Below are 57,671 nucleotides of genomic sequence, written 5' to 3'. Positions count from 1 at the left end.
TAAATCATCACTAGCGTTTGATACCTTATATGCTGAAGGACAAAGACGATATGTTGAGTCGTTATCAGCTTATGCTCGTCAATTTTTATCACTAATGGAAAAACCTGATGTTGATCATATTGAAGGTTTGTCGCCAGCTATTTCGATTGAGCAAAAATCAACATCACATAATCCGCGATCAACGGTCGGTACAATCACCGAAATTTATGATTATTTACGTCTGTTATTTGCTCGAATTGGTGAGCCACGTTGTCCAAATCATAATTTACCATTAGCTGCGCAAACAGTTTCGCAAATGGTTGACAGTATTATGGCATTACCTGCAGAAAATCGTTATATGTTACTTGCGCCAGTGGTTACTGAGCGTAAGGGTGAGTTTGTGAAATTATTCGAACAACTTGCTGCTAGCGGTTATATTCGAGTTCGGGTTGATGGTGATGTTTATGATCTCTCCGATCCTCCGACACTTGAGCTACAGAAAAAACATACTATTGAAGTGGTTGTCGATCGTTTTCGTATTCGTGATGATTTGAAACTACGTTTAGCTGAGTCAATTGAAACAGTACTTTCAATTACCAATGGTATTGTTAAAGTCGCGAATTTGGATGATCCAAAAGCTGAAGAACATCTATTCTCAGCCAATTTTGCTTGCCCAATATGTGGCTATAGTATTTCTGAACTTGAACCAAGATTGTTTTCATTTAACAATCCAGCTGGTGCTTGCCCTGAATGTGATGGGTTGGGGGTACAACAATATTTTGATCCCAATCGAATTGTTCAAATGCCGGAAGTTTCCTTAGCCGCAGGGGCGATTAAAGGTTGGGATAGACGTAATTTTTATTACTTTCAGATGTTAAAATCGTTAGCTGAACACTATAAATTTGATATCGATCAACCATATCAAAAATTATCTGCAAAAGTGAAAGATATTTTACTAAATGGTTCTGGTGGAGACGAAATACAGTTTGTTTACACTAATGATCGTGGTGACGTTGTGAAGCGTAAACATGCTTTTGAAGGTATTATCAATAATCTTTCTCGTCGCTATAAAGAAACCGATTCGCAAACAATTCGTGAAGAGTTAGCTAAATATATTAGCCATCGACCTTGCCCATGTTGTGAAGGTTCAAGGTTATGTAAAACAGCTCGACATGTATTTATTAACGATACTAATTTACCAACTATTAGTAATTTAAGTACCCAACAAGCGAAGGACTTTTTTGATAAGTTAACATTGACCGGACAACGGGCGCAAATAGCTGAAAAGATTTTAAAAGAAATAAATGATCGGCTGCAATTTTTGATTAATGTTGGTTTAAATTATTTAACTTTATCTCGTTCTGCTGAAACCTTATCGGGTGGTGAAGCGCAACGTATTCGACTGGCTAGCCAAATTGGTGCCGGATTAGTTGGTGTGATGTATGTTCTTGATGAACCGTCGATTGGTTTACATCAACGTGATAATAGTCGCTTGATTGATACATTGACTCATTTACGTGATTTAGGTAATACCGTTATAGTCGTTGAACATGATGAAGAAGCGATTATGGCTGCTGATTATGTTATTGATATTGGCCCTGGTGCAGGTGTTCATGGTGGTGAGGTTGTTGCACAAGGTACGCCAAAACAGATAATGGAATGTAAAAATTCATTAACGGGTAAATACCTTTCTGGTGAGGAAAAAATTGAAATTCCTGCTGAGCGAACCAAAATCGATAAGAAAAAAATGTTATCACTCATTGGTGCGACGGGAAATAATCTTAAAAATGTTACCTTGAATATCCCAGTTGGCTTATTTACGTGTATTACTGGTGTATCTGGTTCCGGTAAATCAACTTTGATTAATGACACTTTGTATCCTTTAGCCCAAAATGAGCTTAATGGCGCGGAAAAAAGTGACATTGCACCTTATGAAGCAATCAAAGGATTAAATTATTTTGATAAAGTCATCGCAATTGATCAGAGTCCTATCGGTCGAACACCACGTTCAAACCCTGCTACATATACTGGATTTTTTACGTCAATTCGCGAACTTTATGCGGGTGTGCCAGAAGCTAGAGCACGAGGTTATAATCCAGGAAGGTTTAGTTTTAATGTCAAAGGTGGACGCTGTGAAGCTTGTCAAGGTGATGGTCTAATAAAGGTCGAAATGCACTTTTTACCAGATATCTATGTGCCTTGTGATCAGTGTCATGGTGCAAGATATAATCGTGAAACATTAGAGATTAAATACAAAGGTAAATCGATTAATGAAATCCTAAATATGACGGTTGAAGAAGGGCGGGAGTTCTTTGATGCAGTACCTATGATTTCACGTAAATTACAGACTTTAATCGATGTTGGTCTTGCTTATATCACCATTGGTCAATCAGCAACTACTTTATCTGGTGGTGAAGCACAACGGGTGAAACTTGCAAAAGAGTTATCTAAGCGAGATACTGGTAGCACACTTTACATACTTGATGAGCCAACTACAGGTTTACATTTTGCCGATGTAAAACAATTGCTCGCTCAATTACATTCTTTAAGAGATAAAGGCAATACTATAGTCGTGATTGAACATAATTTAGATGTTGTCAAAACTGCTGATTGGATTGTCGATCTAGGTCCTGAAGGAGGAAGTGGTGGTGGTGAGATCATTGCTGAAGGTACCCCTGAAGATGTTGCTAAATCGAAAAAATCCTATACAGGTCAATATTTAAAACCATTATTGCAACGACAAAAAGATAAATAATCTGGACTAAAACTACGGTAACCATAGGAGAGGTATTTTGACATTACAAATTATATTAATGATCATCATTGCTTATCTCTGTGGTTCACTGTCTGGCGCCATGATTATTTGCCATGTGATGAAGTTACATGATCCTTCCTTGCATGGCTCTCATAATCCGGGCGCAACCAATGTATTAAGAATTAATGGCCGTTTACCTGCCGTTATCGTATTAATATTTGATATGTTAAAAGGAGCGATTCCTGTTTATATTGCTTATCGACTAGGGATATCACCTTTCTTTTTAGGCATAATTGGTATTTCAGCTTGTCTTGGTCATATTTTCCCTTGCTTCTTTCATTTTCGTGGTGGTAAAGGCGTTGCAACTGCTTTAGGCATGATGGCGCCTATTGGACTTGATTTTACTGGTTGTTTTCTCTTAACGTGGTTTTTGGCGCTAATTATTACTGGCTATTCATCTGTGGCTGCAATTGTTGGCTTTCTTTTTGCACCTCTATTTGTCTGGTTTTTCAAGCCCGAATTGACGTTACCTGTGACAATGCTCTCTTGCTTAATCATTATTCGTCATAGTAGTAATATTATGCGACTATTTAAAGGTGAAGAGCCAAAAAGCTATACTAGGCATAACAAAAAATAGCTTAATGGGATATTTATTTTTAACAGCTAATCATTATTAATGATGAAAATTTAAAAAGTATAAAACAACTAATTTCACGTTAGATTTTTTAAAGTTTAATTAATTTGGAATTGAAATAATAGAATATTTCTTGTTTTATACATAATTGAAACAAGGTATTATTGATTAATTATTATAACTATATGGTAACAAAATAATTCATGCAAATCAGTCCGTTACTCGAATCACTTATTAGTGCACTGCGCTGTTTACCTGGTGTTGGTCCAAAATCAGCACAACGAATGGCTTATCATCTATTACAACGTAACCGTCAAGCAGGACTTCATTTAGCTCATGAGCTAAACGAGGCAATGAATAACATTGGCCATTGTAAAGCATGTAGAACTTTTACTGAGCAAGAGATCTGCACTATTTGTGCTAATGTTCGCCGTCAAAGTAGTGATCAGCTCTGTGTGGTTGAATCTCCAGCAGATATTTTTGCCATTGAGCAAACTGGGCAGTATAGTGGTCGTTACTTTGTTTTACTTGGCCATTTATCGCCACTAGATGGCATTGGACCAAGCGATATTGGTCTTGATTTACTAAAAAACCGATTAGCGTCAGAATCAATTCATGAGGTTATTTTAGCAACCAATCCAACAGTTGAAGGTGATGCAACTGCTAATTACATTGCTCAGATGTGTAATGAGTTTAATATCGTTGCGACTCGTATTGCCCATGGCGTTCCTGTAGGTGGTGAACTTGAAATGGTGGATGGAACTACCTTATCGCATTCATTTGTTGGTCGACAAAAGATAGACTTTTAGTGTTATTTTATGGTTAATCGCAATAGATAAATAGATTATTTAGTAAATATTCGTGGATTTCAGCAAAAATTAGAAAGAGAGATGTTATGAAATATAAAGCAGTTGCTTTTGATATGGATGGTACTTTACTGGCGAGTAATCGTTTAATCCTTCCTGAAACAGTAGAGATGATCCAAAAAATTATGGATAAAGGCATTAAAGTTATTTTAGTCTCTGGTCGTCATCATACGGTAATACATCCTTATTATTATCAACTCAAATTATCAACACCGGCAATTTGTTGTAATGGATCTTACTTATATGATTTCAAACAACAACAAAATTTTGCTGCAAAACCGATGACTAAACAGCAAGCAAAAACTTTATTGAACTTAGTCAATCAGTTTGGTATTCATACCATGATTTACACAGATCAAGTTATGAATTATGAAATTCTTGATGATCATTTAGAAGGATTCTTTGGATGGTTGAACTCATTACCAAAATTTTTACAACCAGAAGTTAAAAAAGTTGATAATTTTGAACAAGTCATTGAACAGGCCAATATGATTTTCAAATTTGCTACCAGTAGCCATAATTTATCTGCCTTAAAACAATTTTCAGATGCAGTTGATGCACTTGAAGAGTTTTCTTGTGAATGGTCATGGTCGAATCGTGCCGATATTGCAGTTAAAGGTAATACAAAAGGCAATGGATTAAAACATTGGGCTGAACATGAAAATATTAAACTAAGTGAAATCGTTGCTTTTGGTGATAGTTATAATGATATTAGTATGTTTGCTATTGCAGGACTAGGTATTGCTATGGGTAATGCCGATGATGAAGTTAAAGCCAAAGCTAGTTATACGATTGGCGATAACAATAGCCCTAGTATTGCTAATGAACTTGAAAAATTATTTTTATAGTCAAATAGGTTAATTAAGCATGGTTTTTGAGGTTCTTTATCAGGACAATGATTTAATAGCAATAAACAAGCCAGAAGGGTGGTTGGTACATCGTAGCTGGCTTGATAAAAATGAAACAGTGTTTGTAATGCAAACATTACGAGATCAAATAGGGCAACATGTTTATCCTATCCATCGTTTAGATCGACCAACCTCTGGAGTATTAATTTTTGCGCTATCTAGCGATATCGCTCGTTTATTATCACAACAGTTTGCTGAAAAACAGATTGAAAAAACTTATTATGCTATTGTACGAGGTTATGTTGATGGAGAAGATACTATTGACTATCCATTAGTTGAAGAGTTAGATAAAATTGCTGATAAATTTGCTAGCAAAGATAAGCTAGCCCAAGAAGCAATAACCTTTTATAAAGGCCTTAGTAAAATAGAGTTACCTATTGCAGTAGGCAAATATCAAACAGCTAGGTACAGTTTTGTTGAGTTAAAACCGCAGACTGGTCGAAAACATCAATTGCGTCGCCATTTAAAACATATTTTCCATCCAATTATTGGTGATAGTAAACATGGTGATCTCCATCAAAATCGTGCTTTTAGTCATTATTTCGCTGTTAAACGTCTTATGTTACATGCTAGCACTATCAAAATGATGCATCCTGTCACCCATGAACCATTAACTATCCATGCAAACTTAAGTCAAGAGTGGTTAACAATATTAAAAAACTTTAGATAAAGTTAATGGCTTTATTGATAATTAATTTCAATTTATTAGTGGTATTTAATTTTTTTCAACACAAATTTTATTGCATTATCAACTGAGTTACTATAACCTTAAGCCGCATATCTAAATCGTTAACAAGATCTGCAAAGCACTTATCTTCATGTTTTCAAAGTATTGTTAACATTTTCAGGCATTAATAATAATTAAATTTAGTAAATTATTTAGGAAAAACAATGAAACGATTAACTCAGTATGTAAGTATCTTCTTTTTAACTTTATTCGCTATTGCGTGTTCATCAGGTGAAAGCTCACCAGAAAAAGTCGCAGAAAAATATGTATCAGCTATTTATAGTGGCGATGCAGATGCTGTAATAAAAATGATTTATATTCCAGAGGAAGACAAATCTTCAGGTGCTAGCACAATGATTACCGGTAAATTGCAAGACGGAGCAAAAAGAGCTAAAGCTTATGCTGAGGAACATGGTGGCATTGATAAAGTTGAATATCAACCCACTAAATATCTAAATGATGATAAAAGCCGTGCTATCATTGGAATAAATGTAATCTTCAAAGATAATGCTAATAAAAATGAAGACCTTAAATTAACCAAAGTTGATGGTAATTGGTTTATTGAAGTCGGTTTTTAGTTTTTAAGATCACAATTTTGGTTGTTTAAATATACAGGAAAATAAAGGTTATTTTACTTTTTTGTAGTTAAATAAATATAGGAACATATTGAATACAATATCAAATAGGGAAATACAATATGAAATTGTTAGTTAAATTTTTAAGTGTATTTTTGTTAGCTTTAATGCTTACCGCCTGTTTTTCAGATGACAATACGCCTGAAGTGGTAGCTGAGAAATTTATTAAAGATGCTTATAGTGGCGATATTGAAGGTACTTTTGATGCTTTATATGTTCCTTATTTCCATATTCCTGGTGCTGTATATATTCCTAATGAATTAAAAACCAAAGGTGTAGATGTTAACGATTTAATAAAAAGTAAATTGAAAATTGCTATCGACAAAGCAGTTGCTACTACAAAAGAAAATGGTGGTATTGATCGAGTAGAATTATCTAACACCGAATATAATAATGATCACACTAGAGCTAATATCAAAACAACCATTATCTTTAAAAATGGAACTGATAATAAGTCAGATTTTTCATTAATAAAAGTTGATGGTAAATGGTTAATTAATATGGAATAGCTCTTATAATTATTTGATAATTTAAAAAGACGAGTCTCATCTTTGAACTTTTTAAATTAATAATGAAAAAATTCAAACTTTATGAAATTTTCCTATTATATTTTTATTCTTTTTCTTTTTATAAAAAATCCAGTTTATGCTCAAGAATCAGCAAATTCCGATAATTCCTATAAAGAAAAGAGTTCATTAATTCATGTTGGGGATTGGATTTTTCGTAGTGGTGTTCAAACAGATAGTCTTATTGTAAAAAAACTTGATGGCGGTATATTTTCTCATATAGGCATGGTTGTCGCGATTGAACCGGAAATAAAAGTTATTCATGCCACGACTACTGATGATGAAAATATTCCAAATCAAGTTATTATTTCAAGTTTGGCTGATTTTACTGCTCCAGAATTAGCTGAGAAATATGCCATAGCGCGGCCAAACTTTTTAACAGACGAGCAAAAGTCACAAATTATTGCCGAGCTGTTAACTAAACAAGGAGAGCTGTTTAAACTCGCTTCTCGTGAGGAAGACCATTTATATTGTACTACGTTATTGTATGACGTTATTATCAAATATAAATCTGATTTTAACCCAGAATGGAAATATGCTAATTTCCCTTTATTGCGTGGTCATTATCTATTTCCGAGCGCTTTTGCCAATTATTCTGATATCACTTGGATATATAGTTATCCGGACAACTAAATAATTAATGCTGGAAGGTTTATAATAAAATCACGTTTAATTAGTCACGGTTCAGTTCGTTTATTATTGAAAAATTGCCTCTGACAAAACAAATAAGAGAATAGATTTAAAAAAAGCGTAATGGAATAATTACGCTTTTTGATAGAGGTTATTCAGTTAAGATTCTAGATAAATAGCCTGCATTTTTTCAAAATCTTGATCGGTGAAACCAAGTTCTTGTTTAATATAATTGCTTGGTGTTCCAGCAACTTTTTTCATCGTATTAAGTATTTCTAATACGAAACTTTCACGAGTATCAATTAGACTTAGCAAATATCCTAAAACATCCTCATTATCGGTTATTTTTCGATAAGCTTCCATTTTGATTTTATTACGTTCTAATCGGTTATCGTGAGTTAGCATATAATCATAAATAATATCTGATTCAGATACACCTAACATTATCTGGATAAGTAACACGCCATAGCCAGTCCTATCTTTACCTCCACGACAGTGTTGAATACTTGGACTATTGTTGCCATCTAATACTACTCTAAGCATTTGTCGATAAGCATTCTTCGACTTTTCACTCAATACAAAGTTACGATATTGCTCCAGAACTTGAATTCCTTCGCCATTGACTAATTCTTTCGGAATATCTCTCAACACACTCTCAATTAGAGCTCGATCTTCATTGCTGGGATCGGCTGCAAATTGAGCTGCAAGTTCTGCTGTTTGTGCTGAAGCATCAAAATTAAAGGTTTGCTTTTCACCAATTGAAGAATTCGGACTAGTTTTAATTTCATTTTCACAACGATAATCTATAATTGTTTGAATGTTTAATGTTTTAATATACTGTTGCGCATCTGGTTTTAAACCATGAAGATGATTAGAACGGTATAATAATCCCCATTTTACCCGTTTTCCATTTGCACCAATATAACCACCAAAATCACGGAAATTATTTAGGCCTGTAATTGGTAAAGTTCGTTCGGCAACTAAAAATGAAAAATCATTACCAATTTGTAGAATCAGATAAATACGACGTTTTGCTTGTAAAGGATCTTCAAAACTAAACGGCGATTTTATATCTTCACTGATTAATGTTTTATTTGTTGTATTAACATTTGCTTCTTCAGTCCAGTATAAATCTACACGATGATCTGAATTGTTTTCAAATGAGACAGTTAATTGACCTTGCTTATTGCGGTTTAATGAAGCTGTTTTAATTTTAACTACCATATTTATTCCTTACTTTAAAATACCAAACATTGAAAATATTACCCCAATCACCATTACCGCCAGTATTAAGCTAACTGTGTATTTTCCTTGAAACTTCCTAACGATGAAGAATGTGGCTAATGCAAAAAGTAAGGTTAAAAAATTTGGCATGACTTTATCGAACATCTCTTGAACTTTAATCGATTGTTCGCCAACATTTATCGTTAGTGGTGTAGCCACTTTGACCGTTGATGCAATGAGTGAGCCTAAGACCATGACACCAACAACATTAGCCAAGTTACTTATTCTTTGAATAATATTTGAATTTTTTGATTGCTCAATTAAATCTACACCCTTGTTATAGCCATAATGAATAAAGAAATATTTGCTTAATACATTAACAAGGTTATAAATTAAAAACATTAATATAGGACCAATGATATTGCCTTGCAACGCGAAAGCAGCGCCAATACTGCCGCAAATTGGCATCCAAGTGAATTTAAGTAAACTATCACCTAAACCTGCAAAAGGGCCCATTAAACCAGCTTTAACAGAGACTACCGCATCTTTTTCTTCTTCACTGGTTTTCTCTTCCATTGCAGCGGTAACCCCTAAAATTAACGCACCAGCATTAATTTGAGTATTAAAAAATTCTAAATGACGCTTCATTGCACGGATACGCGTTTCTTTATCAGCATCCTTATAAAGGCGATCTAATACTGGGGCCATACAATGGGCAAATCCTATCATTTGCATTTTTTCATAGTTATATGAAAATGACATGGTTTGTAGGTTCCAAAAGATACGATTTAGATCTTTTTTAGTAATTTTATGTAGAGTACTCATAGATCATATTCCTCTTCAGTGTTGCTATTCATTGATGTTTGGTTGTCGGATGATTCATTATTATTACTGATTCTGCCATTAGTTGACGCCATGTCATATAAGACTGCGAAAGCTAGAGCAATAAATGTCACTGGAATAATTGGTAATTTTAAATAGGTTGTTAGCATGAAACCTAATAGGAAAAAGAACCACATTCTGCCTTTGAGTAACATCAGTAATAAAATACAAATACCTACTGCTGGAATTAATTTGGAAGCAACGCCCATACCATCAATGATACTTTTTGGAATCGCATCTAAAATAGTTTTAACTAAATCACTACCAAAATAAATTGCAATAAAACATGGAACAGCTCGAATTAAAAACCAAAGTGGTGTTGAAAAAAAGTGAACTTTAGCCAGCGCTTTATAATCACCATTTAAAACAGAACGTTCTGCCCAAGGATTTAAAAAACAGGCAAATGAGCGCCATATAATAAGCAATTGTTGGCATAACAATGATACAGGTACGCCTAATGCAATACCGGTAGCAATACCTCCGCCAGTAGTAATACCTAGTGAAACCCCGATAATGGCACCGGCAACAATGTCTGGTGCGGAATATGCACCTACGTTACCAATACCCATCCACATTAACTCTAGCGTGGCGCTAATTGCTAACCCTTGAACCATATCACCCATAATAATACCTGCAACGGTACCAGTTAATAATGGGCGACGTAACATCTGCGGACCAACATCATCCAATGAACAAATTCCCGCCCAAATGGCGACAAGAATAGCTTGCGTTAACATATGTTAACCTCCAAATTATAAATAAATACTTTCAAACATTATTTAGTTAAGTAGTGATTGCAGATCGACTATTGGATCTTTAGGCACCATCTGTACCTCAACTGGAATATTTTTAGCAATAAGGTTTTTGAATGCTTGTTCCTCTTCTGGTGTTACTGAAACCGCTCTTGATAATTGATGTCGACCATCTTGCATTCGCATACCGCCCACATTCACTTTTTCCAGTGATAATCCGCCTTCAACTAACGCATTAACATCAATACTATTTGTGAAAAGTAACATGGTTCTTTTTTTGATCGGGGTCTTTTTTAAAATTTCGATAAATTGTTGTACACCAAACACTAAAACTTTTAGCCCAGGAGGTGCCGACATAGTGAGTACCGATTGCTGAACTTTATCACCAGCGACTTTGTCATTAATAACTAATACTTGTTCTATGTCATAGTTTTTTACCCAAGTAGTAATAACTTGTCCATGAATCAAACGGTCATCAATTCTTGCTACATTTATTGGCATTGGTCTTCTCCTTACAACTCATTAGATTGTTCTTGTTGAACATTTAGAATCTGCCGAACATCTTTACAGCTTTCAGGAAAAGTTTCCTCAATAGCTAATTTGGCATCATTTAATGTTCCTTCACGATTATTTAAAACTTCAAGTAATACTGGAATATTAAAACCACAAAATAGCAATACATCATCATGCGATATGAGCAGTTCAGTGGCTAGATTACAGGGCGTTCCTCCCATAATATCTACCAATATAATTACGCCATTGCCTTGGTTAAGTTTTTTATAACTACTTTGCATTTCCTGACGTAAATTATCGATATTACTATCAATTAAAACTGATATAACATGAACATTGTCTTGTTTGCCCATAAGCATTTGAGCACACTCTAAAGCGCCTTGAGCAAATGGACCATGACTAGCTAAAATGATGGGTAAAGGATGTGGCATAAAAATTTCCTTATTATGTAATTTTATTACTAAATATTGTTATTTATTTAGTAACAAAGTTACATCTACAGAGGGAAATAGTCATCCATTTTTTAAGAAATTTTTATGATTTTGTGAACAAGATCAAATTTATGCAAAGAAAGAGTGACGAGATAACCAACAAATTTGTTCTCATGACTAGTATTTTATTTTTGGAGATTATTTTGTTGTTTTTGCCGGATATTTACGCTTTTCTCTGTTTTGAGTTTGTAATAGTAATCGTTCGTCATATTGACGAATAAATAAGTTCGTTAATAGCATATTTACAACAGATATTTGTGATATTTTAGAGCGTATCGGTATTAACCTTGAAGCATGCTCCATAGAAGTAGTATGTAAAACAAAAGTAGCTAAGGATGAAATTTGGCTTTGTCCCATTTTGGTAATAGCAATAGATGGAACCAAAGATTGATCGGCTAGTTTTAGTAATTCAACACAATCAGGTGTTTCTCCTGAATGTGAAATAATAATGACAAGATCATTTTTATCTAATGTGCTGATAAGACTACGTGTAACGTGAGCATCGAAGTGACAATTTACATCTTTCTTTATTTTAATTAGTTGATATTCAAGTTCTTTACCAACTAAACCACTACTGCCTACACCAAATATAACTATTTTTTGACTATTAATAATTAAATCAATTGCATTATTGAGTGCATGAATATTAACAATGGAGTGAGTTTCATCGATTGAGGATTTTTCCATTGCTTGGACTTTACTATTAACATCAGCAAGAGGATCATTCAAATTGATATCATCTTGTAATATTTCATTATTAAGTTTTTTAGGGATTGAGCCAATAAGATCGACCTTAAAATCACTAAATCCTTTGTATCCTAATTTATTACATAGACGTAATATAGTTGTGGTGCTTACGTGATTGAGTTTTGCTAACGTTTGGATACTCATATTCTTGAGCGCTTGGGTATTTTCAATAATAAAATAAGCAACTTTAAGTTCTTTAGTTGATAAGTCTTTTTTTACTTCTCTAAGCTTTAACTCAATCACTAGACACCTCAAATGTACTGTTATATTGCTGTAAGTATATAAAATTTGGTCAGGAAATAAAAAAATTAATATTTAAAGTCTAAATTATATACAAATTAAATTGCCACTATCAAAAGTAATTAAATTAAAATATTGGTAATTTTTCTTTATCTCGATAACTATTTTAAGAAAAATTTACTCAATGAGGTTAAGTTTATTTATAAAAAAACCCGCTAATGCGGGCTTTAGAACTAATTAGATAAGATTATTTATCAAATTCGCTAATAATTTCTTTAGCTGTTTTACCATTAAGTTTGTTTTTGAGATCTTCTTTTACTTTCGCTTCATCACCCGCATTGTCTGGATTAGTTGCCGCTGCAGCTGTTGCTTTAACAATAGCACGAGCGAAAGCAATTTTATCTGCATCACTTAATTTTTCACTAGCTTTTTTAACAGAACTAGTAAAAGTATCTTGTGTGGTAAAATCAATTTTAGCTGCATCATCACCACAACCAATTAACGCAAAACTTAATAATGATACTGCTAATAGTTTTTTAAACATTTCCATTCCTTAAAAATAAATATTATTAAAAGCAGGGCTATTTTTATACTAAAAGAGTTAATTTTCAAGCAATAAATGCATTTTAATTGAAAATAATCTATTACTTTATCTATTTAAATTTAAAAGTTGTGAGTTAGGTCAAATTTTTGTTTTTTATCAAAAATAAAATTTCTTCTTAATATTGTGTATGATTTTACATTTGAAAAGCCTGTTCTTTAAAATTTTTTGATTTTAAGTGTAAAAAAGTTATATAAATTAAGTTTATTGTTTTTATTTATGTCCGATATTTAGGACATTTTAAATATTCTATGCGACTGCTGTATTTATAACCTATTAAAACTTGACGATAAGGTAAGCCAATGCTAATATTTGCCACCTATTCAGATAGACCTCATCGGCGCGTTGGCAGAGTGGCCATGCTGCGGATTGCAAATCCGTCTACCTCGGTTCGACTCCGGGACGCGCCTCCATTTAAAATCGATAAGTTACCTACAGTATTTCCTCGAATAAAGTACCAAGTCAATAGAGAGAATTATTTTTTATATGATATAGTTAATGATAATTATAGCGAATTGAGTATTATTATGACGGTAGAAAAACTTCGATATTGGTTATCATTTATTATTGCTTCAGTAGCAGTTTTCTTTTTTATGAATCAATTTGACCTATTTGATAAAAATATTGAAAAGCTGTTATTTACCATGTCAAAAGAAATAAATAAAAATACCCCATATCAGTTAGATCAGTTCACCATTTTAGATTCAACTACCGCATATAAAAATACAATAGTTTATAAAATGACAATTATTAATGTTAATATTAAAGATTCAGAAATGGGTTTTGTTGAAAATAAACTTTTTTTAACTGCAAGAAACTCTATTTGTTCTGAAGAATGTACAAAAGAAACAATATCTAAAGGAGCGATTTTTAAATACATGTATAGTGAAAAAAATGGTAAACATTTATTTTCTTTTACTATAGATAGTAAAGATTGTTTAGAGATGTTAAAGGATGATTCAAAATAACCATTCTTTAGTAATCCTAAAACTGAATATCATCGTTAAAATCCATTTCTAGTTCAGGCATCTTTTGTAATTGTAAAAATGTTTTCAATTTTTAGTGTTATTTATTAAATCGTTATTTAATTAAACAATCAAATAATAACTCATCATTTAGTATTGTTATTTATTGAATTATGTCCATTTATAGTGTTTATCAAAAAATAGGATAAGATAAAATATGGCTTATTTTAATTATCACGCTAAAGCCAAAAAACTGATCTCACAAGGCTATCTGGTCCGCTATGAATTTGTCGATAATTGGAACGGTATCAAACCTGCATTAGTTTTATATTTTGACAATGCTAATCCAATGCCGATAAGGGAATATCGTTGGCAAGAATATCTCCCATTGATTAGTTCTGATGATCAATCGAAGTGATTTTTTGGGAGTGGTATATAAGGTTATTTATCGAGTTGTAATGCAATATAAAGCAGTACTCGATCGTCAAATTTTGACAAATCTAATCCAGTTAGTTTGGTTATATTGTTTAATCGATATTCTAATGTATTGCGATGTATGAAGAGGGCTTTTGCCGTATTATTGTTCTGTAAGTTATGGATAAACCAAGTTTCGAGAGTATTTTGCAATAAGCCGTTTGAATCAGACGCTTTTAATTTATTTAACGGTGAAAGTAACTCTTCTGCTTGCCAATCTTTATTTAAACCATCCAACAAAACAGGTAATATGAGATCTTGATAATAATAATTACGACAATGTGGAAATCTTTTTTTGCCGATTTCTAAGGCGGTTTTGGCTGTTTGATAAGATCTTGCTATGGTATCGTTACCTTGATGAAAATAATTTCCTAAAGATATTTTTATTTTAAATTGACTGAGCAGTTTTGCCTGACTAACTAACTTTTCTAATTTTGTTTTATGTTCTGTTAAATCCCATCGATTAAATTTATTTAAAGCAGGAAGTAATATAACAATTTCGGTTAGTGATTTTATCGCTACTAGTTTTGTTAATGTTTCGAGTTCATTTTGAATTTGTTGTAATTCACTCATTGCGGTTTGAATTCCAAGTTGGCCACTTTCGATTTCAATAATGACAGTTACATAGGATAAAGATAAATCAATGTTTAATTTTCGACTCCATTCAGTTATATTGGAGACAGTTTTGTCTGATTGAATTATCGATAATATAAACTCTTCTTTTAAACGATTATCTTGAGAGAGTTGATTGAGTAATAATGCTTGTTCCATCATCATCTCTGCCGTCATACTCACTAATTCAGCAAATTGGATAATTTTAGTTGGTTCACCCGTTACTCCAATCACACCAACAATTTCTTCTTTAAGTTTTAATGGAAAATTAACACCCGGTTTAACTCCTTTAAGTTTTTTTGCAGTTGGACTGTCAATTGTCACTACTCTGCCTTGTGATATGGCTAATACAGCACCTTCATGTAATTCGCCAATTCGTTCTAAATCACCACTACCGATAATTTCTCCCCGATTATTCATTATATTGACATTACAATTGATAATGCGCATGGTTTTATCAACAATCGATTGAGCAAGTATTGGAGAGATACTTTGAACTTTCATAGCAATAAACCTTTTTATTATAATCAAGTAATAATTTATATCGCATTGATAATAATTTTATTACTATGATTTTTTTGAAACCTGTTAAAATTTTTTAATTATAGCAAACTACAGAGCTTATACTTTATTCGTAAGATTTCATGATTGGGGAATAAAGAATAATCTTTTATTTCCCCATATTTTTAGTTGTCTAGAAATGTTAAATTTGAGCTATATTAATTAAGCGACCAATATTTTCACTGGTTCGTTCAATATTTTTAAACCCATCAGCCAATAGATCCTCGATTTTAGATATCGAAGGGATAATACCGAAAACGGCGTTAATACCTTCTGGATAAAGTTCCTCGATGTTTTCGCCAATCATTCCGGCTAATGCAATAACTGGAATATTGTGTTTTTTGGCCGTTTGGGCAACACCATAAGGTGTTTTACCGAATTTGGTTTGAAAATCAATCCCACCTTCACCAGTAAAACAAAAATCTGCGCCGATTAATTGATTTTCTAAATTACTATACTTGATAACAATATCGATGCCTTTTTCCATTTTACTATTGGTAAACGCCATTAATCCGGCACCTAATCCACCCGCGGCACCAGCACCTGGAATAGTTGCGACATCTTTATTTAGCTGAGATTTTATAATGGATGCATAATGCTGTAAGTTATCATCCAATTGTTTAATCATTTCAGATGTAGCCCCTTTTTGAGGCCCAAATACTTTTGAAGCTCCTTTTTCTCCACATAGAGGGTTAGTGACGTCACTAGCAACGATAAATTCAACTTTATCTAATTGAGGATTGACTTCAGATATATCAATTCTAGCTAAATGCTCTAATGCGCCGCCTCCTTTAGCAATTATCTGATTATTTTTATCATAAAACTTCACTCCTAAGGCTTGTGCCATTCCTGCGCCACCATCATTTGTGGCGCTACCACCAATACCTAAAATGATTTTTTTAATACCATGTTTTAAGCTGGCAAGGATTAATTCGCCCGTACCAAATGTTGTGGTAATCAATGGATTTCGTTGTTCTTTGGGTACAAGATGGATACCGCTTGCTGAGGCCATTTCAATGACCGCAGTCGTGTTATCACCTAGAATGCCATAATAGGCAGTGACTTTGTTACCAAGAGGACCTGTGACTTCACATGTATGTAATGTTCCATTAGTTGCGTCGACTAATGATTGTGTTGTGCCTTCACCACCATCAGCCATCGGTACATGAATATATTTAGCATCAGGAAAAACTTTTTTTAATCCAGATTCGATTGCCTGACATACCTCTTTTGCGGTTAAGCTTTCCTTAAACGAGTCAGGAGCAAGTACAAATGTTTTTTGTTTCATAAAAATTACTCTTAATATTACATAATAAATTGATAGAAAATTGTGGCAACGAGTGTCATAGTGCCACCAACCATAGCTTCATATGGGATCAATTTCATACGTTGTTTAATTGTCATATTCATACTACCACCAGTGACATGGAAGTAGTTTCCTTGTGGTAATGAATCAATAACAGTTGCACCTGTATGCATCATTACAGCTGCACTAATAGCCGGTATTCCTATGTCTGTAATGGTTGAACCAAAAGTCCCAGTTGCTAAAATAACGCCAGTAGATGTTGACGCGGTGGCCGCTGCCATTAATACACCGGAAATTGGTGATAAGTAATAACCTGAGATGCCCATATAATCAATAATATTGATAACTTGAGTAGCTAAGTTTGATGAACCAATTAAACCAGCAATAGCACCTGCACCGACAAGGATGAGTACGGTTGGTGTCATTTTTTCAATCCCGGATTTAGTATACATAGCAATGTTACGATGTTGCCCCATTGCTAACATACCGATGATTCCTGCAACGGGAAGTACATATAGCGCATCTATCTTTAAATTAGCTAATGCTTCAATATGAAAAATATTACCTATAGGGTTGATCATTAATAGCAAAATAGCAGTTACAGGTGCAACGATTGCTTTACTCAGAGAAGGATTGTTATTTTTTTGTTCTGCATCATTTTTTTGCAAAGCAACGACTTCTTCAATAGTTACTTTATCGCCTTTATTTTTGATTAATGAAGCAATTACAACAGTTGCAATTAAACCAAATAGTGCAGGGATAAAACCAGCTATCATTACATCACTTAGACTTAAATTGAAACCATTGGCAACCGCAATAGTATTAGGGTTAGGGGAAATAATATTGCCAGCTTTACCACCACCAGAAAGCGCTAATAATAATGCTAATCGAGAAATCCCCATTTTATTACCAACAGATAAAGCAATTGGCGCAACAATTAATACAGCAACCGGAATAAATACGCCTGATGCAGTAATAATACCGGTGGCTAGTGCTAAAGCGAGTAATGCCTTTTTTTCACCTAATTTTTTTACAACAGCTTGTGCGATTGTTTCAGCTGCGCCTGATTCCATCATCACGCCAGCTAAAATCCCTGCGGCTAATACTCTGATTACGGTTCCCATTATACTTTGTGTACCGGTAGTTAAAATCGAAATAGTTTGTACTAGATTTGCACCTCCAATAAATGCACCTATTATCGCACCAAAAAATAACGAATAAACTGGATTTATTCCGCGTAGAATTAAAAAAATAGCAAGAAAAAGTCCTATTATCGCTCCATACCAACTTATGAATTCAGTCATTTAAATTTTCCTCATTGCTTTTTATGACTATCAAAAAATATTGTTCTAATTTTATTATTGAATTTGTTTGCTAGGCTATGTGGTTTTGCACAAATGTGAGCAATAAAAGCTAAAAAATATTGGGCGTTATAATAGTTTTATGTGATATTAATCACAAATTTAGCGGATTTTGTCTGTATAATCTTGTTTATGTTTTCATTTGATTTTTAAAAAAGAAATATTCCACAAGTTTTAATTAAACTTGCGAAATAACGCCTTATTCAACAATTTATTATTCCTTATTTATAATTGAGATATTGTTGTTCCTTATTATGGTTACAATAAATTTGCCAATCTGATAGCTAAAGCGTAAAATGCCCATCCTATTTTGCTTAACCTATTGCCTTATAAGGTAATACTGACTTGAAATCAGAGGCATTTTTTAATGACAATGTTATATCCAAAACCAGAATTACTTTCACCAGCTGGTTCTCTTAAAAATATGCGTTACGCATTTGCTTATGGTGCTGATGCAGTTTATGCAGGGCAACCACGCTACAGTTTGCGAGTGCGCAATAATGAATTTAATCACGAAAATCTCGCTATTGGTATCAACGAAGCCCATGCTCAAGGTAAAAAGTTTTATGTGGTAGTTAATATTGCCCCTCATAATTCAAAATTAAAAACCTTTATTCGTGATTTAGAACCAATTGTTAACATGAAACCGGATGCGTTTATCATGTCTGATCCTGGTTTAATCATGTTGGTTCGTGAACATTTTCCAGAAATGGAAATTCATTTATCCGTACAATCAAATGCGGTTAACTGGGCAACGGTAAAATTCTGGCACAAAATGGGATTAACTCGGGTGGTGCTATCTCGAGAATTATCTCTGGATGAAATTAAAGAGATCCGTGAAAAAGTACCAGAAATGGAACTTGAGGTTTTTATTCATGGTGCGCTATGTATGGCCTATTCAGGACGCTGCTTATTATCTGGTTATATTAATAAACGTGACTCAAATCAAGGTACTTGTACTAATGCTTGTCGTTGGGAATATAAAGTATCTGAGGGAAAAGAGGACGAAGTAGGGCAGATAGTCCATAAATGCGAGCCGATTCCTGTACAACAAGTTGAACCAACATTAGGTGTTGGTACAACAACCAATCAGGTCTTTATGTTAGAAGAATCTGGTCGTCCTGGCGAATATATGCAAGCTTTTGAAGATGAACATGGTACTTATATCATGAATTCAAAAGATTTAAGAGCAGTTGAATTAGTCGAAGATCTGACAAAGATTGGCGTACATTCATTAAAAATTGAAGGTCGAACCAAATCGTTTTATTACTGTGCTCGAACTGCGCAAGTCTATCGTCAAGCTATTGATGCCGCCAGTGAAGGTAAACCATTTGATCCACGCTTATTGGCGGAACTTGATTCTTTAGCTCATAGAGGATATACCGAAGGCTTTTTACGTCGCCATAAACATGAAGATATGCAAAACTATGTGCATAGTCATTCTGTATCTGATCGACAACAATTTGTTGGTGAGTTTAGTGGTCAACGTCTAAATGGCTTAGCTGAAATTATTGTTAAAAATAAATTTTCAGTAGGGGATAGTGTTGAAATGATGACCCCTAAAGGTAATATGACCTTTATTATTGAACGAATGGAAAATAAAAAAGGTCAACCAGTTCCAGCAGGACTTGGTGATGGTCACATTGTTTATATTTCAATCGCCGAAGACATTGATTTAAATTATGCGCTTTTAATGCGTAATTTTGATTAATCTATTTAACTTATATAACTAATAACTATATAACTATATAACTAACTGTTCAGGTTTATGAATAGTTAGTTATTATCACTACTGACGAATTAAATCTTCGCCATAACCAATCCATTTATACGTTGTTAACGCTTCAAGGCCCATTGGTCCTCTGGCATGTAATTTTTGTGTACTAACTGCAACTTCAGCACCTAAACCGAATTGTGCGCCATCGGTGAATCGGGTTGATGCATTAACATAAACTGCAGCAGCATCGACTAAGTTAACGAATTGTTCAGCATTTACAAGACTACGCGTTAAAATGGCTTCTGAATGACCACTACCATATTCGCGAATATGTTCCACCGCCAATTCCAATGAATCAACAATAACAATATTCAGATCTTTGGAAAGCCACTCTTGTCTTAGTTCATCATCCTCAACGGCAAAAACATTTGCCACTCCAGCATTCAAAATTTTATAAGCATCGGGATCAGCATGCAATATCACCTGATTATCGGCCATGATTTGACTAAGTTTTGGTAAAAAAGTATTGGCAATTTCAGTATGAACAAGTAATGTTTCAACAGTATTACAGGTACTTGGTCGCTGAGTTTTTGCATTAAGTATTATTGATAGCGCTTTATCAAAATCAGCACTTTCATCGACAAAAATATGGCAAACACCAATACCACCAGTAATAACAGGTATGGTTGAATGTTCTCGACAAAGTTTGTGTAATGCTGCGCCACCTCGAGGAATAATCATATCAACATATTTATCAAGTTTAAGTAATTCAGTGATATATTTGCGATCAGGATTATCGATAGATTGAATTGCTGTTTCAGGTAAACCGACTTGTTTTAAAGCTTGCTGAATGATAGCTATGATAGCGGCATTGGTATTAACCGTCTCTTTACCACCACGTAGTATCGCTGCATTGCCGGTTTTTAAGCAGAGAGCCGCAATATCAATAGTCACATTTGGACGAGCTTCATAGATAACGCCAATCACACCTAATGGAACTCTGTGACGTTGTAACTTTAATCCACTTGCTAATGTCGAACCATCAATAACTTGGCCAATTGGATCGGTTAAAGAAACAACATTTCTAACATCATTAGCAATAGATGATAATCGTTCGGAAGTTAATAACAGACGATCGAGTATTGCCTCAGTCAATCCTTGTTCTTTTGCCATAGCCATATCTTTCTGATTAGCATCGAGAATCTTATTAGCATTTAGTTCTAATAAATCGGCGATATGAGATAAAGCCTGATTTTTAATTTTTGTTGTGCATTGTGCTAATTGATATGAAGCAAGTTTGGCTGCTTTACCCATTTCGTTTATCATTGCTTAACCTTTATTGATTTTGTCCACAGAGTTTTTTAATAGATTGCATTTTTTCTAAATATAACTGCTTTTCTGACTCCAACATCATATTTAGGTCGATAACATAATCCTCAATAATATCGTTTGTCTTATATTTTATTATCATGGTATTAGGATTTTTTTCTGAGATATTAATAATATTCTTAAATAGGATACAGGTCATTTTATTTTTATCTTTTCTTTTTAAAAAGACATAAACAATAAAAAACAGGGTAAATAGGATAAGATCCGCAACGGTAAACTGACTATTCCTAATACTAATAAATGTTTTACCCAAAATGATATATTTTTCAGCCCATTGTAATAACAAAAAAACAATCATTAATAATAAAATGAGACCGAGTTGAAAAGGGATTTCGATTATGTGAGAGAATATAAAGAATGCTATAAAGCAGGTAAGTAAAATTATTATAAGTGGTTCAATATATTTACGTCTATAAAAGACTAAATCCTGCTCATCTTTTTGCCATTTTTCGTGATAGCTATTAACTTCAATACTCAATTTTATAAGCCTTTTATCTTATTCATCTGTTTTTTTATTTATCGATAAGATAGGTAATCTATCCAGAACGCTATGTTATATATTAAATCATCAATATATTTTTGTAATTTAACTATGCATTTCTAATTTTACTAAAATAATTCCTCTAAACCCATTTGATTTACTATTGTATCGATTTTATTTTCTAAAGGAGCAGTTTGCTCGATTTTTCTAAAAGCTATTTTTAATGTAATAAAAACTTGTCTAGTTTTATTATAAATCATTTTGTATTATGAAAAATATAAACATGCCAATAATGACCTTATCTGATGTTGGTTTTTGTATAGACAAAAGCCTGATTATAGGCATTATTACTATTAGTAAAAGATAGTACTGAACACAACGCTATAGAGTAAGTTTTTGTAACGATTTGGCCGAATGTCTCTATTCTAAATCTATTATTTAATCAGCATATCATCGCGGTGTACGGCAACAGGACCATATTCATAGCCAATTATTTGGCTAATTTCTTGTGAATGATGTCCAGCTATTTGTCGTAATGCATCACTATTATAACGGCTGACTCCTCGAGCTATTTGCTTACCAGATTTATCACAAATATTAATGACTTCACCACGTGAAAAATCTTTTTCGACTGCGATAATGCCTTTTGGTAATAGCGAACTACCATTATTTAAAATAGCATTAATCGCACCATCATCAAGTATCACTTTGCCTACGTTTGGTGCGCCATATAGCCAATGTTTACGATGTTCTAATGGGGTTTTTTGCGGTAAAAAACGGGTACCAACCGATTGATTATTGACTGCATCAACAATCACATTGGCTTTATTTCCTGCAGCTATAATTACTTCTATGCCAGCACTTCCGGCTACTTCGGCAGCTTGAATTTTGGTACTCATGCCACCGGTCCCTAAACCTGAAACACTATCACCTGCGATACTGCGCAGATCATCATTAATCTGAGTTACTTCTTTTATTAATTGTGCATTGCTATCGCTTCTTGGATCGGCGGTATATAAACCTTCGATATCGGTAAGTAATATCAATTTATCTGCTTCGGCTAAAATTGCGGCAAGAGCTGATAAATTATCGTTATCACCAACTTTAATTTCAGCCGTAGCGACAGCATCATTTTCATTGATCACTGGGACAATATTATTCTCTAACATCGCTTTTAATACATCTTGGGCATTTAAAAAGCGTTCACGATCTTCTAGATCTGCGCGAGTTAATAGCATTTGTCCAATATAAATTTTATATATCGAAAACAGCTGTTCCCAAAGTTGGATTAATTTGCTTTGACCGACTGAAGCAAGTAATTGTTTTGTGGCAACAGTATTGGGTAGGTTAGGATAGTTGAGGTATTCTCGACCAGCAGCAATAGCGCCCGATGTCACGATAATAATTTTATGACCAGTTTGATGTAAATAAGAACATTGTCGAATCAGTTCTACTATTCTCGCACGGTCTAACTGTTTAGTTCCTCCAGTTAAAACACTGGTACCGAGTTTAACAACGACAGTTTGTTGTTTTTTATTATTCATAACAATACTCTTATTTAAATTAGCTATTACAAAATAGACTCCATCCATTTAACTGATTGAGCAAAGGCGTTTTGTAAACCTTTTTGCAATGGTGTTTTGGGGATTGTGACAATTTTGCTTTGTTTTGCTGATTGAATTAATTTCGCTTCACTCAAATTACTTAATTTATCATCTTCAAAGATAATATTCATAACTGGTATAGGGCAAGAATGGGTTAATAATCCTTGATTCTTAAGAGAAAAATAATTCAATTCGGCTGCTAATTTTTGATTTGATACAGAAGTTAAACCTAAACGACTGGCTAGCATATCTTTATAGCTATTAGGTAGATTTTGTTGTAATGCCTTATCAACAAAAAGTTGGTGTACAAATGGAGTAAAATTAAATAATCCTTTAATTTTATTAGGCATTAGATAAGCAAGCCGTGTTGCAATATGTGAACCAAAGCGGAACCCAGCAACAATCATTCGATTGCTATCTACCCATGGAACCGATGATAGTTGTTCGATCACTGCTTGATGAATTTGGCTACTATTTTGGCTCAATACAAAATTACGACTATATCCAACGGTTGGTAAATCGACAGTTAACATAGCAAAACCTTGTGGAGCAAGATATTCACTAAAGTAACGATAATAATCAATTTGTAAATTACCTAAACCATTGCAGACTAAAACAACAGGACAAACACTACTATTACTATTGTTTGGTAAATGCAAAATGGATTTAATAACCCGATTTTCAACTTTAAACTCTAACTGCTTGGTTGAATAAGGTGAATATTCAAGTGCCTTCATATACGATTGATAGGCACAGGTTTGAGCATACATCGCTAGCTCATCATTCTTAAAATGAGGATAACTGGCAATACTGGCGTATTCGCTGGCAATGAGATAATCCTGATATAAACTATTTTTCGATTCTTCAGTTAAATTAGATTGAGCAACATTATCAGCTTTAGCTTGCCACATTGCAGCTTGATTTAAAAACTCATATATCCAGTTGCCAGATTGATAACCAATAACTGAATCCAACCATTTATCATTAGTATGGCGCTTCGTTGAAATAGCGATTCTTGATAAAACCGCTTCGATTTCTAACTTAGGAAGACCGCGCCAATACCATAAAAGAGGGTTAATGATTCGATACCATTTTGAATCAATTTCACCATCAAGAGGACTAATACTGCTGCCATTGCTACTATCAAGACGATTGATTAGCGACGATGTTTCAGGGTAGTCATATTGTGGTTTAAATATCTTTTCAGAAAGGTTTTCAGTCATAACCATAGCAACCTAGTTATATTTAACAATTATTTATTATCACAAATTGGTTTAACAAACATGACACCAGTATCCCATGGTTGTTCAATCCATGTATCTTGTGCGATGTCGACAACATAATCATCAACTAATGGTTTACCTGCTGGTTTAGCAAAAATAGTTACAAAGTGCGCCTTAGGATACATTTCACGAATGGTATGTGCAGTGCTACCAGTGTCAACTAAATCGTCAACAACAATAAAGCCTTCGCCATCACCGTTTGCTTGTTTTAAAATTAATTTTTCACGTTGATGATCATGATCATAGCTAGAAATACAAACTGTATCGACATAACGAATACTAAGTTCACGAGCTAGAATAGCTGCTGGTACTAAGCCACCACGACTAACAGCGATGATGCCTTTCCATTGATTGGCGGGTAATAATCTCTCAGAAAGCTGACGACCATAAGCTTGTAACATTTCCCAAGTGACATTGAATTTTTTCTTCTCAGCGATAAGTTCTGCTTTATGCTGTTTTTTTGCTTTGATTTCTTCTTCTGTTAAAGTTTGTTCTATTGACATGTGTAACCTGCAATTTTAATCGAATATACGAATTTAATAAATTAATATTAATGGGCTAAAAATAGATGTAAAATTGCACCTTATTATAGAGTGGTTAGATAAAAAAAACCACTTATTAATTCGTTACCCACCTAATATTGAGGATAAAATATGCTATCGACCTTAAATCCAAAATTTGTTTGGCAGATTTTTAATGATATTTGTAAAATTCCCCATCCTTCACATCATGAACAAATGATAACTAAATATATAGTCGATTTTGCAGCCACTCATCATATTGATTGTCAGCTAGATAAAGCCGGTAATATTTTGCTGCGTAAAGCTGCATCTAAAGGTATGGAAGATTGTCCATCAATTGCTTTGCAAGCTCATATGGATATGGTTCCGCAAAAAAATGAAGGTACTCAGCATGATTTTCTTGTTGATCCAATTCAAGCTTATGTTGATGGTGATTGGGTCAAAGCTAAAGGAACCACATTAGGTGCAGATAATGGCGTAGGTTTGGCATCAGCCTTGGCGGTATTAATTGATCCTTCAGTTGAACATGGCCCTCTTGAAGTATTAGTTACTACTTCGGAAGAGACGGGGATGCATGGCGCTTTCGGTCTACAACCTAATTGGTTGAAAAGTCATTATTTGATTAATACTGATTCTGAAGATGAAGGCGAAATATTTACTGGCTGTGCTGGAGGTGTTGATTTTACGACCAGTTTTGCCATCACATATGCGGTAATGCCAGAAACACATGATTGCTATATTCAACTCTCGCTAAAAGGTTTGAAAGGTGGTCATTCTGGTTGTGATATTCATCTTGGCCGCGGTAATGCAATAAAATTACTGGCAAGATTTTTAGCGGAATATGGACAAGATATCTCATATCGATTAGCAGATATAAGAGGTGGTTCTTTACGTAATGCAATACCTCGAGAAGCATTTGCTGAATTAACCTTAAATAAACAAGATTTGCCAAAACTAGAACAGATTATTAACCAATATAAATCTATTTTACAAAATGAGTTTGGACAGGTTGAACCCAATATAGAATTAACCTTAAAAGAGGTTAATAGTGATCATATTAAACGAGTCATCGCCGTTGAACAGCAAAGTAAAATTATCAATTTATTAAATGTTGCGCCAAATGGTGTGGTGAGTATGAGTAGCCAAATTCATGGTGTTGTTGAAACATCTTTAAATCTGGGGATTGTAAGTATTAGCGATAATCAACTGAACGTTAATTTCTTAATCCGTTCTCAAGTTGATAGTGCGAAAGATGCAGTCGTTGCAACATTAATCTCGTTAAGCCAATTAGTGAATGCCAATTACGAAATTAGTGGTGGCTATTCGGGCTGGGAGCCTAATTTAAATTCTAGTCTTTTACAATTAGCTAAAGATAAATATCAAGAGATTTTCTCTAAACAAGCAAAAATTATGGTGATCCATGCTGGATTAGAATGTGGTCTATTTAAACAGTCTTATCCGGATATGGATATGATATCCATTGGCCCGACAATTGTTTCACCTCATTCACCTGATGAAAAAGTTAATATTCAAAGTGTTTATCGTTATTGGGAACTACTCATAGCAATCTTAAAATCTGCCAGCTATCTAAAATAATCATTAATCCTCCTCCTACAGATCTAATGTGTAGGAGGATGACATTTTCACCTCACTGCTAAAGTTTAAAATCGTGGCAGTAATTGTCTTTTTTGAAAATAAATTCACAAAAAGTGAATAAAAATTCAATTTTCTCTTGTTTTGTTGGTTTAAATCGCCTACTATACTGCATAAAAATCTGAATGATAGATAAGGAAAGATATGTTAAAAGCAATAATTGTTGGGGCGAGTGGTTATGCAGGTGCAAAATTAGCTTACTATTTAACAAAACATCCAAATATTGAATTAGTCGCTTTAACGGTATCAGAAAATAGCCTTGATGCAGGTAAACTTATTTCTGATAGATTTTTATACCCGCAATTGAAAGGTGTTGTTGATTTACCTTTAATTGCTACGGCTGATTATTCTTCTCTTATCAAAGATATTGATATTGTATTTTTAGCTACTGAACATTCTGTTAGTCACGATATCGCACCATTTTTTCTTGAAAATGGTTGTACAGTATTTGATTTATCGGGTGCGTTTCGAGTCAATTCTCCCTCGTTTTATACTCAATTTTATGGTTTTGAACATCAACATCAACAGTGGTTAGATAAAGCTGTTTATGGTTTAGCTGAATGGAATTTTGATGCGATAAAAAATGCGCAATTAATCGCTGTACCAGGTTGTTATCCAACCGCATCGCAACTGCCACTAAAACCGTTAATTGAAGAAGATTTACTAGACAAAAGGCAATGGCCTGTCATCAATGCTGTGAGTGGCGTTAGTGGTGCAGGCCGTAAACCTTCCACAAATAATCTATTTTGTGAGGTCAGCTTACATGCTTATGGCATATTTACTCATCGTCATCAACCTGAAATTGAGACACATTTAGGGCAGGAAGTTATTTTTACTCCTCATTTAGGTTGTTTTAAAGACGGTATTCACGCGACTATCACCTGTCAGGTGAAAGAAGGGGTGAGTGAGGAAGATATTCTTACCGCATTAAATAAATATTATGATGATAAGCCATTAGTAAGAGTTTACCAAAAACAATGGCCAGCCCTAAAATCGGTAATTGGCTTACCTTATTGTGATATTGGTTTTGTGCTTAAAGGCCAACATCTGATTTTAATCTCTGTGGAAGACAATTTATTAAAAGGTGCAGCTGCGCAAGCAGTTCAATGTATGAATATTCGATTTGGTTTTGATGAAACAACAGCCTTATTATAAAGATAGATAATAATTTGTTAATGATGACAAGTTTATATCAGTGAACATTTATTAGCGTGAATAGGAAATAAAAATGAAACCATTGATTATTAAGTTTGGCGGTGTATTACTCGATAATAAAGATGCATTAAGTAAATTATTTATTGTTATTAGCGAATACAAAAAAAATTTTAAACGTCCTTTAATTATTGTTCATGGTGGTGGTAGTGTGGTTGATTCATTAATGGATCGACTCTCCTTACCTGTTGTTCGACGTAATGGTTTACGCGTTACACCGGCAGATCAAATAGATGTCATTGTTGGTAGCCTTGCTGGTAGTGCGAATACCACAATTTTGTCAGAAGCTAAAAAATTACAAATAGCTAGTATTGGACTCTGCTTAGCCGATGGTGATAGCGTAAAAGTTAAGCAAATTTCTGAAGAGTTAGGTTATGTCGGTGAAGCTGAACAAGGCGATCCGGCCTTAATCAATTTACTCCTTAATAATGGTTATTTACCTATTGTTAGTTCAATTGGGATTACCGATGAAGGCAAGATGATGAATGTCAATGCCGATCACGCAGCTGTTGCCTTGGCAAAAACTTTAAATGCAGATTTAATTTTACTATCTGATGTATCTGGTGTTTTAGATGAAAACAAACAATTAATCGAATCGTTAACACAAGCTGAGGCAGATCATCTAATTGCTCAAGGAACTATTACCGATGGAATGATCGTGAAAGTGAATTCTGCATTTGAAGCGGCTAAAACATTAGGTCGACCAATAGATATCGCTAGCTGGAAAGAATCAGATAAACTCATTGAATTATTTAATGGAAAATCAGGCATAACGGGTACAAGAATTATTGCTTAAATATAAATCAGTCAGTATATTAAACAAGTATATTTATTGTTAGATATACTTGGCTTAGTGTTTAAAACATTTATTTTTTTCGTCAGTAAATTATGAAAGGGTATAACATGAAAAAAAGTGCAACAAAAAAAGTAGTTTTAGCCTATTCTGGTGGCTTAGATACATCAGCTATTATTCCTTGGTTGAAAGAGAATTATGGCGATTGTGAAGTTTACGCTTTAGTCGCCAATGTTGGACAAGATCCTAAAGAACTAAAAGATGTGGAAAAAAAGGCCAAAGCATCTGGCGCAGTAGCTTGTAAAGTTGTTGATTTACGCGAAGAGTTTGTTAAAGATTATGTTTACCCTGTTTTAAAAACTGGCGCATTATATGAAGGAACGTATTATCTTGGTACTTCAATGGCTCGCCCAATCATTGCTAAAGCTCAAGTTGAATATGCATTAGAAGTTGGTGCTGATACCCTTTGTCATGGTGCGACCGGTAAAGGTAATGACCAAGTCCGTTTTGAAACAACTTATACCGCTTTAGCACCACAACTAAAAGTTATTGCACCATGGCGTGAATGGGATTTACGTTCACGTGAAGCGTTAATTGACTATCTAAAAGTGAGAAAAATTCCTACTACAGCAACAGTTGAAAAAATTTACAGCCGTGATGAAAACGCCTGGCATATTTCAACCGAAGGTGGAGTGTTAGAAAGCACTTGGAATCAAGCAAATGCTGATTGTTGGGCATGGACTGTATCACCAGAAGATGCACCAGATGAAGCAGAATTTGTCACTATTGGTATTGAAAAAGGCGAAGTTGTTGCCGTTAATGGAAAAAAATTATCACCATATAACTGTGTTGCAACGTTGAATAAAATTGGTTCAAAACATGGTGTAGGTCGAGTAGATATTATTGAAAACCGTTTAGTCGGCATCAAATCGCGTGGTTGTTACGAAACCCCTGGCGGAACTATCATGATGACTGCGTTACGTGGTTTAGAACAACTGATCTTAGATCGTGATAGCTTCAAATGGCGTGAACAACTTGGTTTAGAAATGGCTTATGTTGTTTATGATGGTCGCTGGTTTGCACCATATCGTCGTTCTCTTCAAGCCGCTGCAGAAGTGTTAGCAGAAGATATGACTGGTGAAGTTGTAGTTAAACTTTATAAAGGTAATGCAACCGCAGTACAGAAGAAATCACCAAATAGCTTATATAGCGAAGAGTTTGCAACGTTTGGTGAAGATGAGGTTTACGATCACAGTCATGCCGGTGGCTTTATTCGTCTATTCTCTCTATCTTCACGCATCCGTGCTTTAAATGAAGGTAAGAAAAATCAGCCGACTAAAAAAGCTAAATCGGCAGCGAAAGAAACCACAAAATCAAAAAGTAATACTAAAACTAAAAAGTAATTTTTAAGACTTTTTAGCTAGATATAAAACCTAATATATACAGACTTAGGTCTGTATATATTTTTCGGTAATATCGTTATAGATAAACTTATCATTAAAATTATTAAAAAAACGATTGATTTTTAATCGTTTAAGATTGATTTGAAATAAAACATTTGAGGTGATTATGGCGTTATGGGGTGGGCGTTTTAGCCAGGTAGCAGATCAAAGATTTAAACACTTTAATGATTCTCTGCGCTTTGACTATCGGCTTGCAGAGCAAGATATCATTGGATCAATTGCATGGTCGAAAGCATTGGTCACTGTGAACGTTTTATCTCATGATGAACAACAACAGTTAGAACAAGCGTTAAATGAATTATTGAGTTCGGTACAACAAGATCCGCAGCAGATCTTACAAAGTGACGCTGAAGATATTCATAGTTGGGTAGAACAAAAACTAATAGAAAAAGTCGGTGATTTAGGTAAAAAACTTCATACAGGTCGCAGTCGTAATGATCAGTCAACTACCGATCTAAAATTATGGTGTAAAGATGAAATTGCTCATCTTATCTCTGCTATCAATCAATTACGTAAAACACTGGTGTTAACTGCAGAACAACATCAAGATGCGGTTATGCCTGGTTATACTCACTTACAACGTGCTCAACCAATAACTTTTGCGCATTGGTGTTTAGCGTATTATGAAATGTTAACGCGTGATGAAAGTCGTTTACAAGATACTCTAAAACGCTTGGATGTTAGTCCTTTAGGCTGTGGTGCTTTAGCTGGTACAGCTTATCCTATGGATCGTGATATGTTAGCCAACTGGTTAGGTTTCGCAACTGCAACCAATAATAGCTTGGATACGGTGTCTGATAGGGATCATGTGCTTGAACTACTCAATAATGCATCAATCGGTATGGTTCATTTATCACGTTTTGCTGAAGATTTAATTATTTTTAATAGTGGTGAAGCGGACTTCGTTGAATTATCTGACCGCGTTACTTCAGGATCTTCATTAATGCCGCAGAAAAAAAATCCAGATGCATTAGAATTAATTCGCGGTAAAGCAGGGCGAGTGGTTGGCGCATTAACAGGAGCATTAGTCACATTTAAAGGATTACCTCTGGCATATAATAAAGATCTACAAGAAGATAAAGAGCACTTATTTGATGCACTTGACAGTTGGCAAGCGTGTTTAGATATGGCGGTATTAGTACTTGAAGATATAAAAATCAATTACCAAAATTGTCAAAGTGCTGCTAAACAAGGTTATTCTAATGCGACAGAACTTGCTGATTATCTTGTGGTTAAAGGCATTCCATTTAGACAAGCGCACCATATTGTTGGTGAGGCGGTAGTAGGAGCGATAGCGAAACAAAAAGCATTAGAAGAGCTAACTATAGATGAATTAAAACAATACAGCCAAGTCATTGAGGATGATGTTTATTCTATATTATCTTTAGAATCTTGCTTAGCGAAACGATCTGCAAAAGGTGGTGTATCACCGCAACAAGTAAAATTCGCTATCGAAAACGCTAAACAGCAACTAGCTCTTTAAATTTCATTTTCTTTGCGACAAATGCCGACTATTGTCGGTATTTTTATGCTTCAAAAACCCCGTTCCTCAAAATTTTTTGCTAAAAATCTGATTGTATATTGGTTCATAGAGTGTAAAAATAGATTTTCTATTTTTTGATGGATGAAAGTGAATCGCAATGAGTAAAAGTTATAATTTTAGTGCAGGCCCAGCCAAACTACCGGCGGATGTTTTAAAGCAAGTACAAGCTGAATTATTAAATTGGCAAAACACCGGTGCATCGGTGATGGAACTAAGTCATCGAGGTAAAGAATTTGATGCATGTGCGATTGAAGCAACTAATGACCTTCGTGATCTTTTAAATGTACCAGAAAATTATAAAATCTTATTTTGCCAAGGTGGAGCTAGAGCTCAGTTTGCTGCTGTACCATTAAATATTTTAGCTAATAATACTCACGCTGATTACATCAATAGTGGCTATTGGAGTCAGTGTGCAGCGAAAGAAGCAGCAAAATATTGTAATGTAATTGAGCAAAATGTAGTTATCAAAAATGCAGGAATAACCTCGATCAAACCAATGTCTGAATGGCAATTAAGCGATAACAGTGCTTATGTTCATTATTGTCCCAATGAAACCATTGATGGCGTTGAAATATTTGAACAACCTGACTTTGCCGATAAAACTGTCGTAGCAGATTTATCTTCTTGTATTTTATCACAACCTATCGATGTTAAGCGTTACGGTATTATTTATGCCGGTGCACAGAAAAATATCGGCCCATCCGGAATTACTATTGTCATTGTTCGTGAAGATCTGATTGGTTATGCGCAAAAAGTCTTACCTTCGGTACTTGATTACAAAATATTATTAGATCATGATTCAATGTTTAATACTCCACCAACTTTTGCTTGGTATATGTCAGGTTTAGTCTTCAAATGGATTAAGAGTTTAGGAGGCTTAAGTGCGATGCAACAACGAAATCAAGCAAAAGCACAATTACTTTATCAATTTATTGATCAGTCTGATTTTTACCGCAATACTGTAGCGGTAAACAATCGTTCCATTATGAATGTAACCTTTTTATCGCCAAATGAAGAACTCGATAAAAAGTTTGTTAGTGAGGCTACTCAAGCGAATATTATTGGCATTAAAGGTCACCGAATTGCAGGCGGAATGCGCGCATCAATTTACAATGCAATGGAAATTGAAGGTGTCAAATACCTTATTGAATTTATGCAACAGTTTGAAAAGAAAAATGGCTAATTATTTTGGTAAATTTTACTAAAAAGGGATATCAATATATCCCTTTTTTTATTTGCTGATTAGCTATTTACAGCTGAAAACTTCACCAACCATAACAGCATCTGTTGGGGCAATATCAGAAACATATTGTAAAGATGCATCTTGAGCATTATAAATTACGTTACCACCCATAGCTGCAGCCTTATTCATTAAATCAGTTGCTGCATCACGGATTAATTCACTATGCGTTTTTAAGCCAGAAAAGAAGGTACTGCGACGACCTTCAGCTTTACCAATAAATTGACAGGTTTCTGCTGGTTTAGTATCAATAAATTGAACTTGGCGACCAGCCGAGGTAGCTTGATAATCTGAACTACTACAACCATTTAAAAATAATGTCATTGACAGCGCAGCACTAATAAAAAGAGTTTTTTTGATAGACATAATATTTCCTCAACCAATAAACGAACATGAGTAATGATAATATAAAACATTGTATCAGGATAATTGATTAAAAAATATCGCTTATTATAAATGATGCTATTATGACAAATGTCAGCTTAATAATTAACCAAATCAACCTATTTAGTTAATTAATTGTAGCAAATTAATTTTAACTCTATTATAATCGCAACCCTACTAAGTCAGTAGCACATCAAAACATGGCCCCTTAGCTCAGTTGGTCAGAGCAGTCGACTCATAATCGATTGGTCACTGGTTCAAGTCCAGTAGGGGCCACCATTTTACAAATTGATATTAAACAATTTATAAAATTATTCCTTTATTTTAAAGACTAATATCCTGCTAAAAATGTAAAAGTTATCACTATTATGATACGCAAGGTAGATCTAGCAACTAATCTATAGTTATATTGATCAGTTCAATTGTCTCAACATCACTTAAATAAGAGGATTTAAGTACTTTTTTAAAGTATATTTTGTTTATATAAAATTTTTATTAAAATCAAATTCAGCTTGAGAATAGCAAATATCAACAATAAATTGATTGTATATCTCTGCATCAATGTTTTTGCTTTCTAATTTTATTTTTAATAACTCTATAATTTGCCAGTCATTGTCATTAGCAAAATTTCTGATTAGCTCTTCAGCGCGACTCTCTATCCAATCATCACGGGCATCTTGCTTCTCGAAGTTGTTCATCATTCTGCAATATGCATTTTCATGCCAATTTTCTACCACTCTTTGTAACGACATAAATCACCTCGTTGCTATTTGCAAAATCCAATAAAACAAACCAAACATGCTACTTAATGCAACAATAAAAGTGCAAAATAGGGCAAACTTAATTTCGCTATCTGATAGTTGATAATCATTATGAAACCGATCTTTGGTTTTCACTTTGACAAAATCTTTATTAGTCATTGTGTATGTCTCAGAATTATCATTTAACTACAGTTCAAAACTTTCTTTAATTGCCTGTTCAGCGGGGGTGACTTGCCAATGTCCATAATCCTCGTCAAAATAGCCACGCATTAATAATTCGTTAGCAAGCTCTTCAATGAACTCATTATTATAATATTCTGAATATTTATGATTTTTTATAACTTCAGTTAAAAGCTCTAAATATTCCCGTTTCCATTCTTTATAATTCATTTTTTTTAATCCTATAAAAACTATTAAAAGTGAGAAAGACAATGTTAAATGTTCTCTTTCCTGTATCAGAAATTTTTCAAAATCAAGTCTAATAACTAGAAAAGCTTTAATTACTTTAGACATAGTAATTAGTAATCTATTTTAAATTTTTACAGATTGATTTGTTTCGATAAAATTGATTGTACAGTTTTAACTGTTTAAAGTAAACAGTTAAAACTGTTTAAAAGCTGTATTTAAACTAATTGGTTATTTTTTGAACTTTAAGTGTTATACATGCTTAATTCTTAAATAAGATATCAAGAAATTTTAGGTATAAAAAAAGCCCCAAATAGGCCTTAAACTTATTTTTATTTTATTACGCAGATTTAGCTATGGATAATGTAAATTCATATCCTTCATTATATGCATGAAAGCATCTTTATACCGAACATGATCTTCTTGGCTATACGGAATATTAGCTAAAACATAATAATTTTTTGCTTTAGGTATTCCATTTATTTGCATTGAAATATTCATTAAATATAGTTCAAGTTTTAGATAAAAAAGAAGACATCTCCAATAAAATATAGAATTAAAACTACATTAATTCACTTTTAATTCAAAGATATGTTTAGAATACTATTGTGAAAATTAAATGGTTACGTAAAAAATCACCGAAAAATTTAGTTAATAAATTATATTAGTTTTGTTTTTATGATTAGCTTTGGTGTATCAATTACTGTTGAGCTAATAATTTTCTAAGTTATTCTATTTTTAATTTCAGATAAATGCCTTTTTATTATCTTTTACGTCTAAATATTCTATGCTCAACCATAGTGCCAATTATTCTAATCTGTTGTTTTAAAGTGCTCATAGTTGTGTAGTCTGGATTGAGTGGTATGAGTTCAAACTGCATTCTTTCATGCTCGTCATATCCTAATTCACGATATTTTTTAAAAGTTGCCTCTTCATCTCCATTTACAGCTACTACAAATTCACCTGGAAATGGTTTTATAGCTGGATCGATAATAACAACATCACCTTCTTTAAATTCTGGTTCCATTGAATCGCCTTTTATTTTTAGTGCAAATGCTTTATTTGATAATTCTAATGATGTCATAATATATTCAAATCCAGTTGAATCGCTAAGTTCACACGACTCTGTCCATACTCCAGCTTGCACGTAGCTTATTAATGGGACTTGATGGGCGTGAATTTCTATTTTTTCTACGTTTATTACATCTTTTTCTTTTCCACTTAATAACCATGCCATATCACATTTTAAAGCTACTGAAATTTCGTATAAGTGTCGAGGCTTTTTAACGCTACCACTTTCTATAGCTTGGTAGGATTGTTGTTTAATTCCTACTTGTTCTGCAACTTGTTCTTGGGTTAATCCCAATTCTTCGCGTCTAGCCCTAATTCTTTGACCTAGGTTATTCATTTTAAAAGTCTCCCTTTATGATTAATAAAATAATACAGATAAATCTGTAATTGACAAACAGAATAAACTGTTATTTAATACAGTTATAACTGTATTTTATGTTGAGGTTTAAATGACAATCGGAGAAAGAGTTAAGAAGAAAAGAATCGAACTTAATATTAGCCAAGCGTCATTGGCTGAATTAGTTGGAATGAAACAACAATCAATAAGTGATTTAGAGGCTGGTAATATTGAAAAACCAAGAAATATTGTCGAGATAGCAAATGCTTTGAATTGTTCTGTTGAATGGTTGTATTACGGCACTTCAAATATTTAAGGTAATGATAAAGATGCTAAACAATAAAAAAACACTAAGCCAATGCGAAAAAATATTGATCCATTTACAAACTGGAAAATCAATTAGTCCAGACCAAGCATTAAATTTATATGGTTGTTTTAGATTAAGTGCTCGCATTTATGATCTAAAGAAACCTGGATTTGACATTGATAGTCGTTTAGTTCATGAGAATGGTGTTCAGTACGCTGAGTATTCGATTAGAGGTGTAAATTGAAAGCAACCGATTATCTTCTAACAATGGGTAACCCCATTGCCTACTATCCAAAGTTGGCTAAACCTTTGGGTGGGATTAGTTCAGCCATTCTTTTTTCACAACTATTTTATTGGCAGGACAAAGCGACTTCTGATTTAGGTGTATATAAGACGCGTGATGAATTAGAAGATGAAACAGGTCTAAGCCATAACGAACAAAGAACGGCAATTAAAAAGTTATGTGAAAGAGGTGTTTTAATTGTTACTGAAAAGCGCCTACAACATAAAACTTATTACAAAATTAATAATGAAAAAGTGAATAAAGTTTTAAGGAATTTCGCCAAATTTATGATTGAGTTACCACGAGATATAAACAGTACTCATCTCGAACTCGACATTGTAGATGCCGAGATGGCTACAAAATCAAGTTCGTTAGATCAAGAGATTACGACAAAGACTACTACAAAGATTACTACAGATATTATTGTGGCTAAGTCGCAAAAGCAAAAACGAGCATGTCAAATTCCTGATGATTTTGAACCAACAACTAATCATCAAGATATAGCAGTTAACGAAAATATCAATTTAGATAACGAATTTATAAAATTTAAAGACTATTGCTTGGCTAACGGGAAAAAATACATTGATTGGAACGCTGCATTTAATAACTGGTTACGTAATGCAGGTAAATATCAACGGGCTAGTCCAAACAACAAAGCTAATTTTATGACACTTGCCGAACGTAACCGGGCGGTTCTAGAGAGTATGAGGGGGTAATCATGGCAAAAATTACAGATGAGTTTTTAGCTGTTATTGGTGGATTGCTTGAGCTTTATGGACAACAAGCAAGCACTACCAAAGTTAATATTTACTGGTCAACAGTAGGGCAATATCCGATTGAATCATTGCGTAAAGCCGCTAATGTTTGGGTTCGTAAAAGTGAATTTATGCCAAAACCGGCTGATTTGATTAAATTAATGGGTGGAGCTGGTAATCATTTATCTCCAGATGAAGCCTGGTCAATAGCGATACTTGCAAGCGATGAAACTAACACTGTTGTATGGACAAACGAAATAGCCAAAGCATGGTCTCAGGCGGAAATTGTTTATTGTAATGGTGACAAAATCGGTGCTAGACGAACATTTATTGAGGCTTACGAGCGATTAGTAAATGAATCAATGATGTATTGCCGTCCTATAGAGTTCTTTGTATCTCTTGGTAATGATAAATCAAGGCGAGTTGACGCTATTAATCACGCTGTATTTACCGGTTTATTAACTAAAGAAAGGGCTAATTATTATCTGCCGAAACCAGAAAATACTATTGCCATGATCGAGTATAAATACGAACAAAGCGTATCTGATAAGAGCATGTCACACATCGCCAACATTAAACAAATGTTAAAAACAGGTTATGTCAGTATTTAATCAAGATTCACAGATGGCAAGACAAATGTTAATCAAATTATTAATTATTGTGAATAGTATTATTGGCCGATCAAAAGTAGGTGTTAGCTGTTTGCTTATATCGACATTGTTATTTATTAAAGATAAATCAAGGAATAAAAAAATTATCTCAAAACTGATTTGATCAGCTCAACCATTCAGAGAGAAAAGAGTATTAAGTTTGTTAATGATGGAGCGGTGATCATTAGTTTTTAACAAAAAAATAGTAAATGAATTATCAAGAGAAGAGGAAAAATAAAAATGAAACAATTGGAAAAAATAGATCATCTTATAGCTGAAATTGAGAATCAATTAGCACAATTATATGAACAACGTAGAGAAAAAATAAACAGATTTGATTTAAATAAGGTGAAAGATGCCGACAAGAAACAAATTAATTCCGACAGGGTTTAGATGCCCAGAGTGTAAAGGGGATTGTTTATATAACATGGATATAAATTTATTTGTTTGTGCAAGGAAGTTAACAACAGTAAATGGTGATATGGATGCTTCTTGCGGTAAATTTTACCTGAACAGAGAAAAATATAAATCATGAGCAAACTAATTAAATTAATAAAAAAACACGTTAAGTTAATTATGTAACTGAATTTATGAGGTTAACAAATACTAAAAATATTATGAGAGCTAGTTATATTTTAATTAAAAACATTAGTATTGAAATTTATATAAGAGAATCAGAGGTGCGCAGTGAGAGAAACTAAAGATATTTTAATTGCATGGAAAAATACACGTATTTTAAAGCGAATAGGTACTGAATATCCGTCAAAATCATCAGGTTTTGCTGGTGCGTCCAACGATTTCGATTATCGTCAGTATTTAACCGAAGAAGAAGTACAAGTTGTTGATAATGCGGTTTTAACACTTAGAGCTGATAATATAGAATATTGGGCAATATTGACGTCTTTTTATCTTCGCGGAATATCATGCAGCAAACAAGCAAAACTTTTAGGTAAGCAAACAACTGAAATTACAAAAATATTACTTGCTGCAGAATGTTTTATACGTGGACATATTATCCAATTATTTTCAAAAACAGCATAATGTTTAACGTAGAGAAAAATATTTTAATTTTTAAACACCAAAGACTTGACTATTTAAACGTTTAAATGCATAATATATAAATAATGCAGTTTAATGCGCATTAAACAAAAAGCCCAAATTAATATTTGGGCTTTTTTTATTCTATATTATTCAACTTTTATATTGATTGACAGGTAATTGCTCTTAAAGAGTTATTCTATATATTAGTTAAATTACATCAAAATGTCTGTTTTTTCCCACCTGAATATCTAATGTTTTTCGATTTTCTTCAAGTTACTTATTAAGTTCTATTGTGTTATATAGTAAAACTTACGTAGTTTTGTAAATCATTCGATCGAAATAGCAAGCAAACACTTTTCGTGCGAGAAATTTATACATATACAATAAAAATTAGATGATAGAAAAACATATATTAAAAGGAATATTTTCAGAAATTAACAATAATTTTATTAATAAATCACAGTTGGTTTTTTATGGTTTATATTTTTGTGCTTTACTTACTCAAATTTACACAAATTGTTGTATTACTACTTCAAGTTGACTATAATCATTACACGTTAACAGATTTGGTTGTGAAATTGTAGCAACTAAATCTGTTAATGCATATATGGAGGATGTGATATGAATGTAGCACTAAAAAGACAAAATTGCTTAAGCAATATACCGCAAAGAGATGGTAAAGTAGCTCATCCAAAACCGTCTGTTGGTGTATCACATAAGGAACGTGTTCAACAGGCTGCTACAATTGCTTGTATTCGTTATAAAAAAACAATAGAAGAGTTAGCTAAAGTATAAAATGGGCTTAGAAGATTACGGAGAAGTTGTTGATGGAGTTAACTACTTAACTGTAGAGGATTTGAAGTTCATTAATTATTTTGTTATCCAAAAATATACACCTGAAGAACCTTATTCAATTTTAAAACCAAATGAGTTGGAGTCTTTACAAGCTAAACCAGCTATGTATCGGTATTACAATCAAACCGATGATATGTTTAAATTAGCTTCCGTTTTAATTGTAGGTATTGTTTTAAATCATTGCTTTGCTAATGGGAATAAAAGAACTGCATTTATTGCGGGGTATATATTTCTATTACTTAACGGTTATGAGCTTACGGCGCCGTCAGAAGAAGTTATAGAGGTGATGGTAGGTGTTGCGGAAAAAACAGTTGACGCTTCAGATGTGGAAAGATGGCTTGCATATTGGTCAAGAGATTTTGATGCTAGAATTTTGTGTGCGCCATTAGAGGAGTTTCCCGTAGATTTTCTTAGAGATTTAAACACCAACAGATCATAAAAAGATTTATTAAACCGCTTAATTGCGTTTTTTTTATATCTAATTTTCGGCAATCAATAACAATTTATCAGGAACACTATTTGGTTTGATTGCTTTTTTATCAAATCCTCAATTCTGAGGTTTCACAGTATCGACAACAAAGTTAATCACAATTACAACAAAAGATTACTTTACGCTGTCATTTCAATTAATTGCCTCAAAATGGAGGCTTTCTATGAAGATTAAACATATGCAAAACAGTGATCCTACGAATTGGCTATATTGGCTAATGACATTAGGTATGGCTGCTCTAGGCTCTATTGCGAAAACTGCATTTGATATCATTAACGGTAAAGCAGTAGGGATAAAGATAGCTATATGCCAATTAATTGTTTCTATGTTTGCCGGCGCACTGACTATTTTATTATCAATAGCACTACAGTTTAGTGCTGAATTCACAGGATGTATGGCAGGCTCTGCGGGGTGGTTGGGTGCAGAGATGATCAAAGTCATTGCCGAACGAATGAAAAGGAGTGCTGGAGAACAATGAAACTAACAGAACATTTTACACTTGAAGAATTTACCCATTCAAACATTGCAAGCAGATTAAGAATAGATAATCGAGTGCCAGATGAGTTAATGGCAAATATTCAACTGACAGCTAACAAATTAGAGTTAGTTAGAAAAGTGTTAGGTTTTCCAATAATGATTACTTCTGGTTATCGTTGCCCGTTATTAAATGCCCGGGTGGGTGGCGTATCAACTAGCGCTCATACCAAAGGCTTGGCTGTTGATTTCCATTGTGCTTATGGCACACCTAAAGAAATTTGCCAGCGTTTAATTGATACCGGTGTTCAGTTTGATAAGTTAATCCAGGAACATAACCAATGGGTGCATATCGGTTTTAGCCCAAACTATAATCGACAAATTGTTTTAACAGCAATCAAAAATAGCGGTAAAACGGTTTACGTAAATGGGATAGTCTAATGGATAAATTAAAACAAATTTATAAGCTATCTCCGATAGCATTATTGATTATCGTCATATTTAGCATTTATTTTGCTTATCAATGTTTTGAAGATGAACAAACTGCAAAACAGCAAATGACTGAATTATCATCTCAGATGCAACAATTGCAACAAAAAATTATTAAAAATAATCAGATTATTACTGACAACGAGTTATCAAAACATGAACTAGAAAATCAATCTATTTCACGTCAGGAGCAAATCAATGAACAACTCAAAGATGATGATTGTGCTAATCGGCTTATTCCTATGCCTATCTCTGGCAGCATGTACAACAGAGCGAAAAGTTTACGTGAGTCAGCCAATCCCAGCAAATCTACTCAGTGATTGCTTGCCCAAACTACCGCCTGAAAAAATGACATTCGGTGACAGTGTGAAATATAACGAACATCTCTTGAATGTTATTGAAAGATGCAATCAAGATAAAAGAGCAATAAAAAAAATAATTAGCGTAATCAATTAAATAGAGCTTAGTTTTTAACTTTCACTCTATACAAATAAACCATGTTTATATAATTTAACTGTTTGATTTTCATAATGATATTTATAGATTTTTAATCTATAGGAAAGACAGATACAATAATATACTAATAACAATTGAAACCTTTCAATGTTAAAAGTCACCCTAACTACGAATTAAATATATAGCCTATAGATCATAATTAGAGCTATACCTTTAATAATCAATAAGTAAAAATTAACCAGTTTGCCGCTTAATTGCGGTTTTTTTATTTTTGGAGAAATTTATATGACTGAAGTACAAAAATCACAAAGCGAATATACCAAAACCAGAGATATTGGTGTATTTATCAGTAAAGTCCCTTCAACAAAATTTATTACAGATAACACCCCAAAATTGAGTTTGGAATGTACGGTAACCGATTATTCCATGACATCACCAGAAGGTGAAGAGATTGATGTCTCAACACTTTCTTCTCGTACCAAAGAAACCATTAGTGGATTACCGGCTGAACCAACGGTATCAATGAACGTTAATTTTGTTATAGCAAATGATGGTCAAAAAGCTTTAAGAGAATCATATGAGTCAGGTAATAATTACGCATTTAAAATCCAACATGAGGATGGTAGTTCAGTTGACTGGATTGCGCGCGTTACCAATTTTGAGTTTAAAGGCGAAAAAAATGGTATTTTAACTGGTTCATTTGCATTCAAAGTAAAAGGCTCATTTGTGTTTAACGAACCGACTCCAACTAATTAATTTGTGGAGAAATAATAATGAATCTAAAAAAAATTATCACAGCTAAAAATTCAGGCTTTCGCATTAAAGAGTTTCAGGTAGCAGAATGGAATACGACAATTTGTGTTCGAGAACCGTTACATATTGATTTTTATCGTTATGTAAAAACCATTGAAAAAACGTCAAAAGATGACTCATTAACAGAGCAAGAAAAAGATTTACTAAATATCAAAGCTGAAACTTTATTATTTGCTGCAACCGTAATTGATAAAAACGGTAATCTTATTTTCAATAATAATGACAGTAAAGAAATGGAGGCGTTAGTAGAAAGTTATGGTCCTGTTCATACTCGAGTACTGAATAAAGCCCTCGAATTGATAGAGTTAAATAACGATCCTCTCAAAGAGGCTGAAAAAAAGTAGAAAATGAACCAGAGCTTTTCTTTAAATTAAAGCTAGCATTAAGGCTTGGTAAAACGCTAGCTGAACTTGAGCAATCACTTTCAGCTAGTGAATTTTACTACTGGGTCGCATTTGATAAATTAAATCCTATCAGTGACGAGCGAAATGACTGGCATGCAGCTCAAATTTCTTCATCTATATACCGCTCACAAGGTGGAAAAGTTTCTTTCGACGACTGTTTAATTAAATTTAGAGAAGAGAAAAAGCAACCAGTCACTTTATTCGACGCATTATCTAACTTAATTGGAAAATAATATGGTTATACCGCGAGAATTGGTGATACAACTCAGTGCAAATTCAGCATCGTATCAACGAGAAATTAAAAGAGCAACCCGTCTTGGTAATGATTATTACAAAACAATGGAGAAATATTCACGGCGTTTTGATCAATACATTGCTAACAATAAGAAATCAATTCAAGCAATCAATGAGCATTTAAGTAAGTTAAAGATTTCAGCGTCCGATATGACCAAAACATTTGGGGTTAATTTTTCAATTACCGGTATTTTGAAAATGGCCGATGACTATGGGAAAATGGCCAATCGCGTCAAAATGGCAATAAGTTCAGTTGGCGGATCTGCTGATGATTATCAATTAGTTCAAGATAGGTTACTTGCAATAAGTAACAGAAATGGTAAAGCGATTTCAGATTCCCAAAAGTTATATATTGCGACTGCTTCATCAATGTCTGATTTAGGTTACAGTACTAATGAAACGGTCGATTTTATCGAGGCGATGTCAAACAGTTATAAAATAAATGCGACATCAGCAACTGAGGTATCGACAAGTATAAATGCAATCAATGAATCACTGCTTACGGGTAAAGTAAGCAGTGGTGATTTTAAAAAAATATTGTCATCAACATCAAATGTTGTTACTGCATTATCTGACTCCATGGGCGAATCTGAAGCTACCATTATCCAACTCGGTATGTCTGGTGAAATTTCAATGCGTCAATTTTCTGATGCGATGATTAAGGCCAAGGATGAAACGGGTAAAATGGCAGATGCCATGGGTGATACTCTTCAAGGTGGCTTTAATGCAATATCTAATGATTTTGGAGAATTAGTTAACGAATTAAATAATAGTCTTGGATTAACTAATAATATATCGAAAGCTTTAAAAATTTTAGCTGATAATATTGGATTAGTTTCGGTAGCTGGAGCGGCAGTTGTATCGGCCAAATTTAGCAATTATCTAAATGGCGTATACTCGTCAGTAAAAACTCTTTCAGTTGAAATAGTAGATCACATTAATAAAACTAGAAATCTTGCATTAGCTCAAAAACATCTTGCTGAGTCCGAACTGCAAAAAATAGCAGTTGAAAAACAATCTATTGCAAGCACAAAACAGGCGACAATCGCTAGATTGCAAAACATTTCCGGTATTAGTTCTAGCATGCATGTACGTAGAGCTGTTTTAGCACTTGAAGCTCAAGAAATTGCTCTAACTGAAAGGGAAACACAGGCTAAAAATGGACTTAGGGCAGCAAATGAGAGACTTAAGTTATCAAGTAGCGCAATGACTATTTTAACTCGAGCTGGTAGTACCTTGTTAGGAGTACTTGGTGGTCCATTAGGACTAGCGATGACAGCCATAGCTGTTGGGACGGCTTTTTTCTCAATGAGAGATGGCGCGGATAGTGCTAAAAAACCAATCGAAGATCTGCAATTACCTGTTGATCAATTGATTGCAAAATACAAGGAACTTGATAAAGCACGTCAAGCCGTGTATAAAAATGACACCAATTCAAACGTTAAAGATAAAGAAAAAGAAGTTGATGAAAATATCTCTGTTCTTAAAGAAGATTTGACAAAAGCATTATCTAAATTTGAGCCAACTGGACATGATTACCCTAAGGTTCAAAGTGTATTACCTTCTGAAAACGCAGAAGCAATTGATGCATATATAGAAAAAATAACAACTTTGTATGACCAAGTTAAAAATGGAACATTGCTAGATCATGGTTTTGGTGAAGAGTTATATGAAGCTAACAATCAATTAAATGTAGCGACACTTAATAATGAACAGTTTGGATCATCATTAGTCCAATTGACAAGTAAATTACTAAACAATGTAAATGTATTAGCTCAGGAAAAAGAAAAGCTAGACGCTATGAATAAAGCGTCAGAAGCTGCTAATAATGGTGTAAAACAGCTTGACCTAGTTGATTTTCCTAACCTTGATAGCCAACTAGCTATATTAAACCAGGAACTTAATGAAAACCAAAAGAAAACAAAATTATCTGCGGAACAGGCTTATATATTAGCGGGTTTACAAAAAGCAGCAGGTAATGCAGCACTGGCACATTCAGAAGACCTTATTGCTTTAGTGACCAATCAGAAACTATCAGCAGAAATGTCAACTGAATTAGCCGGAAAGTTGAACGCGTATATGGAGAAGTTACGCGAAAGTTATAAAAAACAGGGAAAATTAAACTACAATAGTGTTGGTGAGAATCCAACCAATCTTTATCAATCCCAACTAGATAAACTTAACGGTCAAATCAATGCCTACACTGATATCACAGAACTGCAAAAACTCAGACGCCAGTTAGCAGAGGGCGAATTAAGTAAATTATCTGAAATTCAGAAAAAGACGCTTGAAACTAAAGCTGTTGAACTTGATCAACTTAATGCCCAAAAAGAATACAAATCTATTCTTGATTCAATGCGTAGTCCTACCGAACAACAATTTGATAGTTACAAACAAAATCTGTCAGTTCTTGAAAAAAGTAACGTTTCCTTGAAAGAACGTGAAGAGTTGCTTAAAAAAATGAATCAAAAAATGATCCAATCAGCGCCTACGTTAAGTATTCAAAATTCTTATAATGGACCTGGTAGTGAACTAATCAAAGTTGCTGAAGATGAAAAAAATTTAAAAGATTGGAAGGAACAGCAGATTGCAATTCAAACTGATTTGTTAAATGCAAAATTAATAAATCACCAAGAATATGCAGATGCTGTTGTGAGTATCGAGGAAACTATGCAGAATAAGCAACAAGAGTTGCAATCGGCATATACAATGGCAGCGTTAGGTACATTTTCATCATTAACTGGGTCAATTGCTGAAATGTTTAAACAAACAGCTGGCGAATCATCAGCAGCATATAAAGTGATGTTTTTAGCTAGTAAGGCTTCTGCTATTGCTCAAGCAATTATTAGTACAGAAGTTGCTGCAGCAAAAGCGCTTGAACTTGGCCCTATTTTGGGTATTCCAGCAGTTTCTCTTGTTAGAGGATTAGGTTATGCATCTGTTGGGCTAATTGCTGCTCAAACTATTTCAGGTATGGCGCATAGTGGTATTGATAATATTCCAAGTGAAGGTACTTGGTTATTAGACAAAGGAGAGAGAGTAGTTGATGCGCGCACAAATGCTGATTTAAAAAATTTCCTTGATACATCTAAATCATCTGGCGGCAGTATTACTGTAAATGTACCAGTCAATGTTGGCGGAGGTGATATTAGCGAGGAGGACGGCAAAGAAATCGGTATACTGATAAAACAATCTGTGTTATCAATACTAGATGAGCAAACTCGACCAGGCGGTAAATTAAATCGTCGTTGATTTAAGAACTAAAATTTCATACCATTTATTAAATAAGGAAATGGAATGAAAAAGATAATTTATATTGGGTTGATTGGGTTATTTTTGACTGGTTGTGGTAAAAAAACTTGTCCACGTGTAGTAGACGCTTTGAATCAAGCTCAATATATAGTCAAATCAAGATTAAAATCACCTTCTACAGCAAATTTTCCATATCCAGCAGATAGAGATTTAATTGGAGTCGGCGAGCTGGAAGGGGTATGCCATTATTATATTGGTGGAGACGTTGATGCTCAAAATAGCTTTGGTGGGATTGTTAGAAATCATTATTCAATGAACCTTATGTACAATATATCTACTGAAAGATGGGGTTACGAAAATTTAGAAATAAAATAAGATTAAAAGATTATTTATTTTACTGATTTTGATCTTGAGTGCGACTAATAAAATGCTTTCGTGAGGGAGTGCGTCCGCTGTCTCGTTGCCGTTTTGAGCTCCTGATCGCCCCACTTAAAATAGGCATGAACTATCGTTTACTGCCACATTGGTAACTAAAATTCGCACAAACCGCCCTAGTGGCGGTTTTTTTATGTCTGGAGAAAATATGGAAACATTTAATTGGGAAGTTGCACCGAGTATGAGCGTAATAGCAGAGCCAAAAGTTAAAATAATCAAATTTGGCGATGGTTATGAGCAACGTATAAAAGATGGAATCAATAATGATTTGCGCACATACAGTGTAACGTTAAATGTGCATCGAGATGATGCACCAGTAATAGATGCATTCCTAACTCGTCAAGGTGGTGTGCATGCGTTTAAATGGAGAGAACCAAACACCAATCGATTAATCACAGTTAAATGTCCTAGTTGGTCAACAAACGTTAAAAACACTTCAGTATCAATTACCACAACATTTGAGGAGGTTATCGTATGATACCGCAAAAAATGTTGCTGGATATCGCAAAAATAGAGCAAGATGCTATTGTTGATTTGTATGAAGTTGATCTAACTAAAATCATAGGTAACAAAACAATATTTCGATTTCATAATGGTTTAAATGAACTACGCCGACCTATCACGTGGCAGGGTAACGTGTATGAGCCATACCCAATAAAAGTTGAGGGTTTTGAAAAGAATGGACAAGGCGTAAGCAACCGTCCAACCATGAGTGTTAGTAATGCGATGGGCTTTATCACTGGTCTAATTGTTGATTTTGACGGTTTACTAGGCGCAGTTGTTACTCGTCATGAAGTGCCTATCAAATATCTAGATGCGGTGAATTTTGAGAGCGGTAATCAATATGCCGATCCGTTTTGTGAAATTATTTCAAATTATGTGATTGAGCAGGTAAAACAACAAAACTCAATGGTTGTTACATTTGAATTAGCATTGCCATGCGAGTCTGACGGTGCATTAATTCCTGCCCGTGTAATTATTGCTAACACTTGTAGTTGGATATATCGCTCGTCGGAATGTAGTTATACTGGCGGTGCAGTAGCTGATGAATTCGACAAACCAACAAATGACATCACTAAAGATAAATGTAGTCGATGCTTGACTGGATGTAAACTTCGCTTTGGTCAACACGCTGTCCTTCCTTTTGGTGGTTTCCCAACTGCAGCTAAACTCTCTTAATTAATTATGAAAACACAAATATTTAATCATGCTAAACAATGCGGTGAGGCTGAGTGTTGCGGTTTTGTTATTGATAACAAAATCTACATGCCATGCAATAACATTTCACCTACACCAACCGAAACGTTCGAAATTTCACCTGAGGATTGGATAAAAGCCGAAGAAAAGGGAGAGATTACAGCAGTTGTACACTCTCACCCTTACGGTGAACGCATACTCAGCACGGCAGATCAACTTTTTCAGCAAAAAACAGCCGTCGATTGGTGGCTCGTTTGTGATAACCAAATTCATAAATTCAGATATATGCAACCATTGATTGGTCGTGAGTTTAAACATGCCAAAACTGATTGTTATACCTTGTTTAGAGATGTTTACCATCTTTGCGGTATCGAATTACCCGATTTTGATCGAGAAGATGATTGGTGGCATAACGGGCAAAATCTCTACTTAGATCTACTGCCTAAAAATGGATTTGAGCTAGTAGAGGCAGAGAACCTGCAAGAAGGTGATGTGATCATTATTTGTCTCGGTTCATCGACACCAAATCATGCAGCTATCTATGTCGGAAATCAACAAATCTTACATCACTGTCCAAACCGACTATCTAAACGAGATTTATATGGTGGTTTTTGGCTAGATTATACACATTCAATTTGGAGATATAAAAAATGGCAATTGTCAGGTTTTACGGCAATCTTAAACAATATGGTGATAAGTTCAATATGAACGTTGAAACTGCATCGGAAGCATTGAACGGTTTATATTACCAAATTAAAGGCTTGAAAAAGCAAATCATGGACGGCTTTTTTCGCGTAAGAATTAACGGTGTAGATATGAATGAGGACAATTTACAGTTTGGGCTACATAGCCGAATTCCTCAAAATGCCGTTATTCATATTGTACCCAAAACAGAAGGGGCAAAAGGTGGGGCTTTCAGCTTTATCGCTGGTGCTGTGATGTTTGTTGTTGGGGCTATTTTTTACTGGACGCCAATGGGTTATCCATTGATGGCTGCAGGGATTGGTCTCATGATTGGGGGTGTTGCTATGATGCTAACTAAACTACCTAAAACCGAAAAATTAGCAGACGGCGGTACCAATAAAAACACCTATTTTTCTAATCTGGACAATACGATAGCACAAGGTGCCCCCGTACCACTTTGTTATGGATTAACAAAAATAGGCTCTAAAGTTTTATCACAAGGGTTGGAAACAATAGATGGGTAAAGGTAAAAAAAAAGCGAAAACGCCAAGAGAGGCACAAGATAATTTAAAATCAAATCAGCAACTGAGTATTATTGATTTGCTGTGTGAGGGACAGATAGAGGGACCAGCGAACGGACTACAAAACGTTTTTTTAAACGACACGCCAATTCAAGCGCCAGACGGTTCATATAACTTCAAGGGGGTTGAAATCGAATGGACTTCTGGCACGCAGTCACAAGCACCGCTTGAGAGTTTCCCTGCAACTGAAAACGAAGTTCCAGTTAACCTTGAGGTAAAAGCATCAACTCCTATTGTGCGGACAATTACCGATCCAAATATTGATAGAGTTCGAGTTACGGTTGGTGTGCAGTCATTAAGTTCAACGGACAATAAAGGCAACATCAACCGAACATCGGTATCAATGGCAATTCAAATCGGTACAGGGAACATGTGGGAAACGGTAAAAACTGTTGATTTAATCGATAAAAAAACACGCTCACAGTATTTAACATCGGTTATTTTAGATGATTTACCACCGAAACCGTTTAACATTCGAGTTGTGCGCAGAACGCAAGATAGCACATCATCATTATTAGTTAATAATACGCTGTGGAGTTCGTACACGGAAATCTACGATACTAAATTTTCATATCCAAATACTGCCGTAGTTGGACTAAAATTCGATTCATCGCAATTTAGTGGTGTACCTCGCCGAAACTATTTAATCAAAGGCATGATACTTAAGGTGCCTGACAATTACGACCCTGAGACGAGAGAATATAAAGGTTTTTGGTCAGGAAATTTCAAGCTTGCTTGGACAAATAACCCAGCTTGGATATTTTACGATATTTTGACTAACACACGTTACGGTATGGGTAATCGAATTGGTCAATTCGGTGTTGATAAATTTGCGTTATACACTATCGCTCAATATTGTGACCAGTTAGTGGATGATGGTTTTGGCGGTAAAGAACCACGGTTTACATGCAACTGTTACATTACCGAGCAACGCCAAGCGTATGATGTTATTCATGACCTGTGCTCAATCTTCCGAGCCATGCCAATCTGGGATGGCACACAGTATACAGCAGTGATGGATAGACCAAGTGACCCTGTAGCAATTTATGCAAATGCCAATGTTGTAGAGGGGCAGTTCAACTACACCTCAGCAGCACAAAAGTCACGACACACAGCGGTGCATGTTCGTTATATTGACCCTAATAACAATTGGGAAACAACAACTGAGTACGTTGCTGATGATGAACTAATCAAACGTTTTGGACTGAATGTAGCGCAAATTGATGCGTTTGGTTGTACGTCGAGAGGTCAAGCTCACAGAGTGGGTAAATGGCTAATTCAAACCGAAAAATTGGAAACACAAACCGTCACCTTTTCGATAGGTCGTGAGGGTATTCGTCATTTACCTGGCGATATTATTGGTATTGCTGACAATGATTTTTCTGGTACAACTATCGGTGGACGAATTTTAGAAGCAAATAGTAGCACGATTACGTTAGACCGTGATATTGACATTAAGAACATGAAAAGTGCGTATTTAAGTGTGACTGATACAAATATGCAGCTACAAAAAGTCAAAATTCAAGCGCAAGTTAAACCCAATCAAATTGTTTTGGAGAATAGTGTTAGTGTTGATGAGTATTCTGTCTGGGGCTTATATGACAATAAAATCAAACCTCGCTTATTTAAAGCAATAACAATAGCCGAAAACAGTGAAGGCACTTACTCAATCACAGCGTTACAACATGAGCCAAAGAAAGAAGAAATTGTTGATAACGGTGCTAAATTCGAAGCTGAGAGTAATACAATTTTTGGCTGGTCGATTCCACCTGTTGAACAACTACAAGCTGAAATAATCCCCGAATCAGACTTATATCAAGCTCGCTTGTCATGGTCAACACCTCGCACAATTCAAAACTTGAAATTTGAGGTAAAAATCTATCGTGATGATAAATTATTTAGCAGAGAAACGGTTAATGATACTGAGTATTATCTATCGGACCTACAACAAGGTAAATTCAATGCGACCGTGCGAGGAGTAGCAGAAGACGGACGATTGGGCGATGAAACGACTATTGCATTTTCAATATCACCGCCAGCTAAACCATCGGGATTAGTATTAACGCCAAGTGCATTTAATATTGCAATTCGACCTGTTATGACAGCAACATCAAGTCTTGGTACTCAATTCGAATTTTATAAAGGGGCAACACGGGCAGAGGTCGAGGAGCAAACCAACTACTTAGGTCGCGCAATGTCATTAACTGATGTCGATTGTACGCCCGATACCGAATACTGGTACGGTGTGAATGCAGTTAACGTAGTTGGTCGCTCAAAGATGTTCATTGCTAACACTCGGACATTAATTGCTGAAAATGGGGCAGGTGGGTTATTTAGAATTCAAACAGGCGATGGTAGATTCCCTGATAACAACACTACAACACAAATGTTTTATCGTGAGTTCGGCTTTTATCCTGCCCGTGATACGACATTGATTATCTACTCATTAGGTGGTGACGGAAAGGTCTCGCACTCAGAAGCTCGGCTATACAATGGCGCACAATGGATAGAGCCAAAAATGTTTATAGATGGGGATTTAATCGCAACAGGAACAATGCGTGGTGATAGATTAATTGCTGGTACTGAAATCAAAGCACCGTTAATAACCGGCGGTAAAATGGTTGCTGGTAGCGTTATAAGTGCAGGTAATCCTCCGGCCTTTGAATTACTAGAAGATGGCACACTAAATGCAAGACGAGCTAATATCTCGGGTAATATTAATGCGAGTTCGGGTCAATTAAGCAATGTTTTGATTAATGAGAATTGTCACATAAAAAAATTAAATGTAGAACAAATCGACGGTGATATTTCGAAGTGCTATACAGTTCCGTCTGGAGGATATATAGAGATTGAAGCATCTTCATATGGTCGCTATTTAAGCGTTGTTCCAGTTGTTTGCGCAATAAGCACGTTTCCTACTTTTAGTGGATCTGCTTGGAATGGCATTGTTAATATATGGGTAGGTAAAGGTAGGTACGCAAGAGCTTATGCTAGCGTTGAAATAGATGGCGTTAAAGTTATCGAAATTAATTTGGATTCTAATTATAATTCGCAAGTTAGACAAGAATCTTTTGTGAAATATATCCCGAAAGGTGTTAGAACGACTATAAAATACAGTTCTTTTACAAAGGGTGATGCAAATACCCCCAGCCAACTTTTTATTATTACAAACAGAGCTTAAACCCGAATTATCTGGAGAAAATTATGGCAAAAATATCAGGAATTTTAACTGATGGTGCAGGACAAATTATTAATGACTGCGCTATTGAACTATATGCAAAAAAAACGACAAGCAATGTGCTAACGCAAACTCAAGCATTTCAAGTCGCAAATAATGGTAGTTACACGATGAACGTATTGCCTTGCGAGTACGATGTTAATTTAATTATTAACGGTTTTCCAAAAAAACGGCTCGGTAGCATCAATGTTTCTTCGGATTCAGCGGATGGCTCATTAAATGATTATTTAATTAATCCAGAAGAAAGCGACTTAACACCTGAATTCTTAAAACAAGTTTTCGATGCTCGTGATGCTGCAAAAAAATCAGCAACACAGGCAGAAAATAGCGCAACAGCAGCTAAAACATCGGAAATTAATGCCCAATCGTCAGCAGATACGGCGAAATTAAATGCTACTAATGCTAGTGTATCTGCATCTTCAGCTAGTAAATCAGCAGCAACAGCTACAGAAGCATCAACTAAAGCAAATACTGCTGCAACTAGCTCAAAAGCATGTGCCGATAATGCCAGCAAATCCGAAACAACAGCCAGCCAATCAGCAATACAGGCAACGAATAGCGCAACAGCAGCTAAAACATCGGAAATTAATGCAAATAATGCAGCAAAAAATGCTAAAACATCAGAAGATAACGCGAAAAAATGGGTGTCTACAATTGATACATCGACGTTAGTTAAAAAAACTGGTGATACGATGTCTGGCCAACTGATTTTGTCTAAAAATGGATTAAAAATCAGTTACGATAACAAAAATATAATGGCGCTAGTGACATCAGATGATAATTATTCACACGTTTTTTATGATGCAGAAAAAAAGCAATGGCTGAGCAAGCTTATTTACAATTCGACTACAAACTCATGGAGTTTTCAATATATAAATGACGTGGTTATTAATGGTAAATCAGTGTTAAAAACTGGTGACTATGGAATAGGCTCATTAACTGGTGCACAACTAGATAAGCCAGATGAGACATTGTTGGGCGGATGTTATGCAACTCGAACAACATCATTTCCAGAGCTAACAGAATATAAAAATCGGAATGATTCCGCTAGCTTAATTGTTTATCCAGCGTGGACCCCAAAATGGTATGTTGAAAAATTAGCTGTTGTTCAGAGTAAAACGCCTCGAATTTACTATCGTTGTGCAATACCAGAAGGGAAACAATCTTGGTATGAGGCTCTTACGACAGCTAATGCATCTGCTGATGTAGTTGGTGCTTTACCAGCTATCAAAAGTGTAGTAAATGGGGCACCTACCTACTCAGTAGGTGATAATATCCAATTTAAAAAAACACCAACAGTAAATGGTAAATCAGTAATAACAGATTTAACAGGTATTAATAATAAAATTGAATTGATTACAGCTAAATTAAGCACTGTTGGTGATTTTAGACTAATGCCGTTCCGTGCTAACAAACTACCATTTGGATGGTATTTCAGAAACGGGGATAACTATTTACTAAGTTCACGGCAAGGAAAAGCTTTGAACGGGTTATCAGATAATTATAAACGTGATCATCTGATAACTATCAAAAATATTAATGGTCAGCAATATATTAATGTGCCATCTGCTTTTGCGTCTGATGGACGGGGTTTTTTTGAGCGAGCAGTCGATGGAACTACTCGACAGGTAGGTAGCGTTGAAGATGATGCAATCAGAAACATTTGGGCCAGATATGGCAATTTTATAGTATCGGCATTAGATGCCACAGGAGCATTTAAAATTAATGCAAATGCCGCGCCAGCTTACGAGGGGAATGCTCACGGTTGGCATGCTGATATTCTATTTGATGCATCTCGTGTTGTACCTACTGCCAGCGAAAATAGACCGCTCAACGTGGGTATGACTCCTGTTATTTATCTTGGAGTTTAAACTCCAAGATATATCACTGGCGTTAATCCGATATTAAGTGGTTTATTTTCGTTTGAAACGGGATTGTTAACTCTATTGTTATCAAATACATTCCATGCGAGGTTTAACGCTCTATTCTGCTGCGAACCGCTTGCATCAAAAATATAGCGTTCGTCAGCATAAAACATATTATCGATATTATTGCCCGTTTCGTTAAATCCTAAAAAACAACCACTTAACTGACGCATTGAATCCCCTTCAACCGTACCTACCTGTCGAATAGGTAAAAATTAATAGGAAAAACTATGATAAATTATTATTTTGACAATACAAATGAACTAAAACCATATACACATCAATTGGATGCTAATGATGATACATTACCACCAGATAATGCATTGAGAATTGCTCCAGAGTTTAAAAAAGGCTTCCACCCATGCGAATTAAATGGTGAATGGGTACAAGTTGAAGATCATCGTGATAAAACAGTCTATAACATAGAAACTCAGGAATCATCCAGAGTTGCATATCTCGGTTCAATAAAAGAAAAATTTACATTATTAGAGCCATTCAAGTTTAGTCGATGGAACGGCGAAAAATGGGTTTTAGATGAAGAGGAACAAAACGCATTTAAAATAAAACAAAACAAAATGTTAAAAAGCTCATTATTGAATGAAGCTAATGAAAATATATCGATACTACAAGACGCAATTGATCTTGACATATCTGAAAATGGTGATGAAGACAAATTGAAGGCGTGGAAAAAGTACCGAGTTCTATTAAATCGGATTGATGCATCAGATATTAACGTTATTTTTCCTGATAAGCCTTATTGATGGGCTTAGATCTCAATCATAGATCAAACTTTGAGATATCGCCACTCACGCCCACGACTATCATTGTATCTATCTGTCATTGCTTGAGATTTATGGCCAAGTAGTGTCATGGTGTCAATTTTTTGCTCTCGATATAAACGTTCTGATAGTGATCTTATTTCGTGGAAAGTTGTAGGATTTCCTGTCCAATAATCTCTGTTAAAAACTCTATCACGTAACCGTGAAAATTGATTAGTTATGTTATCCAGTTTTACTGGTTCATTATTAATGCTAACTAAATAATCGTTTTTTGATGAGTCAATAATGTCACGTAATGATGTTTTAACTTTCTTACATTCTAATTTCACTGGTAATGCTATTTTTGATCCAGTTTTATATTGATCAATTAGTAAGTGATTTCGTTTCACATTAGATTTTTTCATAACAGCTATATCTGAACGGCGTTGACCAGTCACTAGCGCTAGCATCATAGCTCTATACATAAGATTATTACCTGTTTTATCAGCCTCATTTAATATTTTTTTAAACTCTTTTAATGTCATACGGGAGCGTTTAACTACGACTTTTGGGCATTTAATTGGATCGACAGGATTTTTATCATTCCATCCTTGAGCGTAGGCTTCCCTAAACACATCCGTTAAAAGGTGGTACATATTCTTAGCTGAAGGAGCCTTGTCCTGATCTGTATAGATTTTAATAATTTTCGCTATGTCTGGAGGTGTTATTTTTTTTACTAATTGGTTGCCGATTTCTCGACGAATAACCTTAATAAGATAAGCTTTTATTTCTCTGGTTTTTGGTTTTAACTCACGCTCAGCTAAAATTTTGACATATTCGTCTAACCATTGATTAACTGTTTTCGATTTAATATTGTTTGATTTAAATAATTTAGATAATAAAAACATAATACCACTCAAAAAGTAGGTATTTTGCATTAAATTAGAGTTAATCCGCTATTAATTTTTAACACACAGTATTCAATCGCTTCATAAAGCATCACAAAATCAGCGATATCATACATAGTTTTATCATCTTGATAGAACACGTAGTTATGATCGTCTTGACTGTTGATTATATAGCATTCGCCCGTGATTTCGTCATCGTAATCATCGGGCGTCATTCGCACATAAATCGGTATTGTGTATTTTATTGTTATCATGTTATGTAAGATTAGTTAGTTTTATTCATCATAAACTAATATTTTTTGGAGTGTGGATTTGAATTGGGAAGTGGGTCGAAATGTTTATTTTTTTATATACATGCCTAATAATTTGATTAAAATATACTCACCAATACCTTTTAAAGAAGAATTTTATGTCTATTTTTAAAAATCACTTTTCCAAGAAAACTAATGAACTACATGAAAAAAATGGTTTTTATTATGAAAAGGGTTACGATAAGGTTATATTTTCAGAGCCTAGGAAAATAACAGCTTCATTTTCTGAGGAAAAAAAATTATATCGCATTGACGATTTCTGTTTTTTCCAAAATGATATTTGCGTTAGTTATTTTGAGCATATACTAATTGATGAAGAAGAGGCTATTATAACTTTAAATCACTTTGCAGTTGATACTGATTATTTATTTAAACTAAACAAGCGGGACGGAGGTTTTCTTTCTTTAAAAGAATTTGCTAAAGAAATAAAAAAACAACTTCCATTTGTAAATGAAATACGGTTTAATTTGTTCCAAAATGGTACATCTGACAAAATTTGCAATTTTTGTTTATCAAAGAAAAGATGTAACCTATTCAGTAGAATTGGTGCAATTGATATTGATCTGAAAAACAAAGGTCGATGGGGTGATGGTTCTTTTCATTACTTTGCTGTGGCTACATGGCCGAAAAGTAGGTGGTAATAATTTTTTAAATTAACAACAAATATATTTCATAGTAAATTTTTATATTTTTCATCTTAATTGATGCCGTTTGATGTGAAAAGTTGGAAAGTGGATCGCAGAAATTGTGCCGTATTTGTGCCGTAAAATCTGTAAAAATCTGTA

Annotated in this window: 62 protein-coding genes, 2 tRNA genes and 2 pseudogenes (1 of these 66 only partly in view); 43 read left to right on the top strand and 23 right to left on the bottom strand. The window is 34.3% G+C overall.

Features of this window, described 5'->3' with window-relative positions; translation table 11 throughout:
• The 8 genes from uvrA to H3T54_RS06115 form a co-directional block, all read left to right on the top strand.
• Positions 1-2,734, top strand: the 3' portion of a protein-coding gene (uvrA, locus tag H3T54_RS06150) for an excinuclease ABC subunit UvrA (protein ID WP_198222010.1). It extends 107 nt beyond the left edge of the window; 2,734 of the gene's 2,841 nt are visible here — the last part of the coding sequence; the start codon falls outside the window, past its left edge; it ends in the stop codon at positions 2,732-2,734.
• Between the two features lie 37 nt (positions 2,735-2,771).
• Complete coding sequence (gene plsY, locus H3T54_RS06145) at positions 2,772-3,371, top strand: glycerol-3-phosphate 1-O-acyltransferase PlsY (RefSeq protein WP_232351530.1); 600 nt, start codon at positions 2,772-2,774, stop codon at positions 3,369-3,371.
• A 200-nt stretch (positions 3,372-3,571) separates the two neighbouring features.
• Positions 3,572-4,177, top strand: coding sequence for a recombination mediator RecR (gene recR / locus H3T54_RS06140; RefSeq protein WP_198221499.1), 606 nt, complete (start codon positions 3,572-3,574; stop codon positions 4,175-4,177).
• Between the two features lie 86 nt (positions 4,178-4,263).
• Positions 4,264-5,082: a pyridoxal phosphatase gene (locus tag H3T54_RS06135; protein WP_198221498.1), complete on the top strand. Its 819-nt coding sequence runs from the start codon at positions 4,264-4,266 to the stop codon at positions 5,080-5,082.
• 19 nt (positions 5,083-5,101) lie between these two features.
• Positions 5,102-5,812: a tRNA pseudouridine(65) synthase TruC gene (gene truC / locus H3T54_RS06130; protein WP_198221497.1), complete on the top strand. Its 711-nt coding sequence runs from the start codon at positions 5,102-5,104 to the stop codon at positions 5,810-5,812.
• Positions 5,813-6,033: 221 nt separating this feature from the next.
• A complete protein-coding gene (locus tag H3T54_RS06125) occupies positions 6,034-6,447 on the top strand; it encodes a DUF4878 domain-containing protein (RefSeq protein ID WP_110447970.1) in 414 nt (137 codons plus the stop codon).
• 119 nt (positions 6,448-6,566) lie between these two features.
• A complete protein-coding gene (locus H3T54_RS06120; RefSeq protein WP_198221495.1) occupies positions 6,567-7,013 on the top strand; it encodes a DUF4878 domain-containing protein in 447 nt (148 codons plus the stop codon).
• A gap of 81 nt (positions 7,014-7,094) precedes the next feature.
• The gene (locus tag H3T54_RS06115) at positions 7,095-7,703 is read left to right on the top strand and encodes a YiiX/YebB-like N1pC/P60 family cysteine hydrolase (protein WP_198221493.1); all 609 of its coding nucleotides are present in this window, start codon (positions 7,095-7,097) and stop codon (positions 7,701-7,703) included.
• 156 nt (positions 7,704-7,859) lie between these two features.
• On the opposite strand, the gene H3T54_RS06110 is transcribed toward H3T54_RS06115, so the two are convergent.
• The 7 genes from H3T54_RS06110 to H3T54_RS06080 form a co-directional block, all read right to left on the bottom strand.
• Complete coding sequence (locus H3T54_RS06110) at positions 7,860-8,924, bottom strand: tyrosine-protein phosphatase (protein WP_086360071.1); 1,065 nt, start codon at positions 8,922-8,924, stop codon at positions 7,860-7,862.
• A 9-nt stretch (positions 8,925-8,933) separates the two neighbouring features.
• Positions 8,934-9,749 carry a PTS system mannose/fructose/sorbose family transporter subunit IID gene (locus H3T54_RS06105; RefSeq protein ID WP_110447966.1) on the bottom strand — a complete coding sequence of 272 codons (816 nt, stop codon included), beginning with the start codon at positions 9,747-9,749 and terminating at the stop codon, positions 8,934-8,936.
• Positions 9,746-10,543, bottom strand: a complete 798-nt coding sequence (locus H3T54_RS06100; protein WP_198199725.1) for a PTS sugar transporter subunit IIC — start codon at positions 10,541-10,543, stop codon at positions 9,746-9,748. The genes H3T54_RS06105 and H3T54_RS06100 overlap by 4 nt, the downstream gene beginning before the upstream one ends.
• Positions 10,544-10,585: 42 nt before the next feature.
• Positions 10,586-11,059: a PTS sugar transporter subunit IIB gene (locus H3T54_RS06095; RefSeq protein ID WP_110447964.1), complete on the bottom strand. Its 474-nt coding sequence runs from the start codon at positions 11,057-11,059 to the stop codon at positions 10,586-10,588.
• An 11-nt stretch (positions 11,060-11,070) separates the two neighbouring features.
• Complete coding sequence (locus tag H3T54_RS06090; RefSeq protein ID WP_198221491.1) at positions 11,071-11,502, bottom strand: PTS sugar transporter subunit IIA; 432 nt, start codon at positions 11,500-11,502, stop codon at positions 11,071-11,073.
• A 198-nt stretch (positions 11,503-11,700) separates the two neighbouring features.
• Entirely contained in the window at positions 11,701-12,552 is an 852-nt protein-coding gene (locus H3T54_RS06085; protein WP_110447962.1) for a MurR/RpiR family transcriptional regulator, read from the bottom strand.
• Positions 12,553-12,796: 244 nt separating this feature from the next.
• Positions 12,797-13,093, bottom strand: coding sequence for a DUF6694 family lipoprotein (locus H3T54_RS06080; RefSeq protein ID WP_110447961.1), 297 nt, complete (start codon positions 13,091-13,093; stop codon positions 12,797-12,799).
• A 396-nt stretch (positions 13,094-13,489) separates the two neighbouring features.
• On the opposite strand from H3T54_RS06080, the gene H3T54_RS06075 reads away from it, so the two are divergent.
• From H3T54_RS06075 to H3T54_RS06065, 3 genes are all read left to right on the top strand, one after another.
• Positions 13,490-13,563, top strand: a tRNA-Cys gene (locus H3T54_RS06075).
• Positions 13,564-13,677: 114 nt separating this feature from the next.
• Positions 13,678-14,118 (top strand): hypothetical protein, encoded by a 441-nt coding sequence (locus H3T54_RS06070; RefSeq protein ID WP_198221489.1) that lies wholly within the window; start codon positions 13,678-13,680, stop codon positions 14,116-14,118.
• 214 nt (positions 14,119-14,332) lie between these two features.
• Positions 14,333-14,533: a thermostable hemolysin delta-VPH gene (locus H3T54_RS06065; protein ID WP_110447959.1), complete on the top strand. Its 201-nt coding sequence runs from the start codon at positions 14,333-14,335 to the stop codon at positions 14,531-14,533.
• A gap of 23 nt (positions 14,534-14,556) precedes the next feature.
• On the opposite strand, the gene H3T54_RS06060 is transcribed toward H3T54_RS06065, so the two are convergent.
• From H3T54_RS06060 to H3T54_RS06050, 3 genes are all read right to left on the bottom strand, one after another.
• Complete coding sequence (locus H3T54_RS06060; RefSeq protein ID WP_110447958.1) at positions 14,557-15,705, bottom strand: sugar diacid recognition domain-containing protein; 1,149 nt, start codon at positions 15,703-15,705, stop codon at positions 14,557-14,559.
• Positions 15,706-15,904: 199 nt separating this feature from the next.
• Positions 15,905-17,050: a glycerate kinase gene (locus H3T54_RS06055; RefSeq protein ID WP_198221487.1), complete on the bottom strand. Its 1,146-nt coding sequence runs from the start codon at positions 17,048-17,050 to the stop codon at positions 15,905-15,907.
• A gap of 17 nt (positions 17,051-17,067) precedes the next feature.
• The gene (locus tag H3T54_RS06050; RefSeq protein WP_110447956.1) at positions 17,068-18,372 is read right to left on the bottom strand and encodes a GntP family permease; all 1,305 of its coding nucleotides are present in this window, start codon (positions 18,370-18,372) and stop codon (positions 17,068-17,070) included.
• A gap of 430 nt (positions 18,373-18,802) precedes the next feature.
• Between H3T54_RS06050 and yegQ the strand changes: the two genes are divergently transcribed.
• Positions 18,803-20,140, top strand: a complete 1,338-nt coding sequence (gene yegQ, locus H3T54_RS06045) for a tRNA 5-hydroxyuridine modification protein YegQ (RefSeq protein ID WP_198222006.1) — start codon at positions 18,803-18,805, stop codon at positions 20,138-20,140.
• Between the two features lie 78 nt (positions 20,141-20,218).
• On the opposite strand, the gene proA is transcribed toward yegQ, so the two are convergent.
• The 5 genes from proA to gpt all read right to left on the bottom strand — a co-directional run bounded on the left by proA (position 20,219) and on the right by gpt (position 25,406).
• Entirely contained in the window at positions 20,219-21,472 is a 1,254-nt protein-coding gene (proA, locus tag H3T54_RS06040; RefSeq protein ID WP_198221485.1) for a glutamate-5-semialdehyde dehydrogenase, read from the bottom strand.
• Positions 21,473-21,482: 10 nt separating this feature from the next.
• A complete protein-coding gene (locus H3T54_RS06035; protein WP_110447954.1) occupies positions 21,483-22,013 on the bottom strand; it encodes a hypothetical protein in 531 nt (176 codons plus the stop codon).
• A 437-nt stretch (positions 22,014-22,450) separates the two neighbouring features.
• On the bottom strand, positions 22,451-23,560 hold the full coding sequence (gene proB / locus H3T54_RS06030; protein ID WP_198221483.1) for a glutamate 5-kinase: 1,110 nt from the start codon (positions 23,558-23,560) through the stop codon (positions 22,451-22,453).
• A 26-nt stretch (positions 23,561-23,586) separates the two neighbouring features.
• A complete protein-coding gene (locus tag H3T54_RS06025) occupies positions 23,587-24,843 on the bottom strand; it encodes an alpha/beta hydrolase (protein ID WP_198221481.1) in 1,257 nt (418 codons plus the stop codon).
• 29 nt (positions 24,844-24,872) lie between these two features.
• Positions 24,873-25,406, bottom strand: coding sequence for a xanthine phosphoribosyltransferase (gene gpt / locus H3T54_RS06020; RefSeq protein WP_086364273.1), 534 nt, complete (start codon positions 25,404-25,406; stop codon positions 24,873-24,875).
• 150 nt (positions 25,407-25,556) lie between these two features.
• Between gpt and H3T54_RS06015 the strand changes: the two genes are divergently transcribed.
• The 6 genes and pseudogenes from H3T54_RS06015 to serC all read left to right on the top strand — a co-directional run bounded on the left by H3T54_RS06015 (position 25,557) and on the right by serC (position 33,271).
• A complete protein-coding gene (locus H3T54_RS06015; RefSeq protein WP_198221479.1) occupies positions 25,557-27,020 on the top strand; it encodes an aminoacyl-histidine dipeptidase in 1,464 nt (487 codons plus the stop codon).
• A 201-nt stretch (positions 27,021-27,221) separates the two neighbouring features.
• Positions 27,222-28,232 carry an N-acetyl-gamma-glutamyl-phosphate reductase gene (argC, locus tag H3T54_RS06010; RefSeq protein ID WP_198199738.1) on the top strand — a complete coding sequence of 337 codons (1,011 nt, stop codon included), beginning with the start codon at positions 27,222-27,224 and terminating at the stop codon, positions 28,230-28,232.
• Between the two features lie 73 nt (positions 28,233-28,305).
• A complete protein-coding gene (gene argB, locus H3T54_RS06005; RefSeq protein WP_198221477.1) occupies positions 28,306-29,085 on the top strand; it encodes an acetylglutamate kinase in 780 nt (259 codons plus the stop codon).
• A 107-nt stretch (positions 29,086-29,192) separates the two neighbouring features.
• Positions 29,193-30,404: pseudogene (locus H3T54_RS06000) on the top strand (argininosuccinate synthase); the annotation flags it as partial.
• 247 nt (positions 30,405-30,651) lie between these two features.
• Complete coding sequence (gene argH, locus H3T54_RS05995; RefSeq protein WP_198221475.1) at positions 30,652-32,028, top strand: argininosuccinate lyase; 1,377 nt, start codon at positions 30,652-30,654, stop codon at positions 32,026-32,028.
• A gap of 157 nt (positions 32,029-32,185) precedes the next feature.
• A complete protein-coding gene (serC, locus tag H3T54_RS05990) occupies positions 32,186-33,271 on the top strand; it encodes a 3-phosphoserine/phosphohydroxythreonine transaminase (RefSeq protein WP_198221473.1) in 1,086 nt (361 codons plus the stop codon).
• Positions 33,272-33,334: 63 nt separating this feature from the next.
• On the opposite strand, the gene H3T54_RS05985 is transcribed toward serC, so the two are convergent.
• Positions 33,335-33,694, bottom strand: a complete 360-nt coding sequence (locus H3T54_RS05985; RefSeq protein ID WP_110447946.1) for a DUF4156 domain-containing protein — start codon at positions 33,692-33,694, stop codon at positions 33,335-33,337.
• A 220-nt stretch (positions 33,695-33,914) separates the two neighbouring features.
• Here H3T54_RS05985 and H3T54_RS05980 point away from each other — a divergent pair.
• A tRNA-Ile gene (locus H3T54_RS05980) sits at positions 33,915-33,991 on the top strand.
• Between the two features lie 200 nt (positions 33,992-34,191).
• Here H3T54_RS05980 and H3T54_RS05975 read toward each other — a convergent pair.
• From H3T54_RS05975 to H3T54_RS05965, 4 genes are all read right to left on the bottom strand, one after another.
• On the bottom strand, positions 34,192-34,464 hold the full coding sequence (locus H3T54_RS05975) for a hypothetical protein (protein ID WP_110447945.1): 273 nt from the start codon (positions 34,462-34,464) through the stop codon (positions 34,192-34,194).
• Between the two features lie 195 nt (positions 34,465-34,659).
• Positions 34,660-34,986 (bottom strand): hypothetical protein, encoded by a 327-nt coding sequence (locus H3T54_RS05970; RefSeq protein WP_198221471.1) that lies wholly within the window; start codon positions 34,984-34,986, stop codon positions 34,660-34,662.
• Between the two features lie 246 nt (positions 34,987-35,232).
• Positions 35,233-35,367, bottom strand: coding sequence for a hypothetical protein (locus H3T54_RS11955; RefSeq protein WP_255518841.1), 135 nt, complete (start codon positions 35,365-35,367; stop codon positions 35,233-35,235).
• Between the two features lie 274 nt (positions 35,368-35,641).
• Positions 35,642-36,286, bottom strand: a complete 645-nt coding sequence (locus tag H3T54_RS05965; RefSeq protein WP_198221468.1) for a LexA family transcriptional regulator — start codon at positions 36,284-36,286, stop codon at positions 35,642-35,644.
• A 112-nt stretch (positions 36,287-36,398) separates the two neighbouring features.
• Between H3T54_RS05965 and H3T54_RS05960 the strand changes: the two genes are divergently transcribed.
• From H3T54_RS05960 to H3T54_RS05855, 22 genes and pseudogenes are all read left to right on the top strand, one after another.
• Positions 36,399-36,602: a helix-turn-helix domain-containing protein gene (locus H3T54_RS05960; protein WP_086364626.1), complete on the top strand. Its 204-nt coding sequence runs from the start codon at positions 36,399-36,401 to the stop codon at positions 36,600-36,602.
• Positions 36,603-36,615: 13 nt separating this feature from the next.
• Positions 36,616-36,837, top strand: a complete 222-nt coding sequence (locus H3T54_RS05955; RefSeq protein WP_198221466.1) for a helix-turn-helix domain-containing protein — start codon at positions 36,616-36,618, stop codon at positions 36,835-36,837.
• Positions 36,834-37,592 carry a hypothetical protein gene (locus H3T54_RS05950; protein WP_198199754.1) on the top strand — a complete coding sequence of 253 codons (759 nt, stop codon included), beginning with the start codon at positions 36,834-36,836 and terminating at the stop codon, positions 37,590-37,592. The genes H3T54_RS05955 and H3T54_RS05950 overlap by 4 nt, the downstream gene beginning before the upstream one ends.
• Before the next feature lie 2 nt (positions 37,593-37,594).
• Entirely contained in the window at positions 37,595-38,242 is a 648-nt protein-coding gene (locus tag H3T54_RS05945; RefSeq protein WP_086364629.1) for a hypothetical protein, read from the top strand.
• Between the two features lie 279 nt (positions 38,243-38,521).
• Positions 38,522-38,674, top strand: coding sequence for a hypothetical protein (locus H3T54_RS05940; RefSeq protein WP_158092587.1), 153 nt, complete (start codon positions 38,522-38,524; stop codon positions 38,672-38,674).
• 294 nt (positions 38,675-38,968) lie between these two features.
• Positions 38,969-39,322 (top strand): antiterminator Q family protein, encoded by a 354-nt coding sequence (locus H3T54_RS05935; RefSeq protein ID WP_198221464.1) that lies wholly within the window; start codon positions 38,969-38,971, stop codon positions 39,320-39,322.
• 621 nt (positions 39,323-39,943) lie between these two features.
• Positions 39,944-40,117: a hypothetical protein gene (locus H3T54_RS05930; protein WP_198221462.1), complete on the top strand. Its 174-nt coding sequence runs from the start codon at positions 39,944-39,946 to the stop codon at positions 40,115-40,117.
• A 1-nt stretch (position 40,118) separates the two neighbouring features.
• Positions 40,119-40,616, top strand: coding sequence for a type II toxin-antitoxin system death-on-curing family toxin (locus H3T54_RS05925; protein WP_198221460.1), 498 nt, complete (start codon positions 40,119-40,121; stop codon positions 40,614-40,616).
• A gap of 214 nt (positions 40,617-40,830) precedes the next feature.
• The gene (locus H3T54_RS05920; RefSeq protein WP_086364658.1) at positions 40,831-41,145 is read left to right on the top strand and encodes a phage holin family protein; all 315 of its coding nucleotides are present in this window, start codon (positions 40,831-40,833) and stop codon (positions 41,143-41,145) included.
• A complete protein-coding gene (locus H3T54_RS05915; RefSeq protein ID WP_110447938.1) occupies positions 41,142-41,582 on the top strand; it encodes a D-Ala-D-Ala carboxypeptidase family metallohydrolase in 441 nt (146 codons plus the stop codon). Before H3T54_RS05920 ends, H3T54_RS05915 begins: the two co-directional genes overlap by 4 nt.
• Positions 41,582-41,950, top strand: a complete 369-nt coding sequence (locus H3T54_RS05910) for a hypothetical protein (RefSeq protein WP_198221458.1) — start codon at positions 41,582-41,584, stop codon at positions 41,948-41,950. Before H3T54_RS05915 ends, H3T54_RS05910 begins: the two co-directional genes overlap by 1 nt.
• 421 nt (positions 41,951-42,371) lie before the next feature.
• Positions 42,372-42,842, top strand: coding sequence for a phage tail tube protein (locus H3T54_RS05905; protein ID WP_198221456.1), 471 nt, complete (start codon positions 42,372-42,374; stop codon positions 42,840-42,842).
• 17 nt (positions 42,843-42,859) lie between these two features.
• Entirely contained in the window at positions 42,860-43,243 is a 384-nt protein-coding gene (locus tag H3T54_RS05900) for a phage tail assembly chaperone (RefSeq protein ID WP_198199762.1), read from the top strand.
• Positions 43,244-43,362: 119 nt separating this feature from the next.
• Positions 43,363-43,536: pseudogene (locus H3T54_RS12070) on the top strand (DUF4035 domain-containing protein); the annotation flags it as partial.
• Position 43,537: 1 nt separating this feature from the next.
• Positions 43,538-46,849, top strand: coding sequence for a tape measure protein (locus H3T54_RS05890; protein ID WP_198221454.1), 3,312 nt, complete (start codon positions 43,538-43,540; stop codon positions 46,847-46,849).
• A 45-nt stretch (positions 46,850-46,894) separates the two neighbouring features.
• Entirely contained in the window at positions 46,895-47,224 is a 330-nt protein-coding gene (locus H3T54_RS05885) for a hypothetical protein (RefSeq protein ID WP_198221439.1), read from the top strand.
• Positions 47,225-47,417: 193 nt separating this feature from the next.
• A complete protein-coding gene (locus H3T54_RS05880) occupies positions 47,418-47,762 on the top strand; it encodes a phage tail protein (RefSeq protein WP_198199768.1) in 345 nt (114 codons plus the stop codon).
• The gene (locus tag H3T54_RS05875; protein ID WP_198199769.1) at positions 47,759-48,463 is read left to right on the top strand and encodes a phage minor tail protein L; all 705 of its coding nucleotides are present in this window, start codon (positions 47,759-47,761) and stop codon (positions 48,461-48,463) included. Before H3T54_RS05880 ends, H3T54_RS05875 begins: the two co-directional genes overlap by 4 nt.
• 6 nt (positions 48,464-48,469) lie before the next feature.
• The gene (locus H3T54_RS05870; RefSeq protein ID WP_232350078.1) at positions 48,470-49,189 is read left to right on the top strand and encodes a C40 family peptidase; all 720 of its coding nucleotides are present in this window, start codon (positions 48,470-48,472) and stop codon (positions 49,187-49,189) included.
• Positions 49,186-49,689 (top strand): hypothetical protein, encoded by a 504-nt coding sequence (locus H3T54_RS05865; RefSeq protein WP_232350079.1) that lies wholly within the window; start codon positions 49,186-49,188, stop codon positions 49,687-49,689. Before H3T54_RS05870 ends, H3T54_RS05865 begins: the two co-directional genes overlap by 4 nt.
• Positions 49,682-52,927 carry a phage tail protein gene (locus tag H3T54_RS05860; RefSeq protein ID WP_198221435.1) on the top strand — a complete coding sequence of 1,082 codons (3,246 nt, stop codon included), beginning with the start codon at positions 49,682-49,684 and terminating at the stop codon, positions 52,925-52,927. Before H3T54_RS05865 ends, H3T54_RS05860 begins: the two co-directional genes overlap by 8 nt.
• A gap of 23 nt (positions 52,928-52,950) precedes the next feature.
• Positions 52,951-54,855, top strand: coding sequence for a prophage tail fiber N-terminal domain-containing protein (locus H3T54_RS05855; protein WP_198221433.1), 1,905 nt, complete (start codon positions 52,951-52,953; stop codon positions 54,853-54,855).
• Here the strand turns inward: H3T54_RS05855 and H3T54_RS05850 are convergent.
• Entirely contained in the window at positions 54,852-55,082 is a 231-nt protein-coding gene (locus tag H3T54_RS05850) for a hypothetical protein (RefSeq protein ID WP_198199773.1), read from the bottom strand. The two genes, H3T54_RS05855 and H3T54_RS05850, sit on opposite strands and share 4 nt — an antisense overlap.
• A gap of 57 nt (positions 55,083-55,139) precedes the next feature.
• Here H3T54_RS05850 and H3T54_RS05845 point away from each other — a divergent pair, with 57 nt between their 5' ends.
• A complete protein-coding gene (locus H3T54_RS05845) occupies positions 55,140-55,670 on the top strand; it encodes a tail fiber assembly protein (protein ID WP_198199775.1) in 531 nt (176 codons plus the stop codon).
• A 23-nt stretch (positions 55,671-55,693) separates the two neighbouring features.
• Here the strand turns inward: H3T54_RS05845 and H3T54_RS05840 are convergent, their stop codons facing one another.
• The gene (locus tag H3T54_RS05840; protein WP_198221431.1) at positions 55,694-56,605 is read right to left on the bottom strand and encodes a tyrosine-type recombinase/integrase; all 912 of its coding nucleotides are present in this window, start codon (positions 56,603-56,605) and stop codon (positions 55,694-55,696) included.
• The gene (locus H3T54_RS05835) at positions 56,605-56,829 is read right to left on the bottom strand and encodes a hypothetical protein (protein ID WP_198199778.1); all 225 of its coding nucleotides are present in this window, start codon (positions 56,827-56,829) and stop codon (positions 56,605-56,607) included. Before H3T54_RS05835 ends, H3T54_RS05840 begins: the two co-directional genes overlap by 1 nt.
• A 155-nt stretch (positions 56,830-56,984) precedes the next feature.
• On the opposite strand from H3T54_RS05835, the gene H3T54_RS05830 reads away from it, so the two are divergent.
• Positions 56,985-57,527 (top strand): hypothetical protein, encoded by a 543-nt coding sequence (locus tag H3T54_RS05830; RefSeq protein ID WP_198199779.1) that lies wholly within the window; start codon positions 56,985-56,987, stop codon positions 57,525-57,527.
• The last annotated feature ends 144 nt before the right edge of the window (positions 57,528-57,671 follow it).

It is taken from the genome of Gilliamella sp. B14384G10 (assembly GCF_016101685.1).
Classification (GTDB): domain Bacteria; phylum Pseudomonadota; class Gammaproteobacteria; order Enterobacterales; family Orbaceae; genus Gilliamella; species Gilliamella apis_A.
Note: the sequence above shows the minus strand (reverse complement) of the source record. Positions and strands in the feature narration are given on the sequence as shown.

Bases quoted from the DNA above. Each gene is read 5' to 3' on its own strand.
- recR (WP_198221499.1), top strand. From the start codon at position 3,572: ATGCAAATCAGTCCGTTACTCGAATCACTTATTAGTGCACTGCGCTGT.
- H3T54_RS06135 (WP_198221498.1), top strand. From the start codon at position 4,264: ATGAAATATAAAGCAGTTGCTTTTGATATGGATGGTACTTTACTGGCG.
- truC (WP_198221497.1), top strand. From the start codon at position 5,102: ATGGTTTTTGAGGTTCTTTATCAGGACAATGATTTAATAGCAATAAAC.
- H3T54_RS06125 (WP_110447970.1), top strand. From the start codon at position 6,034: ATGAAACGATTAACTCAGTATGTAAGTATCTTCTTTTTAACTTTATTC.
- H3T54_RS06120 (WP_198221495.1), top strand. From the start codon at position 6,567: ATGAAATTGTTAGTTAAATTTTTAAGTGTATTTTTGTTAGCTTTAATG.
- H3T54_RS06115 (WP_198221493.1), top strand. From the start codon at position 7,095: ATGAAATTTTCCTATTATATTTTTATTCTTTTTCTTTTTATAAAAAAT.
- H3T54_RS06110 (WP_086360071.1), bottom strand. From the start codon at position 8,924: ATGGTAGTTAAAATTAAAACAGCTTCATTAAACCGCAATAAGCAAGGT.
- H3T54_RS06105 (WP_110447966.1), bottom strand. From the start codon at position 9,749: ATGAGTACTCTACATAAAATTACTAAAAAAGATCTAAATCGTATCTTT.
- H3T54_RS06100 (WP_198199725.1), bottom strand. From the start codon at position 10,543: ATGTTAACGCAAGCTATTCTTGTCGCCATTTGGGCGGGAATTTGTTCA.
- H3T54_RS06095 (WP_110447964.1), bottom strand. From the start codon at position 11,059: ATGCCAATAAATGTAGCAAGAATTGATGACCGTTTGATTCATGGACAA.
- H3T54_RS06090 (WP_198221491.1), bottom strand. From the start codon at position 11,502: ATGCCACATCCTTTACCCATCATTTTAGCTAGTCATGGTCCATTTGCT.
- H3T54_RS06080 (WP_110447961.1), bottom strand. From the start codon at position 13,093: ATGTTTAAAAAACTATTAGCAGTATCATTATTAAGTTTTGCGTTAATT.
- H3T54_RS06070 (WP_198221489.1), top strand. From the start codon at position 13,678: ATGACGGTAGAAAAACTTCGATATTGGTTATCATTTATTATTGCTTCA.
- H3T54_RS06065 (WP_110447959.1), top strand. From the start codon at position 14,333: ATGGCTTATTTTAATTATCACGCTAAAGCCAAAAAACTGATCTCACAA.
- H3T54_RS06060 (WP_110447958.1), bottom strand. From the start codon at position 15,705: ATGAAAGTTCAAAGTATCTCTCCAATACTTGCTCAATCGATTGTTGAT.
- H3T54_RS06055 (WP_198221487.1), bottom strand. From the start codon at position 17,050: ATGAAACAAAAAACATTTGTACTTGCTCCTGACTCGTTTAAGGAAAGC.
- H3T54_RS06050 (WP_110447956.1), bottom strand. From the start codon at position 18,372: ATGACTGAATTCATAAGTTGGTATGGAGCGATAATAGGACTTTTTCTT.
- yegQ (WP_198222006.1), top strand. From the start codon at position 18,803: ATGTTATATCCAAAACCAGAATTACTTTCACCAGCTGGTTCTCTTAAA.
- proA (WP_198221485.1), bottom strand. From the start codon at position 21,472: ATGATAAACGAAATGGGTAAAGCAGCCAAACTTGCTTCATATCAATTA.
- proB (WP_198221483.1), bottom strand. From the start codon at position 23,560: ATGAATAATAAAAAACAACAAACTGTCGTTGTTAAACTCGGTACCAGT.
- H3T54_RS06025 (WP_198221481.1), bottom strand. From the start codon at position 24,843: ATGACTGAAAACCTTTCTGAAAAGATATTTAAACCACAATATGACTAC.
- gpt (WP_086364273.1), bottom strand. From the start codon at position 25,406: ATGTCAATAGAACAAACTTTAACAGAAGAAGAAATCAAAGCAAAAAAA.
- H3T54_RS06015 (WP_198221479.1), top strand. From the start codon at position 25,557: ATGCTATCGACCTTAAATCCAAAATTTGTTTGGCAGATTTTTAATGAT.
- argC (WP_198199738.1), top strand. From the start codon at position 27,222: ATGTTAAAAGCAATAATTGTTGGGGCGAGTGGTTATGCAGGTGCAAAA.
- argB (WP_198221477.1), top strand. From the start codon at position 28,306: ATGAAACCATTGATTATTAAGTTTGGCGGTGTATTACTCGATAATAAA.
- argH (WP_198221475.1), top strand. From the start codon at position 30,652: ATGGCGTTATGGGGTGGGCGTTTTAGCCAGGTAGCAGATCAAAGATTT.
- serC (WP_198221473.1), top strand. From the start codon at position 32,186: ATGAGTAAAAGTTATAATTTTAGTGCAGGCCCAGCCAAACTACCGGCG.
- H3T54_RS05985 (WP_110447946.1), bottom strand. From the start codon at position 33,694: ATGTCTATCAAAAAAACTCTTTTTATTAGTGCTGCGCTGTCAATGACA.
- H3T54_RS05975 (WP_110447945.1), bottom strand. From the start codon at position 34,464: ATGTCGTTACAAAGAGTGGTAGAAAATTGGCATGAAAATGCATATTGC.
- H3T54_RS05970 (WP_198221471.1), bottom strand. From the start codon at position 34,986: ATGTCTAAAGTAATTAAAGCTTTTCTAGTTATTAGACTTGATTTTGAA.
- H3T54_RS11955 (WP_255518841.1), bottom strand. From the start codon at position 35,367: ATGCAAATAAATGGAATACCTAAAGCAAAAAATTATTATGTTTTAGCT.
- H3T54_RS05965 (WP_198221468.1), bottom strand. From the start codon at position 36,286: ATGAATAACCTAGGTCAAAGAATTAGGGCTAGACGCGAAGAATTGGGA.
- H3T54_RS05960 (WP_086364626.1), top strand. From the start codon at position 36,399: ATGACAATCGGAGAAAGAGTTAAGAAGAAAAGAATCGAACTTAATATT.
- H3T54_RS05955 (WP_198221466.1), top strand. From the start codon at position 36,616: ATGCTAAACAATAAAAAAACACTAAGCCAATGCGAAAAAATATTGATC.
- H3T54_RS05945 (WP_086364629.1), top strand. From the start codon at position 37,595: ATGGCAAAAATTACAGATGAGTTTTTAGCTGTTATTGGTGGATTGCTT.
- H3T54_RS05940 (WP_158092587.1), top strand. From the start codon at position 38,522: ATGAAACAATTGGAAAAAATAGATCATCTTATAGCTGAAATTGAGAAT.
- H3T54_RS05930 (WP_198221462.1), top strand. From the start codon at position 39,944: ATGAATGTAGCACTAAAAAGACAAAATTGCTTAAGCAATATACCGCAA.
- H3T54_RS05925 (WP_198221460.1), top strand. From the start codon at position 40,119: ATGGGCTTAGAAGATTACGGAGAAGTTGTTGATGGAGTTAACTACTTA.
- H3T54_RS05920 (WP_086364658.1), top strand. From the start codon at position 40,831: ATGAAGATTAAACATATGCAAAACAGTGATCCTACGAATTGGCTATAT.
- H3T54_RS05915 (WP_110447938.1), top strand. From the start codon at position 41,142: ATGAAACTAACAGAACATTTTACACTTGAAGAATTTACCCATTCAAAC.
- H3T54_RS05910 (WP_198221458.1), top strand. From the start codon at position 41,582: ATGGATAAATTAAAACAAATTTATAAGCTATCTCCGATAGCATTATTG.
- H3T54_RS05905 (WP_198221456.1), top strand. From the start codon at position 42,372: ATGACTGAAGTACAAAAATCACAAAGCGAATATACCAAAACCAGAGAT.
- H3T54_RS05900 (WP_198199762.1), top strand. From the start codon at position 42,860: ATGAATCTAAAAAAAATTATCACAGCTAAAAATTCAGGCTTTCGCATT.
- H3T54_RS05890 (WP_198221454.1), top strand. From the start codon at position 43,538: ATGGTTATACCGCGAGAATTGGTGATACAACTCAGTGCAAATTCAGCA.
- H3T54_RS05885 (WP_198221439.1), top strand. From the start codon at position 46,895: ATGAAAAAGATAATTTATATTGGGTTGATTGGGTTATTTTTGACTGGT.
- H3T54_RS05880 (WP_198199768.1), top strand. From the start codon at position 47,418: ATGTCTGGAGAAAATATGGAAACATTTAATTGGGAAGTTGCACCGAGT.
- H3T54_RS05875 (WP_198199769.1), top strand. From the start codon at position 47,759: ATGATACCGCAAAAAATGTTGCTGGATATCGCAAAAATAGAGCAAGAT.
- H3T54_RS05870 (WP_232350078.1), top strand. From the start codon at position 48,470: ATGAAAACACAAATATTTAATCATGCTAAACAATGCGGTGAGGCTGAG.
- H3T54_RS05865 (WP_232350079.1), top strand. From the start codon at position 49,186: ATGAACGTTGAAACTGCATCGGAAGCATTGAACGGTTTATATTACCAA.
- H3T54_RS05860 (WP_198221435.1), top strand. From the start codon at position 49,682: ATGGGTAAAGGTAAAAAAAAAGCGAAAACGCCAAGAGAGGCACAAGAT.
- H3T54_RS05855 (WP_198221433.1), top strand. From the start codon at position 52,951: ATGGCAAAAATATCAGGAATTTTAACTGATGGTGCAGGACAAATTATT.
- H3T54_RS05850 (WP_198199773.1), bottom strand. From the start codon at position 55,082: ATGCGTCAGTTAAGTGGTTGTTTTTTAGGATTTAACGAAACGGGCAAT.
- H3T54_RS05845 (WP_198199775.1), top strand. From the start codon at position 55,140: ATGATAAATTATTATTTTGACAATACAAATGAACTAAAACCATATACA.
- H3T54_RS05840 (WP_198221431.1), bottom strand. From the start codon at position 56,605: ATGCAAAATACCTACTTTTTGAGTGGTATTATGTTTTTATTATCTAAA.
- H3T54_RS05835 (WP_198199778.1), bottom strand. From the start codon at position 56,829: ATGATAACAATAAAATACACAATACCGATTTATGTGCGAATGACGCCC.
- H3T54_RS05830 (WP_198199779.1), top strand. From the start codon at position 56,985: ATGTCTATTTTTAAAAATCACTTTTCCAAGAAAACTAATGAACTACAT.